Annotated in this window: 66 protein-coding genes (2 of these 66 only partly in view); 57 read left to right on the forward strand and 9 right to left on the reverse strand. The window is 69.3% G+C overall.

The window, feature by feature from the left end:
* The 7 genes from FBY22_RS00545 to FBY22_RS00575 all read left to right on the forward strand — a co-directional run.
* On the forward strand, positions 1 to 1,993 hold the 3' portion of the coding sequence (locus tag FBY22_RS00545) for a DNA-directed RNA polymerase subunit beta' (protein WP_142141933.1). Its footprint begins 1,907 nt before the window's first position; 1,993 of the gene's 3,900 nt are visible here — the last part of the coding sequence; the start codon falls outside the window, past its left edge; it ends in the stop codon at positions 1,991 to 1,993.
* A gap of 400 nt (positions 1,994 to 2,393) precedes the next feature.
* The gene (locus FBY22_RS00550) at positions 2,394 to 2,942 is read left to right on the forward strand and encodes a DUF1707 and DUF4190 domain-containing protein (protein WP_399210247.1); all 549 of its coding nucleotides are present in this window, start codon (positions 2,394 to 2,396) and stop codon (positions 2,940 to 2,942) included.
* A gap of 340 nt (positions 2,943 to 3,282) precedes the next feature.
* On the forward strand, positions 3,283 to 3,654 hold the full coding sequence (rpsL, locus tag FBY22_RS00555; RefSeq protein ID WP_003948652.1) for a 30S ribosomal protein S12: 372 nt from the start codon (positions 3,283 to 3,285) through the stop codon (positions 3,652 to 3,654).
* A gap of 2 nt (positions 3,655 to 3,656) precedes the next feature.
* Positions 3,657 to 4,127 (forward strand): 30S ribosomal protein S7, encoded by a 471-nt coding sequence (gene rpsG / locus FBY22_RS00560; RefSeq protein WP_003992340.1) that lies wholly within the window; start codon positions 3,657 to 3,659, stop codon positions 4,125 to 4,127.
* A gap of 39 nt (positions 4,128 to 4,166) precedes the next feature.
* Positions 4,167 to 6,293: an elongation factor G gene (gene fusA / locus FBY22_RS00565; RefSeq protein WP_142141934.1), complete on the forward strand. Its 2,127-nt coding sequence runs from the start codon at positions 4,167 to 4,169 to the stop codon at positions 6,291 to 6,293.
* A gap of 156 nt (positions 6,294 to 6,449) precedes the next feature.
* On the forward strand, positions 6,450 to 7,643 hold the full coding sequence (tuf, locus tag FBY22_RS00570; RefSeq protein ID WP_142141935.1) for an elongation factor Tu: 1,194 nt from the start codon (positions 6,450 to 6,452) through the stop codon (positions 7,641 to 7,643).
* Positions 7,644 to 7,852: 209 nt separating this feature from the next.
* On the forward strand, positions 7,853 to 8,989 hold the full coding sequence (locus FBY22_RS00575) for an acyltransferase (RefSeq protein ID WP_142141936.1): 1,137 nt from the start codon (positions 7,853 to 7,855) through the stop codon (positions 8,987 to 8,989).
* Between the two features lie 42 nt (positions 8,990 to 9,031).
* On the opposite strand, the gene FBY22_RS00580 is transcribed toward FBY22_RS00575, so the two are convergent.
* Complete coding sequence (locus FBY22_RS00580; protein WP_142141937.1) at positions 9,032 to 9,214, reverse strand: hypothetical protein; 183 nt, start codon at positions 9,212 to 9,214, stop codon at positions 9,032 to 9,034.
* Positions 9,215 to 9,650: 436 nt separating this feature from the next.
* Here FBY22_RS00580 and rpsJ point away from each other — a divergent pair, with 436 nt between their 5' ends.
* The 31 genes from rpsJ (at position 9,651) to truA (ending at position 27,179) form a co-directional block, all read left to right on the forward strand.
* Complete coding sequence (gene rpsJ / locus FBY22_RS00585; protein WP_003948644.1) at positions 9,651 to 9,959, forward strand: 30S ribosomal protein S10; 309 nt, start codon at positions 9,651 to 9,653, stop codon at positions 9,957 to 9,959.
* 17 nt (positions 9,960 to 9,976) lie between these two features.
* Positions 9,977 to 10,621, forward strand: a complete 645-nt coding sequence (gene rplC, locus FBY22_RS00590; protein ID WP_005481233.1) for a 50S ribosomal protein L3 — start codon at positions 9,977 to 9,979, stop codon at positions 10,619 to 10,621.
* 7 nt (positions 10,622 to 10,628) lie between these two features.
* Positions 10,629 to 11,285, forward strand: a complete 657-nt coding sequence (rplD, locus tag FBY22_RS00595; protein ID WP_142141938.1) for a 50S ribosomal protein L4 — start codon at positions 10,629 to 10,631, stop codon at positions 11,283 to 11,285.
* Positions 11,285 to 11,704, forward strand: coding sequence for a 50S ribosomal protein L23 (rplW, locus tag FBY22_RS00600; protein WP_058923764.1), 420 nt, complete (start codon positions 11,285 to 11,287; stop codon positions 11,702 to 11,704). Before rplD ends, rplW begins: the two co-directional genes overlap by 1 nt.
* 38 nt (positions 11,705 to 11,742) lie before the next feature.
* Complete coding sequence (gene rplB, locus FBY22_RS00605; protein WP_058923763.1) at positions 11,743 to 12,579, forward strand: 50S ribosomal protein L2; 837 nt, start codon at positions 11,743 to 11,745, stop codon at positions 12,577 to 12,579.
* A 12-nt stretch (positions 12,580 to 12,591) separates the two neighbouring features.
* Positions 12,592 to 12,873 carry a 30S ribosomal protein S19 gene (gene rpsS, locus FBY22_RS00610; protein WP_007384069.1) on the forward strand — a complete coding sequence of 94 codons (282 nt, stop codon included), beginning with the start codon at positions 12,592 to 12,594 and terminating at the stop codon, positions 12,871 to 12,873.
* 44 nt (positions 12,874 to 12,917) lie between these two features.
* Positions 12,918 to 13,265 (forward strand): 50S ribosomal protein L22, encoded by a 348-nt coding sequence (gene rplV, locus FBY22_RS00615; RefSeq protein WP_003974262.1) that lies wholly within the window; start codon positions 12,918 to 12,920, stop codon positions 13,263 to 13,265.
* Positions 13,265 to 14,089 (forward strand): 30S ribosomal protein S3, encoded by an 825-nt coding sequence (rpsC, locus tag FBY22_RS00620; protein WP_062023386.1) that lies wholly within the window; start codon positions 13,265 to 13,267, stop codon positions 14,087 to 14,089. Before rplV ends, rpsC begins: the two co-directional genes overlap by 1 nt.
* 5 nt (positions 14,090 to 14,094) lie before the next feature.
* Positions 14,095 to 14,514, forward strand: coding sequence for a 50S ribosomal protein L16 (gene rplP, locus FBY22_RS00625; protein WP_007494765.1), 420 nt, complete (start codon positions 14,095 to 14,097; stop codon positions 14,512 to 14,514).
* Positions 14,514 to 14,738 (forward strand): 50S ribosomal protein L29, encoded by a 225-nt coding sequence (gene rpmC / locus FBY22_RS00630; protein WP_007494763.1) that lies wholly within the window; start codon positions 14,514 to 14,516, stop codon positions 14,736 to 14,738. The genes rplP and rpmC overlap by 1 nt, the downstream gene beginning before the upstream one ends.
* Positions 14,735 to 15,019 carry a 30S ribosomal protein S17 gene (gene rpsQ, locus FBY22_RS00635; protein ID WP_058923761.1) on the forward strand — a complete coding sequence of 95 codons (285 nt, stop codon included), beginning with the start codon at positions 14,735 to 14,737 and terminating at the stop codon, positions 15,017 to 15,019. The genes rpmC and rpsQ overlap by 4 nt, the downstream gene beginning before the upstream one ends.
* A gap of 123 nt (positions 15,020 to 15,142) precedes the next feature.
* Positions 15,143 to 15,511: a 50S ribosomal protein L14 gene (gene rplN / locus FBY22_RS00640; protein WP_003998823.1), complete on the forward strand. Its 369-nt coding sequence runs from the start codon at positions 15,143 to 15,145 to the stop codon at positions 15,509 to 15,511.
* 2 nt (positions 15,512 to 15,513) lie between these two features.
* Complete coding sequence (gene rplX, locus FBY22_RS00645; RefSeq protein WP_058923760.1) at positions 15,514 to 15,837, forward strand: 50S ribosomal protein L24; 324 nt, start codon at positions 15,514 to 15,516, stop codon at positions 15,835 to 15,837.
* Positions 15,837 to 16,394 carry a 50S ribosomal protein L5 gene (gene rplE, locus FBY22_RS00650; RefSeq protein WP_007494758.1) on the forward strand — a complete coding sequence of 186 codons (558 nt, stop codon included), beginning with the start codon at positions 15,837 to 15,839 and terminating at the stop codon, positions 16,392 to 16,394. The genes rplX and rplE overlap by 1 nt, the downstream gene beginning before the upstream one ends.
* Positions 16,395 to 16,399: 5 nt before the next feature.
* Complete coding sequence (locus FBY22_RS00655; protein ID WP_003948630.1) at positions 16,400 to 16,585, forward strand: type Z 30S ribosomal protein S14; 186 nt, start codon at positions 16,400 to 16,402, stop codon at positions 16,583 to 16,585.
* 213 nt (positions 16,586 to 16,798) lie between these two features.
* The gene (gene rpsH / locus FBY22_RS00665; protein ID WP_014674378.1) at positions 16,799 to 17,197 is read left to right on the forward strand and encodes a 30S ribosomal protein S8; all 399 of its coding nucleotides are present in this window, start codon (positions 16,799 to 16,801) and stop codon (positions 17,195 to 17,197) included.
* Between the two features lie 24 nt (positions 17,198 to 17,221).
* A complete protein-coding gene (rplF, locus tag FBY22_RS00670) occupies positions 17,222 to 17,761 on the forward strand; it encodes a 50S ribosomal protein L6 (protein WP_058923759.1) in 540 nt (179 codons plus the stop codon).
* Positions 17,762 to 17,764: 3 nt separating this feature from the next.
* Positions 17,765 to 18,148, forward strand: coding sequence for a 50S ribosomal protein L18 (gene rplR, locus FBY22_RS00675; protein ID WP_030745253.1), 384 nt, complete (start codon positions 17,765 to 17,767; stop codon positions 18,146 to 18,148).
* Positions 18,149 to 18,184: 36 nt separating this feature from the next.
* Positions 18,185 to 18,790, forward strand: coding sequence for a 30S ribosomal protein S5 (rpsE, locus tag FBY22_RS00680; RefSeq protein ID WP_142141939.1), 606 nt, complete (start codon positions 18,185 to 18,187; stop codon positions 18,788 to 18,790).
* 2 nt (positions 18,791 to 18,792) lie between these two features.
* Positions 18,793 to 18,975 carry a 50S ribosomal protein L30 gene (rpmD, locus tag FBY22_RS00685; protein WP_003974250.1) on the forward strand — a complete coding sequence of 61 codons (183 nt, stop codon included), beginning with the start codon at positions 18,793 to 18,795 and terminating at the stop codon, positions 18,973 to 18,975.
* A 2-nt stretch (positions 18,976 to 18,977) separates the two neighbouring features.
* Entirely contained in the window at positions 18,978 to 19,433 is a 456-nt protein-coding gene (rplO, locus tag FBY22_RS00690) for a 50S ribosomal protein L15 (RefSeq protein ID WP_003974249.1), read from the forward strand.
* Positions 19,434 to 19,796: 363 nt separating this feature from the next.
* Entirely contained in the window at positions 19,797 to 21,110 is a 1,314-nt protein-coding gene (secY, locus tag FBY22_RS00695; protein ID WP_142141940.1) for a preprotein translocase subunit SecY, read from the forward strand.
* Positions 21,110 to 21,772, forward strand: a complete 663-nt coding sequence (locus FBY22_RS00700) for an adenylate kinase (RefSeq protein WP_142141941.1) — start codon at positions 21,110 to 21,112, stop codon at positions 21,770 to 21,772. Before secY ends, FBY22_RS00700 begins: the two co-directional genes overlap by 1 nt.
* 98 nt (positions 21,773 to 21,870) lie before the next feature.
* A complete protein-coding gene (gene map, locus FBY22_RS00705; RefSeq protein WP_142141942.1) occupies positions 21,871 to 22,707 on the forward strand; it encodes a type I methionyl aminopeptidase in 837 nt (278 codons plus the stop codon).
* A 272-nt stretch (positions 22,708 to 22,979) separates the two neighbouring features.
* Positions 22,980 to 23,201, forward strand: a complete 222-nt coding sequence (gene infA, locus FBY22_RS00710) for a translation initiation factor IF-1 (RefSeq protein ID WP_003948620.1) — start codon at positions 22,980 to 22,982, stop codon at positions 23,199 to 23,201.
* Between the two features lie 59 nt (positions 23,202 to 23,260).
* Positions 23,261 to 23,374 (forward strand): 50S ribosomal protein L36, encoded by a 114-nt coding sequence (gene rpmJ, locus FBY22_RS00715; protein WP_003998809.1) that lies wholly within the window; start codon positions 23,261 to 23,263, stop codon positions 23,372 to 23,374.
* Positions 23,375 to 23,570: 196 nt separating this feature from the next.
* Positions 23,571 to 23,951 (forward strand): 30S ribosomal protein S13, encoded by a 381-nt coding sequence (gene rpsM / locus FBY22_RS00720; protein WP_020135802.1) that lies wholly within the window; start codon positions 23,571 to 23,573, stop codon positions 23,949 to 23,951.
* A gap of 70 nt (positions 23,952 to 24,021) precedes the next feature.
* On the forward strand, positions 24,022 to 24,426 hold the full coding sequence (gene rpsK / locus FBY22_RS00725; RefSeq protein ID WP_003956432.1) for a 30S ribosomal protein S11: 405 nt from the start codon (positions 24,022 to 24,024) through the stop codon (positions 24,424 to 24,426).
* A 145-nt stretch (positions 24,427 to 24,571) separates the two neighbouring features.
* On the forward strand, positions 24,572 to 25,594 hold the full coding sequence (locus FBY22_RS00730; protein WP_003966937.1) for a DNA-directed RNA polymerase subunit alpha: 1,023 nt from the start codon (positions 24,572 to 24,574) through the stop codon (positions 25,592 to 25,594).
* A 107-nt stretch (positions 25,595 to 25,701) separates the two neighbouring features.
* A complete protein-coding gene (rplQ, locus tag FBY22_RS00735; protein ID WP_142141943.1) occupies positions 25,702 to 26,196 on the forward strand; it encodes a 50S ribosomal protein L17 in 495 nt (164 codons plus the stop codon).
* A gap of 125 nt (positions 26,197 to 26,321) precedes the next feature.
* Complete coding sequence (truA, locus tag FBY22_RS00740; protein ID WP_142141944.1) at positions 26,322 to 27,179, forward strand: tRNA pseudouridine(38-40) synthase TruA; 858 nt, start codon at positions 26,322 to 26,324, stop codon at positions 27,177 to 27,179.
* A 25-nt stretch (positions 27,180 to 27,204) separates the two neighbouring features.
* Here truA and FBY22_RS00745 read toward each other — a convergent pair whose 3' ends face one another.
* Positions 27,205 to 28,086, reverse strand: coding sequence for a hypothetical protein (locus FBY22_RS00745; protein WP_142141945.1), 882 nt, complete (start codon positions 28,084 to 28,086; stop codon positions 27,205 to 27,207).
* A 325-nt stretch (positions 28,087 to 28,411) separates the two neighbouring features.
* Here FBY22_RS00745 and rplM point away from each other — a divergent pair, with 325 nt between their 5' ends.
* From rplM to glmM, 3 genes are all read left to right on the forward strand, one after another.
* Entirely contained in the window at positions 28,412 to 28,855 is a 444-nt protein-coding gene (gene rplM / locus FBY22_RS00750; RefSeq protein ID WP_058923752.1) for a 50S ribosomal protein L13, read from the forward strand.
* A 41-nt stretch (positions 28,856 to 28,896) separates the two neighbouring features.
* Positions 28,897 to 29,409 carry a 30S ribosomal protein S9 gene (gene rpsI, locus FBY22_RS00755; protein WP_142141946.1) on the forward strand — a complete coding sequence of 171 codons (513 nt, stop codon included), beginning with the start codon at positions 28,897 to 28,899 and terminating at the stop codon, positions 29,407 to 29,409.
* A gap of 167 nt (positions 29,410 to 29,576) precedes the next feature.
* The gene (gene glmM, locus FBY22_RS00760; protein ID WP_142141947.1) at positions 29,577 to 30,935 is read left to right on the forward strand and encodes a phosphoglucosamine mutase; all 1,359 of its coding nucleotides are present in this window, start codon (positions 29,577 to 29,579) and stop codon (positions 30,933 to 30,935) included.
* Between the two features lie 105 nt (positions 30,936 to 31,040).
* On the opposite strand, the gene FBY22_RS00765 is transcribed toward glmM, so the two are convergent.
* The gene (locus tag FBY22_RS00765; RefSeq protein WP_142141948.1) at positions 31,041 to 31,991 is read right to left on the reverse strand and encodes a DUF389 domain-containing protein; all 951 of its coding nucleotides are present in this window, start codon (positions 31,989 to 31,991) and stop codon (positions 31,041 to 31,043) included.
* A gap of 16 nt (positions 31,992 to 32,007) precedes the next feature.
* Positions 32,008 to 32,976 (reverse strand): type I pantothenate kinase, encoded by a 969-nt coding sequence (gene coaA, locus FBY22_RS00770; protein ID WP_174267058.1) that lies wholly within the window; start codon positions 32,974 to 32,976, stop codon positions 32,008 to 32,010.
* 164 nt (positions 32,977 to 33,140) lie between these two features.
* On the opposite strand from coaA, the gene glmS reads away from it, so the two are divergent.
* Positions 33,141 to 34,988 (forward strand): glutamine--fructose-6-phosphate transaminase (isomerizing), encoded by a 1,848-nt coding sequence (glmS, locus tag FBY22_RS00775; RefSeq protein ID WP_142141950.1) that lies wholly within the window; start codon positions 33,141 to 33,143, stop codon positions 34,986 to 34,988.
* Positions 34,989 to 34,995: 7 nt separating this feature from the next.
* On the opposite strand, the gene FBY22_RS44620 is transcribed toward glmS, so the two are convergent.
* Positions 34,996 to 35,568: a hypothetical protein gene (locus FBY22_RS44620; RefSeq protein ID WP_260844676.1), complete on the reverse strand. Its 573-nt coding sequence runs from the start codon at positions 35,566 to 35,568 to the stop codon at positions 34,996 to 34,998.
* Positions 35,569 to 36,275: 707 nt separating this feature from the next.
* Between FBY22_RS44620 and FBY22_RS00790 the strand changes: the two genes are divergently transcribed.
* From FBY22_RS00790 to FBY22_RS44070, 7 genes are all read left to right on the forward strand, one after another.
* Entirely contained in the window at positions 36,276 to 36,647 is a 372-nt protein-coding gene (locus FBY22_RS00790) for a holo-ACP synthase (protein WP_142141951.1), read from the forward strand.
* 57 nt (positions 36,648 to 36,704) lie between these two features.
* Positions 36,705 to 38,177, forward strand: a complete 1,473-nt coding sequence (locus FBY22_RS00795) for an NAD(P)H-hydrate dehydratase (RefSeq protein ID WP_174267059.1) — start codon at positions 36,705 to 36,707, stop codon at positions 38,175 to 38,177.
* Between the two features lie 105 nt (positions 38,178 to 38,282).
* Positions 38,283 to 39,197 (forward strand): L,D-transpeptidase family protein, encoded by a 915-nt coding sequence (locus tag FBY22_RS00800; RefSeq protein ID WP_142141952.1) that lies wholly within the window; start codon positions 38,283 to 38,285, stop codon positions 39,195 to 39,197.
* Between the two features lie 46 nt (positions 39,198 to 39,243).
* Entirely contained in the window at positions 39,244 to 40,422 is a 1,179-nt protein-coding gene (alr, locus tag FBY22_RS00805; protein ID WP_142141953.1) for an alanine racemase, read from the forward strand.
* Between the two features lie 91 nt (positions 40,423 to 40,513).
* Complete coding sequence (locus FBY22_RS00810) at positions 40,514 to 41,767, forward strand: alpha/beta fold hydrolase (RefSeq protein ID WP_142141954.1); 1,254 nt, start codon at positions 40,514 to 40,516, stop codon at positions 41,765 to 41,767.
* Positions 41,733 to 42,245 (forward strand): tRNA (adenosine(37)-N6)-threonylcarbamoyltransferase complex ATPase subunit type 1 TsaE, encoded by a 513-nt coding sequence (tsaE, locus tag FBY22_RS00815; protein WP_142141955.1) that lies wholly within the window; start codon positions 41,733 to 41,735, stop codon positions 42,243 to 42,245. The genes FBY22_RS00810 and tsaE overlap by 35 nt, the downstream gene beginning before the upstream one ends.
* Before the next feature lie 138 nt (positions 42,246 to 42,383).
* A complete protein-coding gene (locus tag FBY22_RS44070; RefSeq protein ID WP_174267060.1) occupies positions 42,384 to 42,536 on the forward strand; it encodes a hypothetical protein in 153 nt (50 codons plus the stop codon).
* A 25-nt stretch (positions 42,537 to 42,561) separates the two neighbouring features.
* Here FBY22_RS44070 and FBY22_RS00820 read toward each other — a convergent pair whose 3' ends face one another.
* A complete protein-coding gene (locus tag FBY22_RS00820) occupies positions 42,562 to 43,116 on the reverse strand; it encodes a hypothetical protein (protein ID WP_142141956.1) in 555 nt (184 codons plus the stop codon).
* Between the two features lie 114 nt (positions 43,117 to 43,230).
* Here FBY22_RS00820 and tsaB point away from each other — a divergent pair, with 114 nt between their 5' ends.
* The 4 genes from tsaB to FBY22_RS00840 are packed head-to-tail and all read left to right on the forward strand — an operon-like array spanning position 43,231 to position 45,722.
* Positions 43,231 to 43,887, forward strand: coding sequence for a tRNA (adenosine(37)-N6)-threonylcarbamoyltransferase complex dimerization subunit type 1 TsaB (tsaB, locus tag FBY22_RS00825; protein ID WP_142141957.1), 657 nt, complete (start codon positions 43,231 to 43,233; stop codon positions 43,885 to 43,887).
* A 29-nt stretch (positions 43,888 to 43,916) separates the two neighbouring features.
* Positions 43,917 to 44,390 (forward strand): ribosomal protein S18-alanine N-acetyltransferase, encoded by a 474-nt coding sequence (gene rimI, locus FBY22_RS00830; RefSeq protein WP_399211415.1) that lies wholly within the window; start codon positions 43,917 to 43,919, stop codon positions 44,388 to 44,390.
* Positions 44,383 to 45,468 (forward strand): tRNA (adenosine(37)-N6)-threonylcarbamoyltransferase complex transferase subunit TsaD, encoded by a 1,086-nt coding sequence (gene tsaD / locus FBY22_RS00835; protein ID WP_142141959.1) that lies wholly within the window; start codon positions 44,383 to 44,385, stop codon positions 45,466 to 45,468. Before rimI ends, tsaD begins: the two co-directional genes overlap by 8 nt.
* Positions 45,465 to 45,722 carry a hypothetical protein gene (locus FBY22_RS00840; RefSeq protein WP_142141960.1) on the forward strand — a complete coding sequence of 86 codons (258 nt, stop codon included), beginning with the start codon at positions 45,465 to 45,467 and terminating at the stop codon, positions 45,720 to 45,722. The genes tsaD and FBY22_RS00840 overlap by 4 nt, the downstream gene beginning before the upstream one ends.
* On the opposite strand, the gene FBY22_RS00845 is transcribed toward FBY22_RS00840, so the two are convergent.
* Positions 45,626 to 46,162, reverse strand: a complete 537-nt coding sequence (locus FBY22_RS00845; protein WP_142141961.1) for a hypothetical protein — start codon at positions 46,160 to 46,162, stop codon at positions 45,626 to 45,628. The genes FBY22_RS00840 and FBY22_RS00845 overlap by 97 nt on opposite strands.
* A gap of 125 nt (positions 46,163 to 46,287) precedes the next feature.
* Positions 46,288 to 48,588: a glycoside hydrolase family 3 N-terminal domain-containing protein gene (locus FBY22_RS00850; RefSeq protein ID WP_142141962.1), complete on the reverse strand. Its 2,301-nt coding sequence runs from the start codon at positions 48,586 to 48,588 to the stop codon at positions 46,288 to 46,290.
* 131 nt (positions 48,589 to 48,719) lie between these two features.
* Between FBY22_RS00850 and FBY22_RS00855 the strand changes: the two genes are divergently transcribed.
* The 3 genes from FBY22_RS00855 (at position 48,720) to FBY22_RS00865 (ending at position 52,365) form a co-directional block, all read left to right on the forward strand.
* Positions 48,720 to 49,775 carry a LacI family DNA-binding transcriptional regulator gene (locus FBY22_RS00855; protein WP_142141963.1) on the forward strand — a complete coding sequence of 352 codons (1,056 nt, stop codon included), beginning with the start codon at positions 48,720 to 48,722 and terminating at the stop codon, positions 49,773 to 49,775.
* Between the two features lie 104 nt (positions 49,776 to 49,879).
* Positions 49,880 to 51,226: an endo-1,4-beta-xylanase gene (locus tag FBY22_RS00860; RefSeq protein ID WP_142141964.1), complete on the forward strand. Its 1,347-nt coding sequence runs from the start codon at positions 49,880 to 49,882 to the stop codon at positions 51,224 to 51,226.
* 83 nt (positions 51,227 to 51,309) lie between these two features.
* Complete coding sequence (locus tag FBY22_RS00865) at positions 51,310 to 52,365, forward strand: LCP family protein (RefSeq protein WP_142141965.1); 1,056 nt, start codon at positions 51,310 to 51,312, stop codon at positions 52,363 to 52,365.
* Here the strand turns inward: FBY22_RS00865 and FBY22_RS00870 are convergent.
* Positions 52,289 to 52,945, reverse strand: a complete 657-nt coding sequence (locus FBY22_RS00870) for a hypothetical protein (protein WP_142141966.1) — start codon at positions 52,943 to 52,945, stop codon at positions 52,289 to 52,291. The two genes, FBY22_RS00865 and FBY22_RS00870, sit on opposite strands and share 77 nt — an antisense overlap.
* A gap of 192 nt (positions 52,946 to 53,137) precedes the next feature.
* Between FBY22_RS00870 and FBY22_RS00875 the strand changes: the two genes are divergently transcribed.
* Positions 53,138 to 53,983: the 5' portion of an FG-GAP and VCBS repeat-containing protein gene (locus tag FBY22_RS00875; protein WP_260844677.1), read on the forward strand. The gene runs 516 nt beyond the window's last position; the window shows 846 of its 1,362 coding nt (coding positions 1-846); it begins with the start codon at positions 53,138 to 53,140; its stop codon lies beyond the right edge, outside the window.

A 53,983-nucleotide genomic window follows, 5' to 3' on the forward strand; every position in this document is an offset into this window, starting at 1 on the left:
GCGCGGCTGGACCCCGCCGGCGCAGGAGGAGGGCGAGCCGGAGTGGCAGCAGGGTGACAGCTTCCGTCTGAAGACCACGCTCGGCCGTGCGCTCTTCAACGAACTGCTGCCCGAGGACTACCCGTTCGTCGACTACGAGGTCGGCAAGAAGCAGCTCTCCGAGATCGTCAACGACCTCGCCGAGCGCTACCCCAAGGTCATCGTGGCGGCGACGCTCGACAACCTGAAGGCGGCCGGCTTCTACTGGGCCACCCGTTCCGGCGTCACCGTCGCCATCTCCGACGTCGTCGTCCCCGACGCGAAGAAGGAGATCGTCAAGGGCTACGAGGCGCAGGACGAGAAGGTCCAGAAGCAGTACGAGCGCGGTCTGATCACCAAGGACGAGCGCACGCAGGAGCTCATCGCGATCTGGACCAAGGCGACCAACGAGGTCGCCGAGGCGATGAACGACAACTTCCCGAAGACCAACCCGATCTTCATGATGGTGAACTCGGGTGCACGAGGCAACATGATGCAGATGCGTCAGATCGCCGGTATGCGTGGTCTGGTGTCGAACGCGAAGAACGAGACGATCCCGCGTCCGATCAAGGCGTCGTTCCGTGAGGGCCTGTCCGTGCTGGAGTACTTCATCTCCACGCACGGTGCCCGTAAGGGTCTGGCGGACACCGCTCTGCGTACCGCCGACTCGGGTTACCTCACCCGTCGTCTGGTCGACGTCTCCCAGGACGTCATCATCCGCGAGGAGGACTGCGGCACCGAGCGCGGTCTGAAGCTGCGGATCGCCTCGCGCGGCGCCGACGGCGTCCTGCGCAAGGCGGACGACGTCGAGACCAGCGTCTACGCCCGCATGCTCGCCGAGGACGTCGTCATCGACGGCAAGGTGATCGCGCCGGCCAACGTGGACCTGGGCGACGTGCTCATCGACCAGCTGGTGCACCACGGTGTCGAGGAGGTCAAGACCCGTTCGATCCTGACCTGCGAGTCCCAGGTCGGCACCTGCGCCATGTGCTACGGCCGTTCGCTGGCCACCGGCAAGCTGGTCGACATCGGTGAGGCGGTCGGCATCATCGCCGCCCAGTCCATCGGTGAGCCCGGCACCCAGCTGACGATGCGTACCTTCCACACCGGTGGTGTGGCCGGTGACGACATCACCCAGGGTCTGCCGCGTGTCGTCGAGCTCTTCGAGGCCCGTACCCCGAAGGGTGTGGCTCCCATCTCCGAGGCGAGCGGCCGCGTTCGCATCGAGGAGACGGAGAAGACCAAGAAGATCGTCATCACGCCGGACGACGGCAGCGACGAGACGGCGTACCCGATCTCGAAGCGCGCCCGACTCCTGGTCAGCGAGGGCGAGCACGTCGAGGTGGGCCAGAAGCTCACCGTGGGTGCCACAAACCCGCACGACGTGCTGCGCATCCTGGGCCAGCGTGCCGTCCAGGTCCACCTGGTCGGCGAGGTCCAGAAGGTCTACAACTCGCAGGGTGTGTCGATCCACGATAAGCACATCGAGATCATCATCCGGCAGATGCTGCGCCGTGTGACGATCATCGAGTCCGGCGACGCCGAGCTGCTGCCCGGCGAGCTGGTCGAGCGCTCGAAGTTCGAGACCGAGAACCGTCGTGTGGTCCAGGAGGGCGGTCACCCGGCCTCCGGTCGTCCGCAGCTCATGGGTATCACCAAGGCCTCGCTGGCCACGGAGTCCTGGCTGTCGGCGGCGTCCTTCCAGGAGACGACGCGAGTCCTCACGGACGCGGCGATCAACGCCAAGTCCGACTCGCTCATCGGCCTCAAGGAGAACGTCATCATCGGTAAGCTCATCCCGGCCGGTACGGGTCTGTCCCGCTACCGCAACATCCGGGTCGAGCCGACCGAGGAGGCCAAGGCCGCGATGTACTCGGCCGTCGGCTACGACGACATCGACTACTCGCCGTTCGGCACCGGCTCCGGCCAGGCCGTCCCGCTGGAGGACTACGACTACGGTCCGTACAACCAGTAAGGCGCACGTCAACCGAAGGGCGGTCACCCCGTGGGGCGGCCGCCCTTCGGCGTGCGCAGGGCGATCCGCCCTGCGCCCCGTGCCCGGCCGCCGCGCGGCAACCGTGCGCCGCCGGCCGGGCGCCGGCTCCGGCCCTGCCGGACACCGGACTCCACGCCTCGGCGCGACGCAGCACAGCTCCCGCGGACGCACGTCCCGACCGCCGCCCTCGTACACCTGGGAGCCGCCGGGGCGCGCTCCGGTCCCGGCGTCAGGGGGCGATCCGTGCCGTATCGAGAGGGTTTCGGATGTCGGGCTTCGGTGGCGGCCGGAAGTAGATGTCCTCGTCCGGGAACCGGTGCCGGAAACGATGCGTTAGAGGATGATGGAGGCGTTGATTCGCTTTTGGGGGGAGGCGCCCGTGTCGCAGTCGCAGCCGACGCCATGGCAGCCGTGGCAGTCGGGACAAGGTGTCCCGCAGCCCTGGCAGGCCCAGGCCACCTCTTCCATGCTCGCCTCCCACGCGGAGCGCGAGCGGGCCGTCGATGTGCTCAGAGCCGGGTACGGGGAAGGGCGGCTGCAGCACTCCGAGTTCGAGAGGCGGGTCGCGCGGGCCTACGAGGCGCGGACGGTGGGGGAGCTGGCGCTGCTGGTCGCCGACCTGCCGCAGGGGCCCGTACCGGTCAACAGGCCGCCCGTGGGGCCCGTGCCACCCACCTTCCTGCCGGCCCCGCCCACGAACGCCAAGGCGGTCGGTTCCCTCATCTGCGGGGTGCTCACGGTGGTGACCGGCGGCCTCACCGGGCTGCCCGCGGTCATCCTCGGGCACAGTGCGCGCAGTGAGATGCAGCGCACCGGCGAGCGGGGCGACGGACTGGCGATGACCGGGCTCGTGCTGGGCTGGATGTCGGTCGCCGGATGGGCACTGATCATCACGATCCTCATGGCGGCGGCGATCGCCGGCGCGTGAGCCGCCTGAGCTGCGGTGACGTAGCCGCCGTGGATGACCGGAGCGTGAAATCGAAGATCAACCACGGTGCAGGGTCTTGACATGGTCCGCATGGCGATGCGGGCGGGGCCCATTTGTTTTGACCGTAGCGTTTGAGGTAGGTACGCTCAGACCTTGTGCCTGGGGTGTGCCCTGGCTCTTGTGCGTGCCATCAACCGCATAGCGAGTCAAGACTGGCCACCGTAATCTGTGCTCTTTTCGCCTCGCGGCGGGAGTCCGCCGGATTCGACACACCCGACCGCGTGGGTCGGCGAAGTTCCAGGTTAGCTTCACCATTCGGCACACAGAAACCGGAGAAGTAGTGCCTACGATCCAGCAGCTGGTCCGTAAGGGCCGGCAGGACAAGGTCGAGAAGAACAAGACGCCCGCACTCGAGGGTTCCCCTCAGCGTCGCGGCGTCTGCACGCGTGTGTTCACGACCACCCCGAAGAAGCCGAACTCGGCCCTGCGTAAGGTCGCGCGTGTGCGTCTGACCAGCGGGATCGAGGTCACCGCTTACATTCCGGGTGAGGGACACAACCTGCAGGAGCACTCCATCGTGCTCGTGCGCGGCGGCCGTGTGAAGGACCTGCCGGGTGTTCGCTACAAGATCATCCGCGGCTCGCTCGACACCCAGGGTGTCAAGAACCGCAAGCAGGCTCGCAGCCGTTACGGCGCCAAGAAGGAGAAGTAAGAATGCCTCGTAAGGGCCCCGCCCCGAAGCGCCCGGTCATCATCGACCCGGTCTACGGTTCTCCTCTGGTGACCTCCCTCATCAACAAGGTGCTGCTGAACGGCAAGCGCTCCACCGCCGAGCGCATCGTCTACGGTGCCATGGAGGGTCTGCGTGAGAAGACGGGCAACGACCCGATCATCACGCTGAAGCGCGCACTGGAGAACATCAAGCCGACCCTCGAGGTCAAGTCCCGCCGTGTCGGCGGTGCGACGTACCAGGTTCCGATCGAGGTCAAGCCCGGTCGTGCCAACACGCTCGCGCTGCGCTGGCTGGTCGGTTACTCCCGCGCCCGTCGCGAGAAGACCATGACCGAGCGTCTGCTCAACGAGCTTCTCGACGCGTCCAACGGCCTTGGTGCCGCTGTGAAGAAGCGCGAGGACACCCACAAGATGGCCGAGTCCAACAAGGCCTTCGCGCACTACCGCTGGTAGTCGCTACCCACATCGAGACCGAGAGAAGACTGAAGCCTTATGGCTACCACTTCACTTGACCTGGCCAAGGTGCGCAACATCGGCATCATGGCCCACATCGACGCGGGCAAGACGACCACCACAGAGCGGATCCTGTTCTACACCGGTGTGTCTTACAAGATCGGTGAGGTCCACGACGGCGCTGCCACCATGGACTGGATGGAGCAGGAGCAGGAGCGTGGCATCACGATCACCTCTGCTGCCACCACCTGTCACTGGCCGCTGGAAGACGTCGACCACACCATCAACATCATCGACACGCCGGGCCACGTCGACTTCACCGTCGAGGTGGAGCGTTCGCTGCGCGTGCTCGACGGTGCCGTGACGGTGTTCGACGGCGTCGCCGGTGTTGAGCCCCAGTCCGAGACCGTGTGGCGTCAGGCGGACCGCTACGGCGTTCCGCGTATCTGCTTCGTCAACAAGCTCGACCGCACGGGCGCCGAGTTCCACCGCTGTGTGGACATGATCTCGGACCGCCTGGGCGCGCAGCCGATCGTCATGCAGCTCCCGATCGGTGCCGAGGCCGACTTCAAGGGCGTCGTGGACCTGGTCCGCATGAAGGCGCTCGTCTGGTCCGCCGAGGCCACCAAGGGCGAGATGTACGACGTCGTCGACATCCCGGACACGCACGCCGAGGCTGCCGAGGAGTACCGCGGCAAGCTTCTGGAGGCCGTGGCCGAGAACGACGAGGAGATCATGGAGCTGTACCTCGAGGGCACCGAGCCCACCGAGGAGCAGCTGTACGCCGCGATCCGTCGTATCACCATCGCGTCCGGCAAGTCCAAGGACGTCACGGTCACCCCGGTGTTCTGTGGCACCGCGTTCAAGAACAAGGGCGTCCAGCCCCTGCTCGACGCGGTCGTGCGCTACCTCCCCTCCCCCCTGGACGTCGAGGCCATCGAGGGCCACGACGTGAAGGATCCGGAGGTCGTGGTCAAGCGCAAGCCGTCCGAGGACGAGCCGCTGTCGGCCCTCGCGTTCAAGATCATGAGCGACCCGCACCTCGGCAAGCTCACCTTCGTCCGGGTCTACTCGGGCCGCCTGGAGTCCGGCACCTCGGTGCTGAACTCCGTCAAGGGCAAGAAGGAGCGCATCGGCAAGATCTACCGCATGCACGCGAACAAGCGTGAGGAGATCGACTCGGTGGGCGCCGGCGACATCATCGCCGTCATGGGTCTGAAGCAGACCACGACCGGTGAGACGCTTTGCGACGACAAGCAGCCGGTGATCCTGGAGTCCATGGACTTCCCGGCGCCGGTCATCCAGGTCGCCATCGAGCCCAAGTCGAAGGGCGACCAGGAGAAGCTGGGCGTCGCGATCCAGCGCCTGGCCGAGGAGGACCCGTCCTTCCAGGTCCACTCGGACGAGGAGACCGGCCAGACCATCATCGGTGGTATGGGCGAGCTGCACCTCGAGGTGCTGGTCGACCGTATGCGCCGTGAGTTCAAGGTCGAGGCCAACGTCGGCAAGCCGCAGGTCGCGTACCGCGAGACGATCCGCAAGGCCGTCGAGCGCGTCGACTACACGCACAAGAAGCAGACCGGTGGTACGGGTCAGTTCGCCAAGGTCCAGATCGGCATCGAGCCGATCGAGGGCGGCGACGCCTCGTACGAGTTCATCAACAAGGTGACCGGTGGCCGTATCCCCAAGGAGTACATCCCTTCGGTGGACGCGGGTGCGCAGGAGGCCATGCAGTTCGGCATCCTGGCCGGTTACGAGATGACCGGTGTCCGTGTGATCCTGCACGACGGTGGCTACCACGAGGTCGACTCCTCCGAGCTCGCCTTCAAGATCGCCGGCTCGCAGGCCTTCAAGGAGGCCGCGCGCAAGGCCAGCCCCGTGCTCCTCGAGCCGATGATGGCCGTCGAGGTCACCACGCCCGAGGACTACATGGGTGAGGTCATCGGCGACATCAACTCCCGCCGTGGCCAGATCCAGGCCATGGAGGAGCGGGCCGGTGCCCGCGTCGTGAAGGGCCTCGTGCCCCTTTCGGAGATGTTCGGCTACGTCGGCGACCTGCGCAGCAAGACGTCCGGCCGTGCCAGCTACTCCATGCAGTTCGACTCCTACGCCGAGGTTCCGCGGAACGTCGCCGAGGAGATCATCGCGAAGGCCAAGGGCGAGTAACGCACCGCGTTCACACGCCGTAGGCTTGACTCCGGAGCCTCACGGGGCATTCCGTCGCAAGAGCGGAGGAATGCCCCGGGGATCCGGGCCATCCAGCAAAGATCACCTGGCGCCGATGAAGCAAGGCGTTCAGAACCACTCCACAGGAGGACCCCAGTGGCGAAGGCGAAGTTCGAGCGGACTAAGCCGCACGTCAACATCGGCACCATCGGTCACATCGACCACGGTAAGACGACCCTCACGGCCGCCATTACCAAGGTGCTGCACGACGCGTTCCCGGACCTGAACGAGGCCTCGGCGTTCGACCAGATCGACAAGGCTCCCGAAGAGCGCCAGCGCGGTATCACCATCTCCATCGCGCACGTCGAGTACCAGACGGAGACCCGTCACTACGCCCACGTCGACTGCCCCGGTCACGCGGACTACATCAAGAACATGATCACCGGTGCTGCCCAGATGGACGGCGCCATCCTCGTGGTCGCCGCCACCGACGGCCCGATGCCGCAGACCAAGGAGCACGTGCTCCTGGCCCGCCAGGTCGGCGTTCCGTACATCGTCGTCGCCCTGAACAAGGCCGACATGGTGGACGACGAGGAGATCCTGGAGCTCGTCGAGCTCGAGGTCCGCGAGCTGCTCTCCGAGTACGAGTTCCCGGGCGACGACCTGCCGGTCGTCAAGGTCTCCGCTCTGAAGGCCCTTGAGGGCGACAAGGAGTGGGGCCAGACCGTCCTCGACCTGATGAAGGCCGTCGACGAGTCGATCCCGGAGCCCGAGCGCGACGTCGACAAGCCGTTCCTGATGCCGATCGAGGACGTCTTCACGATCACCGGTCGCGGTACGGTCGTCACCGGCCGTATCGAGCGTGGTGTCCTGAAGGTCAACGAGACCGTCGACATCATCGGCATCAAGACCGAGAAGACCACCACCACGGTCACCGGCATCGAGATGTTCCGCAAGCTGCTCGACGAGGGCCAGGCCGGTGAGAACGTCGGTCTGCTGCTCCGTGGCATCAAGCGCGAGGACGTCGAGCGCGGCCAGGTCATCATCAAGCCGGGCTCGGTCACCCCGCACACCGAGTTCGAGGCGCAGGCCTACATCCTGTCCAAGGACGAGGGTGGCCGCCACACGCCGTTCTTCAACAACTACCGTCCGCAGTTCTACTTCCGTACGACGGACGTGACCGGCGTGGTGACCCTCCCCGAGGGCACCGAGATGGTCATGCCGGGTGACAACACCGAGATGAAGGTGGAGCTCATCCAGCCCATCGCCATGGAAGAGGGCCTGAAGTTCGCCATCCGTGAGGGTGGCCGGACGGTCGGCGCCGGCCAGGTCACCAAGATCAACAAGTGATCTTGGCCCGCAAGGGCTGACCTGACCCGCCAAGGGCACTGAAAGGGCCCGTACGACTTCGGTCGTGCGGGCCCTTTCGCTCGTGCTGTGAAGGCTGGGCGAACTCTGTGGGACGCGACGCCGAAGATGCCCCTTCCGTCACGGTGTGCGGTGGATGTGACGCCCTAGCGTGAGGGTGTTCCGAGCAGCCAGGCAGGGGATGATCGTCGATGTCCGTGGTGGTCGACCGACCGACGCAGCGGTTGCGAACGGTGCGGGTCCACCGTCACAGACCCCCGCTCCGCCCCGAACGCCCGCGGCTGTACGCCGTGGACGGCATCCGCCTCCTCGCCGCCCTGATGGTCGCGGTCCACCACTACGCCGGCAGTTGGCGGGTCGACCAGCCGGGCAACGCGGTGTGGGGCCGGCCGGTGTCGGAGGTGATGCCGACGGTGTTCCGCCTCGCGGCCTACGGCTGGATCGGCGTCGAGTTCTTCTTCGTGATCAGCGGCTTCGTGATCTGCATGTCCTGCTGGGGCCGCGGCCCGCGCCAGTTCTTCGTCTCACGCGTGATCCGCCTGTACCCGGCGTACTGGTTCGCCATCGTCTTCACGACGGCCGTGGTGGTGGCGCTGCCCGGCGTCTGGGACCGCCTGAAGGCGCGCGACATTCTGCTCAACTTCACGATGCTGCAGTCCGGTTCGGGCGTCGACAGCGTCGACGGGGTGTACTGGACGCTCTGGTCCGAGCTGCGTTTCTACCTGCTCTTCCTCGCGGTCGTCGCCACGGGACTGACCTACCGCAAGGTCGTCGTCTTCTGCTGCGCGTGGGGCGCGGCCGCGATGCTGGCGCCGGCGGCCCACTTCGCCCCGCTGACACTCGCGGCGAACCCCGAGGGCGCCTGGTTCTTCATTGCGGGGCTCGCCCTCTACCTGATGCACCGCTTCGGCCAGGACCTGCTGCTGTGGGGGATCCTCGCGATGGCGTGGCTGATGGGGCAGCGCCAACTGGGCCTGCGCATCGACGACTTCGAGCAGGTCTCGGGCTGGCGGGGGAGTGTCGTCCTCTTCACCGGGTTCCTGCTCGTGATGGTCGCGATCGCGCTGGGCGCGACGGACCGCCTCCGCTGGAAGTGGCTGGCGACGGCGGGCGGCCTCACCTATCCGCTCTACCTCCTGCACTACGTCGCCGGTACGACACTCATCAACCGCCTGCAGGGCACGATGGACGCGCGACTGCTGGTGACCGCGGTGATCGCCGGCTTCCTGGTACTGAGCCGGCTGGTGCACCGGTATGTGGAGCGGCCGGGGGCGCGGCTGCTGAAGAGGGGGTTGGAGGGGGCGTTCGCGCGGGTGCGGGGGGTCTAGGGCGCGCCGGGCCTCGACCGGGCGCGCCCTCATCCGGCGGGGTCAGCCGGACGTGACCGGCACTGCCGTCCGGTCGGCGGACGTGGGCTGTTCGGGCGGGGACGGCCGGTGCCGGTCGTGCTCTCGGATCGCCTGCCGCAGCCGGGCCAGTACCGGCCCGTGCCCGGTGCCCAGTTCCCGGGCCGCGCCCGCCGGGGCTTCCGCGACGGCCGACTCGATGGCCACGAAGAGTGGAGGGGATCGGTCCGCTCTGTGCGTGATCGTTGCGAAGGGCACCCGTGTTTGACCTACGTCACTCCCGGGGTATTCTCTCCGGCTCGATTGGCCAGGCCCCTGCCCCATATGGCAGACTGTCCGAGTTGCTCGGTCGAGTGTTGATGCTGCGCGCCTCCCGCCGGGAGGACCGGAAGCGAGTCCCACAGTACTCGTCGTCCTAACTGCCCTCGGGCAGCACTGGGGCGGACGTACGGGAATCTTCCGGGAAGCGTTGGTGCGGCACCGGCCAGGCACCCGGTGAACCTCTTTCCCAAGATCAGGGATGTTCGAACAAGGGACATCTGTGTCAGTGGAAGCGCGACACGCCCGACCGCGTGGGTCGGAGAAAGTGTCAGAGGGACACCAGGTTCCAGAGCTGTAGAAGAGACAGGACTACTGAGTAGCCATGGCGGGACAGAAGATCCGCATCCGGCTCAAGGCCTACGACCACGAGGTCATCGACTCCTCGGCGAAGAAGATCGTCGAGACGGTGACCCGCACTGGTGCGTCGGTCGCGGGCCCGGTGCCGCTGCCCACTGAGAAGAACGTGTACTGCGTCATCAAGTCGCCGCACAAGTACAAGGACTCGCGCGAGCACTTCGAGATGCGCACGCACAAGCGCCTGATCGACATCCTCGACCCCACCCCCAAGACCGTTGACTCTCTGATGCGACTCGACCTCCCGGCCGGTGTCGACATCGAGATCAAGCTCTGAGGGCTGGTGATCTGAGAATGGCTAAGCAGATCAAGGGCATCCTGGGCGAGAAGCTCGGCATGACGCAGGTGTGGGACGAGAACAACCGCGTTGTTCCGGTCACCGTCGTCAAGGCCGGCCCCAACGTCGTCACCCAGGTCCGTACGAACGACGTCGACGGCTACGAGTCCGTCCAGATCGCGTTCGGCGAGATCGACCCGCGCAAGGTGAACAAGCCCCTCAAGGGCCACTTCGCCAAGGCCGACGTCACTCCCCGCCGCCACCTCGTCGAGATCCGCACCGCGGACGCCTCCGAGTACACGCTGGGCCAGGAGATCTCCGCTGAGGTCTTCGAGGCGGGCGTCAAGGTGGACGTGACCGGCAAGAGCAAGGGCAAGGGCTTCGCCGGTGTCATGAAGCGTCACAACTTCAAGGGCCTCGGCGCCGGACACGGCACCCAGCGCAAGCACCGCTCTCCCGGTTCCATCGGTGGCTGCGCCACCCCGGGCCGTGTGTTCAAGGGCCTCCGCATGGCGGGTCGCATGGGCAACGAGCGCGTCACCACCCAGAACCTGACCGTCCACGCCGTTGACGCGGAGAAGGGTCTGCTGCTCATCAAGGGCGCGGTTCCCGGTCCGAACGGCGGCCTCGTCCTGGTCCGCACCGCGGCCAAGGGGGCCTGAGGTACCGATGAGCACTGTTGACATCCTTTCGCCTGCCGGCGAGAAGACCGGTAGCGTCGAGCTCCCCGCGGAGATCTTCGGCGTGGAGAAGGTCAGCATCCCGCTGATCCACCAGGTCGTCGTCGCGCAGAACGCCGCTGCCCGTCAGGGCACGCACAAGACCAAGACCCGTGGCGAGGTTCGCGGTGGCGGCAAGAAGCCGTACCGCCAGAAGGGCACCGGCCGCGCCCGTCAGGGCTCGACCCGCGCGCCCCAGTTCGCCGGTGGTGGCGTCGTGCACGGTCCCGTGCCGCGCGACTACTCGCAGCGGACCCCGAAGAAGATGAAGGCTGCCGCCCTGCGTCACGCCCTCACCGACCGGGCCCGCCACAACCGCATCCACGTCGTCTCCGGCGTGATCGAGGGCGAGACCCCCAGCACCAAGGCCGCTCGCACGCTGTTCGGCAAGATCTCGGAGCGCAAGAACCTGCTCCTGGTCGTCGAGCGCGCCGACGAGGCCGCGTGGCTGTCCGCCCGCAACCTGCCCCAGGTCCACATCCTGGAGCCGGGCCAGCTGAACACGTACGACGTGATCGTCTCGGACGACGTGGTCTTCACCCAGGCCGCTCTCGAGTCCTTCGTCGCCGGCCCGAAGGCCAACGACACCGAAGGGAGCGAGGCCTGATGGCTACGCGTCACCCGAGCATTGCCTCCAAGGCTGCGAAGGCCGCCAAGGCCGCGCGCGTCGCCAAGGCGCGTCGCCACGCCACCGAGGGCAAGAACACGGTCGAGACCCCGCTCAGCAAGTCGTACACGGACCCCCGTGACGTGCTGCTGAAGCCGGTCGTCTCCGAGAAGAGCTACGCGCTCCTGGACGAGAACAAGTACACGTTCATCGTCGACCCGCGCGCCAACAAGACCCAGATCAAGGAGGCCGTCCAGGCGGTCTTCTCGGTCAAGGTCACCGGGGTCAACACGATCAACCGCATCGGCAAGCGCAAGCGGACCCGCACCGGCTTCGGCCAGCGTGCGGCGACCAAGCGCGCGATCGTGACCCTCGCCGAGGGCGACCGTATCGACATCTTCGGCGGTCCGACCGCGTAAGCGGGTCGGATCGTCCGATATCGGACGAGGACTGAGAAATGGGAATCCGCAAGTACAAGCCGACTACGCCGGGCCGTCGTGGTTCCAGCGTCGCCGACTTCGTCGAGGTCACGCGGTCCACGCCGGAGAAGTCGCTGGTCCGCCCGCTGCACAGCAAGGGCGGCCGTAACAACGCCGGTCGTGTGACCGTTCGCCACCAGGGTGGCGGACACAAGCGCGCCTACCGAGTGATCGACTTCCGTCGTCACGACAAGGACGGCGTGCCGGCGAAGGTCGCGCACATCGAGTACGACCCCAACCGCACCGCGCGCATCGCGCTGCTCCACTACGCGGACGGCGAGAAGCGCTACATCCTGGCGCCGAAGGGCCTGACCCAGGGCGACCGGATCGAGAACGGCCCCGGTGCCGACATCAAGCCCGGCAACAACCTGGCGCTGCGCAACATCCCGGTCGGTACGACGATCCACTCCGTGGAGCTTCGTCCGGGCGGCGGCGCCAAGTTCGCCCGTTCCGCCGGTGCCTCCGTGCAGCTGCTCGCGAAGGAGGGCACGATGGCCCACCTCCGCATGCCCTCCGGTGAGATCCGCCTGGTCGACCAGCGCTGCCGCGCCACGGTCGGCGAGGTCGGCAACGCCGAGCAGAGCAACATCAACTGGGGCAAGGCCGGCCGCAAGCGCTGGCTGGGCGTCCGCCCGACCGTTCGCGGTGTGGCGATGAACCCGGTTGACCACCCCCACGGTGGTGGTGAGGGCAAGACCTCCGGTGGTCGCCACCCGGTCAGCCCCTGGGGTCAGAAGGAGGGTCGTACTCGTTCGCCGAAGAAGGCTTCGAACAAGTACATCGTCCGCCGCCGCAAGACGAACAAGAAGCGCTAGGAGCGGGTTTAGATGCCGCGCAGTCTCAAGAAGGGGCCCTTCGTCGACGACCACCTGATCAAGAAGGTGGACGCCCAGAACGAAGCCGGTTCCAAGAACGTCATCAAGACCTGGTCCCGTCGCTCGATGATCGTCCCGGCCATGCTCGGCCACACGATCGCGGTGCACAACGGCAAGACCCACATCCCGGTGTTCGTCACCGAGTCGATGGTCGGCCACAAGCTCGGCGAGTTCTCGCCGACGCGCACCTTCCGGGGTCACGTCAAGGACGACCGGAAGTCGAAGCGCCGCTAGTAGCGGATCGCATTCAGACACGTAAGTAACTGAGAGGGACAACCATGGAAGCCAGGGCCCAGGCGCGGTACATCCGCGTTACGCCCATGAAGGCCCGCCGAGTGGTGGACCTTATCCGTGGCATGGACGCCACGGAGGCTCAGGCGGTCCTGCGATTCGCTCCGCAGGCCGCCTCAGTGCCCGTCGGCAAGGTGCTGGACAGCGCCATCGCCAACGCCGCGCACAACTACGACCACACCGACGCCGACAGCCTCTTCATCTCCGAGGCGTACGTCGACGAGGGCCCGACCCTGAAGCGGTTCCGGCCGCGCGCCCAGGGCCGTGCCTACCGGATCCGCAAGCGGACCAGCCACATCACCGTGGTCGTCAGCAGCAAGGAAGGAACCCGGTAATGGGCCAGAAGGTTAACCCGCATGGGTTCCGGCTCGGTGTCACCACGGACTTCAAGTCCCGGTGGTACGCCGACAAGCTGTACAAGGACTACGTCAAGGAAGACGTCGCCATCCGTCGGATGATGACGTCCGGCATGGAGCGCGCCGGTATCTCGAAGGTGGAGATCGAGCGCACCCGTGACCGTGTGCGTGTGGACATCCACACCGCTCGTCCGGGCATCGTCATCGGCCGCCGTGGCGCCGAGGCCGACCGCATCCGCGGTGACCTCGAGAAGCTCACGGGCAAGCAGGTCCAGCTGAACATCCTCGAGGTCAAGAACCCCGAGACCGACGCTCAGCTGGTCGCTCAGGCCGTCGCCGAGCAGCTCTCCTCCCGCGTCTCCTTCCGTCGCGCCATGCGTAAGAGCATGCAGTCGGCGATGAAGGCCGGCGCCAAGGGCATCAAGATCCAGTGCGGTGGCCGCCTCGGCGGCGCCGAGATGTCCCGCTCGGAGTTCTACCGCGAGGGCCGTGTGCCCCTGCACACGCTCCGTGCGAACGTGGACTACGGCTTCTTCGAGGCCAAGACGACCTTCGGCCGCATCGGTGTGAAGGTCTGGATCTACAAGGGCGACGTCAAGAACATCGCCGAGGTCCGCGCCGAGAACGCTGCCGCCCGTGCGGGTAACCGCCCGGCTCGCGGTGGCGGTGCCGACCGCCCGGCCCGTGGTGGCCGCGGTGGCGAGCGGCGCGGTCGCAAGCCGCAGCAGGCTGCCGGCGCCGAGGCCCCCAAGGCCGAGGCTCCCGCCGCCGCTCCGGCTGAGAGCACCGGAACGGAGGCCTGACCGACATGCTGATCCCCCGTAGGGTCAAGCACCGCAAGCAGCACCACCCCGGACGCAGCGGCGCTGCCAAGGGTGGCACGACGGTTGCGTTCGGCGAGTACGGCATCCAGGCGCTCACCCCGGCGTATGTGACGAACCGTCAGATCGAGGCCGCTCGTATCGCCATGACGCGTCACATCAAGCGTGGTGGCAAGGTCTGGATCAACATCTACCCGGACCGTCCCCTCACCAAGAAGCCCGCGGAGACCCGCATGGGTTCCGGTAAGGGTTCGCCGGAGTGGTGGATCGCCAACGTCAAGCCCGGACGCGTGATGTTCGAGCTGTCGTACCCCAACGAGAAGATCGCCCGTGAGGCGCTGACCCGTGCGGCCCACAAGCTGCCGATGAAGTGCCGGATCGTCAAGCGCGAGGCAGGTGAAGCGTGATGTCGGCCGGTACCAAGGCGTCCGAGCTGCGCGAGCTGGGCAACGAGGAGCTTCTGGCGAAGCTCCGCGAGGCCAAGGAAGAGCTGTTCAACCTCCGCTTCCAGGCGGCGACGGGCCAGCTCGAGAACCACGGCCGTCTGAAGGCGGTCCGCAAGGACATCGCGCGGATCTACACCCTGATGCGCGAGCGTGAGCTGGGCATCGAAACGGTGGAGAACGCATGAGCGAGAGCAACGTGACTGAGAACGCAGAGGCCCGCGGCTTCCGCAAGACCCGTGAGGGTCTCGTCGTCAGCGACAAGATGGACAAGACCGTCGTCGTCGCCGTCGAGGACCGCGTGAAGCACGCGCTGTACGGCAAGGTCATCCGCCGTACGAACAAGCTCAAGGCGCACGACGAGCAGAACGCCGCGGGTGTCGGCGACCGTGTCCTCCTCGCGGAGACCCGGCCGCTGTCCGCCACGAAGCGCTGGCGCGTCGTCGAGATCCTCGAGAAGGCCAAGTAGGTAATTCCCGCAAGGGAATTCCAACAAGTACGCCTGCGGGTATTCCGCAGGACAGTTCCGCCAGGCTCCGGGGGCCGTTGAAGAACGGCCCCCGGGGAACCGGCAGACGATCAGGAGATAGACGTGATCCAGCAGGAGTCGCGACTGCGTGTCGCCGACAACACTGGTGCGAAGGAGATCCTTTGCATCCGTGTGCTCGGTGGCTCCGGTCGCCGCTACGCGGGCATCGGTGACGTCATCGTCGCCACCGTCAAGGACGCGATCCCCGGTGGCAACGTGAAGAAGGGTGACGTCGTCAAGGCGGTCATCGTTCGCACCGTCAAGGAGCGCCGCCGTCCGGACGGCTCGTACATCCGCTTCGACGAGAACGCCGCCGTCATTCTGAAGAACGACGGCGACCCTCGCGGCACCCGCATCTTCGGCCCGGTCGGGCGTGAGCTGCGCGAGAAGAAGTTCATGAAGATCATCTCGCTGGCTCCGGAGGTGCTGTAAGCATGAAGATCAAGAAGGGCGACCTGGTCCAGGTCATCACCGGCAAGGACAAGGGCAAGCAGGGCAAGGTCATTGCCGCTTTCCCGCGCGAGGAGCGCGTCCTGGTCGAGGGTGTCAACCGGGTCAAGAAGCACACCAAGGCCGGCCCGACCGCCAGCGGTTCGCAGGCCGGCGGCATCGTCACGACCGAGGCGCCGATCCACGTCTCCAACGTCCAGCTGGTCGTTGAGAAGGACGGCAACAAGGTCGTCACGCGTGTCGGTTACCGCTTCGACGACGAGGGCAACAAGATCCGCGTTGCCAAGCGGACGGGTGAGGACATCTGATGGCTACCACCACCACTCCGCGTCTCAAGACGAAGTACCGCGAGGAGATCGCGGGCAAGCTGCGTGACGAGTTCAAGTACGAGAACGTCATGCAGATCCCCGGCCTCGTGAAGATCGTGGTCAACATGGGTGTCGGCGACGCCGCCCGTGACTCGAAGCTGATCGAGGGCGCGATCCGCGACCTGACCACCATCACCGGTCAGAAGCCGGCCGTCACCAAGGCCCGCAAGTCCATCGCGCAGTTCAAGCTGCGTGAGGGCCAGCCGATCGGTGCCCACGTCACGCTCCGTGGCGACCGCATGTGGGAGTTCCTGGACCGCACCCTGTCGCTGGCGCTCCCGCGCATCCGCGACTTCCGCGGCCTGTCCCCCAAGCAGTTCGACGGCCGTGGCAACTACACCTTCGGTCTCACGGAGCAGGTCATGTTCCACGAGATCGACCAGGACAAGATCGACCGCGTCCGGGGTATGGACATCACCGTGGTGACCACGGCGACCAACGACGCTGAGGGCCGTGCGCTCCTTCGTCACCTCGGCTTCCCCTTCAAGGAGGCGTGAGCGAGATGGCGAAGAAGGCTCTGATCGCGAAGGCTGCTCGCAAGCCCAAGTTCGGCGTGCGTGGCTACACGCGCTGCCAGCGCTGCGGCCGTCCCCACTCCGTGTACCGCAAGTTCGGCCTGTGCCGCGTGTGCCTTCGTGAGATGGCTCACCGTGGCGAGCTGCCGGGCGTGACCAAGAGCTCCTGGTAATCCCCTGATTGGGGATTCCTGAAGCTCTCGGTAAGCAGACTGGGCGGTCAGACGCCCACCTCCGCATGCCTTAGGCTTGTGGGGTTGGGCGTCTGTCGCCGCCCGTACGACTTACTACGCCGTAGGTCCACCGCGCCGCACCCGTCCCGTCTCGGATCGGGGAGAGGGATGGCGCACCAGGAAACCCCGGCGAGAGAGGCCGAAGGCCAATTCATGACCATGACTGATCCGATCGCAGACATGCTTACGCGTCTGCGGAATGCGAACTCGGCGTACCACGACTCGGTGTCGATGCCGCACTCCAAGATCAAGTCCCACATCGCGGAGATCCTCCAGCAGGAGGGCTTCATCACGGGCTGGAAGGTCGAGGACGCCGAGGTCGGCAAGAACCTCGTCCTCGAGCTGAAGTTCGGCCCGAACCGTGAGCGCTCCATCGCGGGCATCAAGCGGATCTCCAAGCCCGGTCTCCGGGTGTACGCGAAGTCCACCAACCTGCCGAAGGTGCTCGGCGGCCTCGGCGTGGCGATCATCTCCACGTCGCACGGGCTCCTCACCGACAAGCAGGCCGGCAAGAAGGGCGTGGGTGGGGAAGTCCTCGCCTACGTCTGGTAGCGGAAGGGAACGGAGGAAACAGCTATGTCGCGTATTGGCAAGCTCCCCATCACGGTTCCCGCCGGCGTGGACGTCACCATCGACGGCCAGACGGTCTCGGTCAAGGGCCCCAAGGGCACGCTGACCCACACCGTCGTGGCGCCGATCGAGATCGCCAAGGGTGAGGACGGCGTTCTGAACGTCACCCGCCCCAACGACGAGCGTCAGAGCAAGGCCCTGCACGGCCTGTCCCGCACGCTGGTGGCGAACATGATCACCGGCGTGACCCAGGGTTACGTGAAGAAGCTCGAGATCAGCGGTGTCGGTTACCGCGTGACCGCCAAGGGTTCGAACCTCGAGTTCGCTCTCGGCTACAGCCACCCGATCACCGTCGAGGCGCCCGAGGGAATCACCTTCAAGGTGGAGACCCCGACCCGCTTCCAGGTCGAGGGCATCGACAAGCAGAAGGTCGGCGAGGTTGCGGCCAACATCCGCAAGCTGCGCAAGCCCGACCCGTACAAGGCCAAGGGCGTCAAGTACGAGGGCGAAGTCATCCGCCGCAAGGTCGGAAAGGCGGGTAAGTAAGCCATGGCATACGGGCAGAAGATCCTCAAGGGCGACGCCTACAAGCGCGCCGCGATCAAGCGCCGTCACATCCGGATCCGCAAGAACCTTTCCGGTACGGCGGAGCGTCCCCGTCTGGTCGTGACCCGCTCCAACCGCCACATCGTGGCGCAGGTGATCGACGACCTGAAGGGCCACACCCTGGCTTCGGCGTCCACGCTGGACAGCTCGATCCGCGGTGGCGAGGGCGACAAGTCCGCGCAGGCCAAGCAGGTCGGCGCCCTGGTCGCCGAGCGGGCCAAGGCCGCCGGTGTCGAGGCCGTCGTGTTCGACCGTGGTGGCAACCAGTACGCCGGGCGCATCGCCGCCCTGGCGGACGCCGCCCGCGAGGCCGGGCTCAAGTTCTGAGCCGCTTGTAGCTAGCGGAAAGAGAGAGGTAATCCAATGGCTGGACCCCAGCGCCGCGGAAGCGGTGCCGGTGGCGGCGAGCGGCGGGACCGGAAGGGCCGTGACGGCGGCGCTGCTGCCGCCGAGAAGACCGCGTACGTTGAGCGCGTCGTCGCGATCAACCGCGTCGCCAAGGTTGTGAAGGGTGGTCGTCGCTTCAGCTTCACCGCGCTGGTCGTGGTGGGCGATGGTGACGGCACCGTGGGTGTCGGTTACGGCAAGGCCAAGGAGGTGCCGGCCGCCATCGCCAAGGGCGTTGAGGAGGCCAAGAAGCACTTCTTCAAGGTCCCCCGTATCCAGGGCACCATCCCGCACCCCATCCAGGGTGAGAAGGCTGCCGGCGTCGTGCTGCTCAAGCCCGCGTCCCCCGGTACCGGCGTTATCGCCGGTGGTCCGGTGCGTGCCGTGCTCGAGTGCGCCGGTATCCACGACATCCTGTCGAAGTCGCTCGGCTCCGACAACGCGATCAACATCGTGCACGCGACCGTGGAGGCCCTGAAGGGCCTGCAGCGCCCCGAGGAGGTCGCGGCCCGCCGTGGCCTGCCGCTCGAGGACGTCGCCCCCGCGGCTCTGCTGCGCGCTCGTGCCGGGGCGGGTGTGTGATCATGGCTCAGCTCAAGATCACACAGGTCAAGTCCTACATCGGCAGCAAGCAGAACCACCGTGACACCCTGCGCTCCCTTGGTCTCAAGGGCATCAACACGCAGGTCGTCAAGGAGGACCGCCCCGAGTTCCGCGGCATGGTGCACACCGTCCGCCACCTCGTGACGGTCGAGGAGGTCGACTGATCATGGCGGAAAACAACCCGCTCAAGATCCACAACCTCCGTCCCGCCCCGGGCGCCAAGACCGCCAAGACCCGTGTCGGTCGTGGTGAGGCGTCGAAGGGTAAGACGGCCGGTCGTGGTACCAAGGGCACGAAGGCCCGTTACCAGGTTCCGGAGCGCTTCGAGGGTGGGCAGATGCCCCTCCACATGCGTCTTCCGAAGCTGAAGGGCTTCAAGAACCCGTTCAAGACCGAGTTCCAGGTCGTGAACCTCGACAAGCTGGCCGCGCTCTACCCCGAGGGTGGCGAGGTCACGGTCGAGGGTCTGGTGGCCAAGGGTGCCGTTCGCAAGAACAGCCTCGTCAAGGTCCTCGGCCAGGGTGAGATCTCCGTGGCGCTGCAGGTGACGGTCGACGCCGTCTCCGGCTCCGCCAAGGAGAAGATCACCGCCGCCGGCGGTACGGTCACCGAGCTCGTCTGAGTTCCGGCGACACCGTCGCACACGTAACAGAGGCCGGGCAGTTCTCCACGGGGAGCTGCCCGGCCTCTGCCGTAGAAAGTGGCCGGAAATGTACGGTCGTATTACCGGAAGTCAATACGGCTTGACCGCCACCGGGTGATGCTGCGGATCTCCACCGGCCCGTAACTGACCCACCCTTGACCTGCCGTCCCCCTCATGAACTTCACCTGGCTGCACAGGCGCTGTTAGAGTCCGTAAGTCCACCTGTGCCCGCGCGAGGTATGCCGTTCGGTGTCGGGGTGGTAGAAAACATCGTTCGGCCCTCTGGGCCATGTCAGACGACTAGTCCCTGCCGCGCGCGGCGCGGGGGTCGCAGGAGGAACCGTGCTCACCGCGTTCGCCCGGGCGTTCAAGACGCCCGACCTGCGCAAGAAGCTGCTCTTCACGCTGGGCATCATCGTGGTGTACCGCGTAGGTACCCACATCCCGATCCCGGGCGTGTCCTACACGGCCGTCCAGGAGTGCGTGAAGGAGGCCTCGGGCAACCAGGGTCTCTTCGGCATGATCAACATGTTCAGCGGTGGCGCGCTGCTCCAGGTCACCGTCTTCGCCCTCGGCATCATGCCCTACATCACGGCCAGCATCATCCTGCAGCTGCTGACCGTGGTGATCCCGCGCCTGGAAGCCCTCAAGAAGGAGGGCCAGGCCGGCACGGCGAAGATCACGCAGTACACCCGCTATCTGACCGTGGCGCTCGCCATCCTGCAGGGCACCGGTCTGGTCGCCACCGCGCGCAGCGGCGCGCTGTTCAACGGCTGCCAGGTCGCCGGCCAGATCGTGCCGGACCGCTCGATCTTCTCCACCATCACGATGGTCATCTGCATGACCGCGGGTACCGCCGTCGTCATGTGGCTCGGTGAGCTGATCACCGACCGCGGCATCGGCAACGGCATGTCGATCCTGATGTTCATCTCGATCGCCGCGACCTTCCCGTCCGCGCTGTGGGCGATCAAGAAGCAGGGCACCCTGGCCGACGGCTGGATCGAGTTCGGCACGGTCATCCTCGTCGGCCTGGTCATGGTCGGTCTGGTGGTCTTCGTCGAGCAGGCGCAGCGGCGCATTCCGGTGCAGTACGCGAAGCGCATGATCGGCCGTCGTTCCTACGGCGGTACGTCCACGTACATCCCGTTGAAGGTGAACCAGGCGGGTGTGATTCCCGTCATCTTCGCGTCGTCGCTGCTCTACATTCCCGCGCTGGTCGCTCAGTTCTCCGGTTCCCAGTCCGGCTGGAAAACGTGGGTCGAGCAGAATCTGACCAAGGGCGACCATCCGATTTACATCGTTTCGTACTTCTTGCTCATCGTGTTCTTCGCATTCTTCTATGTGGCGATCTCCTTCAACCCCGAGGAAGTCGCCGACAACATGAAGAAGTATGGTGGCTTCATCCCGGGCATCCGGGCTGGCCGACCGACCGCTGAGTACCTCAGTTACGTGCTCAACCGGATCACCTGGCCGGGTTCGCTGTATCTGGGTCTGATCGCTCTCGTGCCGACGATGGCGTTGGTGGGCTTTGGGGCAAGCCAGAACTTCCCGTTCGGCGGGACCAGCATCCTGATCATCGTGGGTGTGGGTCTCGAGACGGTGAAGCAGATCGAGAGCCAGCTCCAGCAGCGCAATTACGAAGGGTTCCTCCGCTGATGCGAATCGTCCTCGTCGGGCCGCCCGGTGCCGGAAAGGGCACGCAGGCCACCCGCCTTGCCGGGAAGCTCTCGATCCCGCACATCTCCACGGGCGATCTGTTCCGCGCCAACATCAGCCGGCAGACGGAGCTCGGGAAACTCGCGAAGTCCTACATGGACGCGGGCAACCTCGTTCCCGACGAGGTCACCATCGCGATGGCGAAGGACCGCATGGAACAGCCGGACGCCGAGGGCGGCTTCCTGCTGGACGGTTTCCCGCGCAACGTCTCGCAGGCCGAGGCGCTCGACGAGCTGCTCAAGACCGAGACCATCAAGCTGGACGCGGTACTCGACCTCGAGGTCCCCGAGGAAGAGGTCGTGAAGCGGATCGCCGGCCGGCGCATCTGCCGCAACGACTCGGCGCACGTCTTCCACGTCTCCTACAGCCCCGCCAAGGAGGAAGGCGTCTGCGACGTCTGCGGCGGCGAGCTGTACCAGCGTGACGACGACTCCGAGGAGACCGTCCGCAAGCGGCTCGAGGTCTACCACACGCAGACCGAGCCGATCATCGACTACTACAAGGCGCAGGGCCTGGTCGTCACGATCTCCTCCCTGGGCCCGGTGGACGAGATCACGCAACGCGCCCTGGAGGCGCTCAAGCGCGAGGACGACGGCAAGTAGACGCCGGTCCGGTACGGCCGTGGCACCCGTATGGGCGTCACGGCCGTACTGTTGTGTACGTAATCGGACGACGTGAGTGACGGAGAGCGCAGGCCCCCATGGTGCAGATCAAGACCCCCGAGCAGATCGCCAAGATGCGTGAGGCGGGACTGGTCGTCGCCGCCATCCACGCGGCCACCCGTGAGGCGGCGGTGCCCGGAGCCACCACCAAGGACCTGGACGAGGTCGCCCGCAAGGTCCTCGCCGAGCACAACGCCAAGCCCAACTTCCTCGGCTACGGCGGCTTCCCGGCCACGATCTGCACGTCCGTCAACGAGGTCGTCGTCCACGGCATCCCCTCCGACGACGTCGTCCTCAAGGACGGCGACATCATCTCCATCGACTGCGGCGCGATCGTCGACGGCTGGCACGGGGACGCCGCCTACACGGCCTTCGTGGGGTCCGGCCACGCCCCCGAGCTGATCGAGCTCTCCCGGGTGACCGAGGAGTCGATGTGGGCCGGCATCGCGGCCATGAAGCTGGGCAACCGGCTCGTCGACGTCTCTCGGGCCATCGAGACCTACATCCGCCGCCAGCCGAAGCCGGGCGGCGGCAAGTACGGGATCATCGAGGACTACGGCGGCCACGGCATCGGCACCGAGATGCACATGGACCCGCACCTGCTGAACTACGTCGACCGCCGGCGGGGGAAGGGGCCGAAGCTGGTCCCCGGCTTCTGCCTGGCCATCGAGCCGATGGTGTCCCTGGGCACGCCCAGGACCGAGGTCCTGTCCGACGACTGGACGGTCATCACCACGGACGGGACCTGGTCCTCGCACTGGGAGCACTCGGTCGCGCTGACCGAGGAGGGTCCGCTGGTCCTCACCGCCCCGGACGGGGGCAGGGCGAAGCTGGCGGAGCACGGAGTCACGGCCGCGCCGGATCCGCTGGCCTGACGGCCGCGACCGCCTACCGGGGTGCCGCGACGCGGTCGTGCGGAGGCTGCCGGTGCGTGAGGGCTGGTCGCGCAGTTCCCCGCGCCCCTTACGGGGCGCCACGGCTCGGCGCGCTTAAGGATCTCCCCCTCGGGGCATCCTTCCTCGATTCGTGTTTCCGGGTGCGCTGACGTAGACTGACTCGTCGGCTCTCGTGCACCCGCATGTCCGCATGCGCCCTCAAGGGGAAAAGCAGGAGAGTCGATCAAGGTAGTCGATTCGAAGGGCGAAGCGTGGCCAAGAAGCAAGGTGCCATCGAGATCGAGGGCACTGTCGTCGAGTCTCTGCCGAACGCCATGTTCAAGGTCGAGCTCCAGAACGGCCACCAGGTCCTGGCACACATCAGCGGCAAGATGCGCATGCACTACATCCGCATCCTCCCTGACGACCGGGTCGTGGTGGAGCTGTCTCCGTACGACCTGACACGTGGCCGGATCGTCTACCGCTACAAGTAGATCTTGCCCGCACTCCGCCTCGGCGGGGTGGTGGCACTGACCCGGAGAACCTCAATCCCATGAAGGTCAAGCCGAGCGTCAAGAAGATCTGCGACAAGTGCAGGGTGATCCGCCGTCACGGTCGGGTCATGGTCATCTGCGAGAACCCGCGCCACAAGCAGCGCCAGGGCTGACGCACGATCGACCGTTCCCTCTGCATCGACATCGCAGGGATTCGCGCGACGCGAGCTGAATATGTTCATACGCAGAGCCCAAGTCGACACGGCTTGACACCCCCGGTTCGGAGGCCGGGGACCCGGTTCGTACCTGATACGGCGGCCGGGAACCGGCTCTGCGGAAGACCTCCGAAGATCACCAGGAGCCATTGAAGTGGCACGCGTTTCCGGTGTTGACATCCCGCGCGAAAAGCGCGTGGAGGTCGCCCTCACCTACGTGTTCGGCATCGGCCGGACCCTTTCGCAGCAGACGCTGGCGGAGACGGGCATCGACCCGAACACCCGTGTTCGTGACCTGAGCGAAGAGCAGCTGGTCGCGATCCGCGAGTACGTGGACAACAACATCAAGACCGAGGGTGACCTCCGTCGCGAGATCCAGGCCGACATCCGCCGCAAGGTCGAGATCGGCTGCTACCAGGGTCTCCGTCACCGTCGTGGTCTGCCCGTCCGCGGTCAGCGCACCAGCACCAACGCCCGCACCCGCAAGGGCCCGCGTCGCGCCATCGCCGGCAAGAAGAAGCCGGGCAAGAAGTAGTCCTCAGCGGACAACGCTTCATCAGCGGTCTTCGCTGTAGGACCGACCACCTCCCCGTAGGAGTTTGTAGATGCCCCCCAAGGGTCGTCAGGGCGCTGCCAAGAAGGTGCGCCGCAAGGAAAAGAAGAACGTCGCTCACGGCCACGCGCACATCAAGAGCACGTTCAACAACACGATCGTCTCCATCACGGACCCGTCCGGCAACGTGATCTCCTGGGCCTCCGCCGGCCACGTCGGCTTCAAGGGCTCCCGGAAGTCCACGCCGTTCGCCGCGCAGATGGCCGCCGAGTCGGCTGCCCGCCGCGCCCAGGAGCACGGCATGCGCAAGGTCGACGTGTTCGTGAAGGGCCCGGGTTCCGGTCGTGAGACCGCCATCCGTTCCCTGCAGGCCACGGGCCTCGAGGTCGGCTCCATCCAGGACGTGACCCCGACCCCGCACAACGGCTGCCGTCCGCCGAAGCGTCGCCGCGTCTGACGCACGGTCGCTTTGAGGATTCGGGCGGTACGGCTCCGTAAAAGGGCCGTATCGCCCGTACCCTTGCAGTACCCGCGCTTCTCACAGGGCGCGGTTTCCGTCGGGCGTCAAATAGCGGGCGTCCACGAATGAAGGATCTCCACACATGCTGATCGCTCAGCGTCCCTCGTTGACCGAAGAGGTCGTCGACGAGTTCCGCTCCCGGTTCGTGATCGAGCCGCTGGAGCCGGGCTTCGGCTACACCCTCGGCAACTCCCTCCGCCGCACCCTCCTGTCGTCGATCCCCGGCGCTGCTGTCACCAGCATCCGCATCGACGGCGTCCTGCACGAGTTCACCACCGTGCCGGGCGTCAAGGAGGACGTCACCGACCTGATCCTCAACATCAAGCAGCTGGTCGTGTCGTCCGAGCACGACGAGCCCGTTGTGATGTACCTGCGCAAGCAGGGTCCGGGTCTGGTCACCGCCGCCGACATCGCGCCCCCGGCCGGTGTCGAGGTGCACAACCCCGACCTCGTCCTCGCCACGCTCAACGGCAAGGGCAAGCTGGAGATGGAGCTGACGGTCGAGCGTGGCCGGGGTTACGTCTCCGCCGTGCAGAACAAGCAGGTGGGCCAGGAGATCGGCCGTATCCCGGTCGACTCCATCTACAGCCCCGTGCTGAAGGTCACGTACAAGGTCGAGGCGACCCGTGTCGAGCAGCGCACCGACTTCGACAAGCTGATCGTCGACGTCGAGACCAAGCAGGCGATGCGTCCCCGTGACGCCATGGCCTCCGCCGGTAAGACCCTGGTCGAGCTGTTCGGTCTGGCCCGTGAGCTGAACATCGACGCCGAGGGCATCGACATGGGCCCGTCCCCGACGGACGCCGCCCTTGCCGCCGACCTGGCGCTGCCGATCGAGGAGCTGGAGCTCACGGTCCGCTCCTACAACTGCCTCAAGCGTGAGGGCATCCACTCCGTGGGTGAGCTCGTCGCGCGCTCCGAGGCCGACCTGCTCGACATTCGCAACTTCGGTGCGAAGTCGATCGACGAGGTCAAGGCGAAGCTGGCCGGCATGGGCCTGGCCCTCAAGGACAGCCCGCCCGGATTCGACCCCACGGCCGCTGCCGACGCCTTCGGCGCCGACGACGACGCGGACGCGGGTTTCGTGGAGACCGAGCAGTACTGAGTCAGTACTGACCAGTGCTTGATCGGTCGATGCCGGTGAGCATCCGCTCATCGGGTTCCTGACCCCGGTACCTGACACGGCCGGGGCAGACACACAGGAGAAGAACAATGCCGAAGCCCACCAAGGGTGCCCGTCTGGGCGGCAGCGCCGCGCACGAGAAGCTGCTCCTCGCGAACCTGGCGAAGAGCCTCTTCGAGCACGGCCGTATCACCACCACCGAGGCGAAGGCCCGCCGTCTGCGGCCGTACGCCGAGCGTCTGGTCACCAAGGCGAAGAAGGGCGACCTTCACAACCGCCGTCAGGTGCTCCAGGTGATCACGGACAAGAGCGTCGTCCACACGCTCTTCACCGAGATCGGCCCGCGCTACGAGAACCGCCCGGGCGGCTACACCCGCATCACCAAGATCGGTAACCGCCGTGGCGACAACGCGCCCATGGCCGTCATCGAGCTGGTCGAGGCGCTGACGGTGGCGCAGCAGGCGACCGGCGAGGCCGAGGCCGCGACGAAGCGTGCGGTCAAGGAGTCCGAGGAGGCCAAGGTCGAGGAGACCAAGGCCGACGAGGTCGTCGAGGACGCGAAGCCGGAGGCCGAGGAGGCGTAGGCCGTCCTTGGGCTGCCGGTCCGTAGTGGCTGGTCGCGCAGTTCCCCGCGCCCCTGAAGGGGCGTGACAGTGGGCCCGTTCCTTCTTGGGACGGGCCCACTTGCCGTTCCTGAGAGGATCTCTGTGTGAGTGACGAAGTAGAGCCCGGGTATGTGCGGGTGCGGCTCGATCTTTCCTACGACGGCACCGACTTCTCCGGCTGGGCCAAGCAGGCCGGTGGGCGGCGGACCGTGCAGGGGGAGATCGAGGACGCCCTGCGGACCGTCACGCGGTCGGGGGAGACGTCGTACGAGCTGACCGTCGCCGGGCGGACGGATGCCGGGGTGCACGCCCGGGGCCAGGTGGCACACGTCGACCTGCCGGAGGCGGTCTGGCGTGAACACCACGAGAAGCTGCTCAAGCGGCTCGCCGGGCGGCTGCCCAGGGACGTGCGGGTCTGGGCGCTCAGACAGGCGCCCAGCGGCTTCAACGCCCGGTTCTCGGCCGTCTGGCGGCGCTACGCGTACCGGGTGACGGACAACCCCGGCGGGGTCGATCCGCTGCTGCGCAACCACGTCCTGTGGCACGACTGGCCGCTCGACGTCGACGCCATGAACGAGGCGGCCGAGCGGCTGCTCGGGGAGCACGACTTCGCCGCGTACTGCAAGAAGCGGGAGGGCGCGACCACCATCCGCACGCTGCAGGAGCTCAGCCTGGTGCGCGGGGACGACGGGATCGTCACCGCCACCATCCGTGCCGACGCCTTCTGCCACAACATGGTGCGCTCCCTGATCGGGGCGCTGCTGTTCGTCGGCGACGGGCACCGGGGCCCGGAGTGGCCGGGCAAGGTGCTGGCCGCCGGGGTCAGGGACTCCGCCGTTCACGTCGTACGACCGCACGGGCTGACGCTGGAGGAGGTCGGCTACCCGGCCGACGGGCTGCTGGCCGCCCGGAACAAGGAGGCCCGCAACCGGCGGACGCTCCCTGGGGCGGCCTGCTGCTGACCGCGGCGCCCGGGCGCCCGGCGTCCTACTCGGTCGCCGCGGCCGACGCCTGGGCCTCGCCGCGCCTGCGGATCTGGCGGAACGTGAACGTCTGCAGGTCGTCGCCGGTCGAGAACACCTTCGTGTCCTTGTTCGTGACGTCCTTGCCGTTCAGGAAGCCGCCGGTGGTGAAGTAGGCGTACCGGCCGTAGGAGTTGACCGTCGTGCGGCAGGTCGCGGAGTTGCAGAAAGCCTTCACACCGCCGCCCGAGAGCGGCTTGACGAAGCCCTTCTTGTCCGCCGTGGCCTTGACCTTGGTCGCCTGGGCCTCCGTGTCGAACACGGCCACGCCGACCGTCACCGCGATGCCGTCCTTCTGGTACGTCACGCGCATCAGACGGGTGCACTTGTTGGCCGTGAGGAGATTCACGTAGGTGCCCTGCACGGCGGAGGCGCAGTTGTTGGTGTCGGCCGTGGGGCCCTTCTGATAGACCGTCGAGCCCATGGTCAGCCGCGCGCCCGGGAAGAGCAGGGTCGCGCTGAGCGGCGCCGTGTCCTTGGCCTTGCTGGAGATGAACTCCTTCGGGTCCAGTGGCGGCGGCGCGCTGGTCGGCGCGAAGGACGGGGCCGTGGCGGTGCTGCCCGGGATGGACGCGCTGGCCGGCAGGTTCGACGGGTTGCCGGACGCCTTGTTGTCGCCGTTCGCGGACACCACGGCCATCGCGACGGCGGTGCCTATCGCGATGGTGGCGAGCGCCCCGCCGCCGATGAACAGCAGCCGGCGCCGCCTGTTGCGCGTCTCGGACGCCTCCGCGAGCGCCGCCCAGTCCGGGGTCTGGCCGTCACCGCCGCCGTTCCACGGCTGCTGGGAGTTCGGTTTCCAGGGATCCCATTGAGACTGGGGACCCCCCTGCTGCCCAAAGCTCATGGGGCGCATCTTAGACGGGGTACGGAGGGGGCCGGTGTGGCTCCGGCGAGGCTCCTGGGGACCTTTGTGACAGGGCCGTACATCTCGGCCGCGGATCGCCGCGGAGGGCTCGTTTTGACCCGCCAGGGGGCACCCCGGTATCCTGCATCTTCGTTGTGTATTGGCTCGCTCGTTCTCACGCGAGAGGCCCATACCTAGGTTCCCTGGAGCAGTTACCAGTGGGCGGCATACGGGCAGCGTCCCCGGCCATTGTCGTCCCCAGCTGCACGATCGCTTCAGTGATGCCATGTGTCAGCACCCATCCACTGAAGAAAAAGGCTGCGAAGTGCGTACATACAGCCCCAAGCCCGGCGATGTGACTCGCCAGTGGCACGTCATCGACGCTCAGGACGTGGTCCTGGGCCGTCTGGCCACGACCGCCGCGTCCCTTCTCCGCGGCAAGCACAAGCCGATCTACGCGCCCCACGTCGACACCGGTGACTTCGTCATCATCATCAACGCCGACAAGGTGCACCTGTCCGGCAACAAGCGGACCCAGAAGATGGCGTACCGCCACTCCGGCTACCCGGGTGGTCTGCGCTCCGTCCGTTACGACGAGCTGCTGGACAAGAACCCCGAGAAGGCCATCGAGAAGGCCGTCAAGGGCATGCTCCCCAAGAACACGCTGGGCCGTCAGATGCTCTCGAAGCTGAAGGTCTACAAGGGTGACCAGCACCCGCACGGCGCGCAGCAGCCGCAGCCGTTCGAGATCACCCAGGTCGCGCAGTAAGTCCGGCCACCCCTAAGCCTGAAGAGAATCTGAGGAGAATCGTGGCCGAGACCACTGCCGAGCAGCCGCTCGAAGAGCTTGACATCGACAGCTACACCACGGAGTCGGACGTCCCCGTCGAGGGCGAGTACACCTCCGAGTCCATGGCTTCCCGCTTCGGCGACCCGCAGCCGGCCGCCGGCCTGGGCCGTCGCAAGAACGCCATCGCCCGCGTCCGGATCGTCCCGGGCACCGGCAAGTGGAAGATCAACGGTCGCACCCTTGAGGACTACTTCCCGAACAAGGTGCACCAGCAGGAAGTCAACGAGCCCTTCAAGGTGCTCGAGCTCGAGGGTCGCTACGACGTCATCGCCCGCATCGCCGGTGGCGGTGTCTCCGGTCAGGCCGGTGCGCTCCGTCTCGGTGTCGCCCGCGCGCTGAACGAGGCCGACGTCGACAACAACCGCGGCCCGCTCAAGAAGGCCGGCTTCCTCCGCCGCGACGACCGTGCGGTCGAGCGCAAGAAGGCCGGTCTGAAGAAGGCCCGCAAGGCCCCGCAGTACAGCAAGCGCTAATCACCAGCTGCCTGCACGTACTCCGAACGCCCCGGCGGCACGCCACAGTGCCGACCGGGGCGTTCGTTTATCACCGGCGTGGGCGTATAACGGCACAAGACGCTCAGAAGCTTGTGTGATCTGATGCCGGTACGTCTGCAACAGCTGACGCTTTCTCAGGAGGACAAGTGGGACGACTCTTCGGCACGGACGGCGTGCGGGGCGTCGCCAACGCGGATCTGACCGCCGAGATGGCACTCGGTCTGTCGGTGGCGGCGGCGCACGTGCTGGCCGAGGCGGGTACGTTCGAGGGCCACCGGCCCACGGCGGTCGTCGGACGCGATCCGCGTGCGTCCGGGGAGTTCCTTGAGGCCGCGGTGGTCGCGGGTCTCGCGAGCGCCGGCGTCGACGTGCTGCGGGTCGGTGTGCTGCCCACGCCCGCCGTCGCCTACCTCACCGGCGCGCTCGGCGCCGACCTGGGCGTCATGCTCTCCGCCAGCCACAACGCCATGCCCGACAACGGCGTCAAGTTCTTCGCCCGCGGGGGCCACAAGCTGGCCGACGAGCTGGAGGACAGGATCGAGGCGGTGTACGACGCCCACCGGCACGGGGAGCCGTGGGAGCGGCCGACCGGCGCGGGCGTGGGTCGGGTACGGACCTACGACGAGGGGTTCGACCAGTACGTCGCCCACCTCATCGCCGTACTGCCCAACCGGCTGGACGGGCTGAGGATCGTCCTGGACGAGGCGCACGGCGCCGCGGCACGGGTGTCGCCGGAGGCGTTCTCGCGGGCCGGAGCCGAGGTCGTCACGATCGGGACCGAGCCGGACGGGCTGAACATCAACGACGGGTGCGGGTCCACCCACCTGGACAAGCTGAAGGCGGCCGTCGTCGAGCACGGGGCCGCGCTGGGCATCGCCCACGACGGCGACGCCGACCGGTGCCTGGCCGTGGACCACACGGGCGCCGAGGTCGACGGCGACCAGATCCTGGCCGTGCTCGCGCTCGACATGCGGGAACGCTCGGTGCTGCGCTCCGACACCGTGGTCGCCACCGTCATGTCCAACCTGGGCTTCAAGCTCGCGCTGGAGCGGGAGGGGCTCAAGCTCGTCCAGACGGCGGTGGGGGACCGGTACGTCCTGGAGGAGATGAAGCAGCACGGGTACGCGCTCGGCGGCGAGCAGTCCGGGCACGTGATCATCCTCGATCACGCGACGACCGGGGACGGGACGCTGACCGGGCTGATGCTGGCCGCTCGGGTCGCTCGGACCGGGCGGTCGCTGCAGGAGCTCGCGTCCGTCATGGAGCGGCTGCCCCAGGTGCTGATCAATGTGCCGGACGTGGACAGGTCCAGGGTCGCCACGTCGGCCGAGCTGGCGTCCGCCGTCGCCGAGGCCGAGCGGGAACTCGGTTCCACCGGGCGGGTGCTGCTGCGGCCGTCGGGGACGGAGCCGCTGGTGCGGGTGATGGTGGAGGCGGCGGACATCGAGCAGGCTCGGTCCGTGGCGGGGCGGCTCGCTGACGCGGTGAAGTCGGCTCTAGGGTAGGTCGCCGGGTTCGGGGTGGGGGTTCTGTGCGGTGCGGGCTGCGGGTGCGTTGTGGCTTGTCGCGCCCGCGCGGCGGAGCCGCATATCGAGCAGAGCCCCGCGCCCCTAGGCGTTGCCCTGCCGGGCGTTGGAGCGTCCGCGTTGCCTGGACCAGAGCCATTTCTGGGTGAGTAGGGTCAGGGTGCCCGCCAGGACGATGCCCAGGAGGTTCAGCAGGAGCTGTTCCGAGGAACGCATCGCCTGGTTGGTGTCGCTGTAGATCAGGGCCACCGCCGCGTTGGCGGCGGCCGGGACCGTCGTCACGGAGATGGCGACGCCGACCAGGGCGCCCGATTTCGCGGAGGTCAGGGAGAGGGTGCCCGCCGCGCCCGCCAGGACCGCGACCACGAACGAGAACCAGTCCGGGGCGTAGATGAAGCCCGTGTTGGGCCGCTTCGCCTCCAGCTGGGCCTTGGTGAACAAGCCGACCGCGTCCATGAACAGGCTGAAGCCGGCCGTCAGCAGCATCGCCGCGGCGAAGCCCACCAGCAGCGCGACCAGTGACCGCAGCGCCAGGCGCGGGGCGCGCTGCACGATCGCCGTGCAGATGCCGGCGAGGGGCCCGAACTCCGGGCCGACCGCCATCGCGCCCACGATGAGGATCGCGTTGTCCAGGACGACACCGCAGGCCGCGATCATCGTGGCGAGCGTGATGAACGCGAGGTAGGTGGCGGAGAGCGTCGACTCCTCGTGGGTGGCGTCGGTGAGGTGCTCCCACAGGACGGCGTCCGCGCCCTCGCCCGGGGCCTCCGCCTCCGCCTTGTCGGCCCGCCTGGACAGCGACAGGTCGATGTTCTCGACGGCGATCGAACCGGTGTGGTCCAGGCCCAACTCCTGCAGACCTGTGAGGAGTTCGTCGCCGGCCTCGCGGGCCACGTCGCACATCACGACGTCTCCCGCGGGGTTGCGGGCGGCTCCGGGGACGACGACGAGGTGTGTCGTGCCGACCGTCTTCTCGATCAGGCGGACCACGTCGTCCGTCCTGTCGGACGGTGTGATCAGGCGCAGGTGCAGCATGGGCGCAGACTAACGGTCAGAGCTTGCGCAGCCGCAGCCGCTGCACCTTGTGGTCCGGGCCCTTGCGCAGCACCAGGGTGGCGCGGCCACGGGTGGGGGCGATGTTCTCCACCAGATTGGGCTTGTTGATGGTGCGCCACTGGGTGCGGGCGTAGTCGAGGGCCTCCTCCTCGGAGACCTGGGTGTACTTGCGGAAGTACGAGTTGGGGTCCTGGAACGCCGTCTGGCGCAGCTTCTTGAAGCGGTTGAGGTACCAGCTCTCGACGTCCTCGGCGCCCGCGTCGACGTACACGCTGAAGTCGAAGTAGTCGGCGAGGCCGACGCGGGTGCGGCCATCCTTGCCGGGGAGGGCGGGCTGGAGGACGTTCAGGCCCTCGACGATCAGGATGTCGGGCCGGCGGACGACGAGCTTCTCGTCCGGGACGATGTCGTAGATGAGGTGGGAGTAGACGGGCGCGGTGACCTCGTCCTTGCCCGCCTTGACGTCGGCGACGAACCGGGTCAGGGCCCGGCGGTCGTACGACTCCGGGAATCCCTTCCTCGACATCAGCCCGCGGGCCCGGAGCTCCTTGGTCGGCAGCAGGAAGCCGTCGGTGGTGACGCGCTCGACGCGCGGGTGCTCGGGCCAGCGGGAGAGCAGGGCCTGCAGCAGTCGGGCGACGGTCGACTTGCCGCAGGCCACCGAGCCGGCGATCCCTATCACGAAGGGGGTGCCGGACTGGGAGCCCTGTTCGCCGAGGAAGGTGTTCAGGGCGCTTCTGAGGCCGTCGGTGGCCCCCACGTACAGGTTGAGGAGGCGGGACAGCGGGAGGTAGATGTCCCGCACCTCGTCGAGGTCGATGACATCGCCGAGGCCGCGCACCTTCTCGACCTCCTCGGCGGTCAGCGGCAGCGGCGTCTTGTCCCGCAGCGCGCTCCACTCGGAACGGGTGAGGTCGACGAAAGGAGTCGCCTCCGGCCCTCGCCGGTGGGCGCTCCGGGGCATCGAGTTGACCGGAGAGATCACAGTCCATTGTTAACGGAGTTTGAACCGGATGGCGGGTGGGGTGCGTCACGCTCTTTCCGCAGGGTTCGTATGGCGGTGGGAATTTCCGAATCCGGGCACGCTGAGCCTCTTTCGGGCGCCGGTTCGCCCGTAGGCTGCCGCCCATGTGCGGAATCGTGGGATACGTGGGGTCGCAGTCGGCGCTGGATGTCGTGATGGCCGGACTGAAGCGGCTGGAGTACCGGGGGTACGACTCGGCGGGTGTCGCCGTGCTGGCGGACGGGGGGCTGGCGGCCGCGAAGAAGGCCGGGAAGCTGGTGAACCTCGAGAAGGAGCTGGTGGACCGGCCGCTGCCGACGGGTTCCACAGGGATCGGGCACACCCGCTGGGCCACGCACGGCGGGCCGACCGACGCGAATGCCCACCCCCATCTCGACAACGCGGGCCGGGTCTCGGTCGTCCACAACGGGATCATCGAGAACTTCGCGGTGCTGCGGGCCGAGCTGGAGGAGCGGGGGCACGAGCTGGCCTCCGAGACCGACACCGAGGTGGTCGCGCACCTGATCGCGGAGGAGTTCTCCGCCTGCGCGGACCTGGCGGAGGCGATGCGGCTGGTGTGCCGGCGGCTGGAGGGGGCGTTCACGCTGGTCGCGGTGCACGCCGACGAGCCGGACGTGGTGGTGGGGGCCCGGCGGAACTCGCCGCTGGTCGTCGGCGTCGGCGAGGGCGAGGCGTTCCTGGCCTCCGACGTCGCCGCGTTCATCGCGCACACGCGCTCCGCGATCGAGCTGGGCCAGGACCAGGTCGTTGAGCTGCGCCGCGACGGGGTGACGGTGACCGGCTTCGACGGGCGTCCGGCCGAAGTGCGCTCGTACCACGTCGACTGGGACGCGTCGGCCGCCGAGAAGGGCGGCTACGACTACTTCATGCTCAAGGAGATCGCCGAGCAGCCCAAGGCGGTCGCCGACACGCTGCTGGGGCGCATCGACGCCGCGGGCTCGCTGACGCTGGACGAGGTGCGGATCTCCGACGCCGAGCTGCGGGAGGTCGACAAGGTCGTCATCGTCGCGTGCGGTACGGCCTTCCACGCCGGGCTGATCGCCAAGTACGCCATCGAGCACTGGACGCGGATCCCCTGCGAGGTGGAGCTGGCGAGCGAGTTCCGGTACCGGGACCCGATCCTGGGGGCGCGCTCGCTGGTGATCGCGATCTCGCAGTCCGGGGAGACCATGGACACGCTGATGGCGTTGCGGCACGCGCGGCAGCAGGGGTCCAAGGTGCTGGCGATCTGCAACACGAACGGGTCGACGATTCCGCGCGAGTCGGACGCGGTGCTGTACACGCACGCCGGTCCGGAGGTGGCGGTCGCCTCGACGAAGGCCTTCCTGACGCAGCTGGTGGCGTGCTACCTGGTGGCGCTGTACCTGGGGCAGGTGCGCGGCACCAAGTGGGGCGACGAGATCACCGCCGTCATCCGGGACCTGTCCCAGATCTCCGGCGAGGTCGAGCGGGTGCTCGAGACCATGGAGCCGGTACGGGCGCTGGCGCGCACCCTGGCCCACAAGAACACGGTGCTGTTCCTGGGGCGGCACGTGGGCTACCCGGTGGCGCTGGAGGGCGCGCTGAAGCTGAAGGAGCTCGCCTACATGCACGCGGAGGGGTTCGCGGCGGGGGAGCTGAAGCACGGCCCGATCGCTCTCATCGAGGAGGACCTGCCGGTGGTGGTGGTCGTGCCGTCACCGCGCGGGCGTTCCGTCCTCCACGACAAGATCGTCTCCAACATCCAGGAGATCCGGGCCCGGGGTGCGCGGACGATCGTCATCGCGGAGGAGGGCGACGAGGCGGTGGTGCCGTACGCCGACCACCTCATCCGCATCCCGGTGACGCCGACTCTGCTGCAGCCGCTGGTGGCGACGGTGCCGCTGCAGGTGTTCGCCTGCGAACTGGCGACGGCCCGCGGCAACGAGGTGGACCAGCCGCGGAACCTGGCGAAGTCGGTGACGGTGGAGTAGGCGGTGTTCAGGAGCGCCGGTCGGGAGCGCCCTTGCCGCTCAGGTACGTCCGGTACGTGATGCGCATGAGCAGGATGCCCGGAACGACCGCCGGGAGAAGTCGGTTCCACCGCGGGGCGGCGGACTCGGCCAGGTGGACGGCGGTGAGCAGGACGCCCGCCCCGAACACCACGTCCACGCCCAGCATGAGCAGGAGTCCGAGGGACCACGTCCAGGCCCTCTCCTCCTTCGCCTCCTTCGGGGTCTCGGCGGTCGGCGCGGCGGGCCTGCGTTCTCGCGGCCGGGGGATCTCCTCCTCCTTGCGCGCCCGCAGCGGGACCACCGCCTCGGCGGGCACGGCCGCGTCCAGTACGGCGATCCGCTCGGGGCTGACGTCGCCGTACAGGGTCGGCTCCACGGCCACGCGGAAGCCGTCGAGGCCGGTCAGGTACCGGGCCCCGTCGGGGCGGGTGGTCATCGCGGCGCACGCGTCGTACCGGACGGTGACCAGGCCGCCGGGCAGCGACAGCGTCACACCGGTGTCCCCGATGACCAGCGTGACGTCGTCGTCCTCCAGCGACGGGTGCAGGGTGCCGGACACCCCGGTCGGCGAGTACTGCGGGGCCGGGGTCAGGCCCGCCCGGATGGTGTTCCGAGAGCCGGTCGTAACGCCGCCGCGCCTCGGACTGCCCCAGCTCCAGGCCGCGGGCGGTCAGCAGCCGGGCGGTCCAGGCGGGGCCGTACTCCGGGTGCTCCGCGCACACCTCGATCAGCAGCAGCTCGGCCCTGCGCAGCCAGTCGTGGAACTGGGCGAACTGGTCCCGCGAGACCTGCTCGGCCCGGACGCCGCCGCGGATGTGCCAGCCGATGCGGGTGTACCGCTCCGCGAGGAGGGTGCGGGGGAGCGGGTCGGCGGGCTGCGCCTTCACGGCCCGCTCCAGATACGCCTCCGTCCGCTCCACGTTCGCGAGGAGGCCCGCGGCGAACGAGACGTCGGCGGCGCGATCCCCGATCCCCGCGAAGAAGGCCTGGGTGCCCGCCCAGTCGTCGTCCCACGCGGCGGCACGCAGCGGCGCGAGCCCGGGCAGGGCGTCGAACGGATCACTCACGGTGCTTTCGCCCATGCGGGCGCACCCTTGACCGGTCGATGAGAACGCGTGAACTGGCCCCCCAGGCGCGCGAGGCTTCGCAGGCTAGCAGGGGGTGTGACGGGACGGGACCGAGATTTCGCGGAGCGCTACGGCCTGACGGGCGGCGCGAGTTGACCTGGTTCCGGCGGGGGCCGTCCGGCGCCCTAAGGTGCTCGGCATGAGCATCATCGGGGTCGGTATCGACGTGGCCGAGATCGAGCGCTTCGAGGCGTCGCTGAAGCGTACGCCCGGGATGGCTGAACGGCTGTTCGTGCGGGACGAGTTGCTGTTGCCGAGCGGGGAGCGCCGCGGGGTCGCCTCGCTCGCCGCCCGGTTCGCCGCCAAGGAGGCCCTCGCCAAGGCGCTCGGCGCACCGGCCGGGCTGCTGTGGACCGATGCCGAGGTGTACGTCGAGGACAGCGGGCGGCCCCGGCTGCGGGTGAGGGGGAGCGTGGCGGCGAAGGCGGCGGAGCTGGGAGTGCGGTCCTGGCACGTGTCGTTGAGCCATGACGCGGGGGTGGCGTCGGCAGTGGTGATCGCGGAGGGCTAGGACCCTTCCGCGTGGGGCGAGTGCGGGCTGCGGGGGGTTCGGGGCAGACTCGGGCGCATGCGTACTGCGTACAGCGTGGAGACGGTCAGGGCAGCCGAGCGGGGACTCATGGCGCGGCTGCCGGAGGGTGCGTTGATGCAGCGGGCCGCGGCGGGGCTCGCCGCCGCCTGTGCCGAACTGCTGGGGCGGGTCTACGGCAGCCGGGTCGTGCTGCTCGTCGGGAGTGGGGACAACGGGGGCGACGCCCTGTTCGCCGGTGGGCGGCTCGCCCGGCGCGGGGCGGGGGTCGCGGCCGTACTGCTGTCGCCCGAGCGCGTGCACGCCGGGGGCCTCGCGGCGTTGCGGCGGGCGGGCGGCCGGGTCGTGGGCGCCGGGAGCGGTACCGAACCCGCCGCGGCCGCGGGCGTCGACCGTGTGGAGGAGGCGATCCTGCGCGCGGACCTGGTCCTCGACGGCATCGTCGGCATCGGAGGCAAGGGCGGACTGCGACCGGAGGCGGAGCGGCTGGCCGGGGTCGTCGCCGAGTCCGGGGCGCCCGTCGTCGCCGTCGACCTGCCCAGTGGCGTCGACGCCGACACCGGAGAGGTACGGGGTGCCGCCGTCCGTGCCGATCTCACCGTGACCTTCGGCACGCACAAGCCCGGCCTGCTCGTCGATCCCGCCCGCGAGTACGCCGGTTCCGTGCGGCTGGTCGACATCGGGCTGGGCGAGGTGCTGCCCGAGCGGCCCGATCTGGAGGCGCTGCAGCACGCCGACGTTGCCGCGCTGCTGCCGTCGCCCGGCGCCGAGAGCGACAAGTACCGCCGGGGCGTGGTGGGCATCGCCGCCGGGTCCGCACGGTATCCGGGCGCCGCCGTCCTCGCCGTCTCCGGGGCACTGCGCGGCGGCGCGGGCGCCGTCCGGTACGTCGGGCCCGCCGGGGACGCCGTCGTCGCGCGGTTCCCCGAGACGCTCGTGTCGGACCAGGGGCCGCACAAGGCCGGGCGCGTGCAGGCGTGGGTGGTCGGCCCCGGTGCCGGCGACGACGCCGGGACCGTGGCCGAGGTGCTGGAGGCCGACGTCCCGGTGCTGATCGACGCGGACGGGCTGCGGCTCGCCGACCTGGACGTCGTACGGGAACGGCGTGCGCCCACGCTCATGACCCCGCACGCCGGGGAGGCCGCCGCCCTGCTGGGTGTCGCGCGCGAGGAGGTCGAGGGGGCGCGGCTGAAGTGCGTGCGGGAGCTGGCGTCGAGGTACCGGGCGACCGTGCTGCTCAAGGGGTCGACGACGCTCGTCGCCGACCCGGCGAGCGGGCTCGTACGGGTCAACGCGACGGGCACCTCCTGGCTGGCCACCGCCGGCAGCGGGGACGTGCTGTCGGGACTCGCCGGGTCGCTGCTGGCGTCGGGGCTGTCGGCGCTGGATGCGGGCAGCGCCGCCGCCTATCTGCACGGTCTGGCCGGGCGGTTCGCGTCGGACGGCGCGCCGGCCGGGGCGCACGACGTGGCGGAGGCGATCCCGGGGGCCTGGCGGGACGTACGCGGCTGAACCGGGAAGGAAGCGGGAAGCCCGGGGGCGGGACCGCTCCGCAATAAGGGTGACCCGGCCGCGCGGCATCCCCGATCGGCCGTACCGTCACGTTTCTCTGATGGGATGATCAGTAGACGAATCGCCCATAGAGGCATCGCGGTACTGCTCACCGCGGCCACCGCCCTGTCCGTCGGCGCAGGCCTCCCCGCCGTTGCCGCCCAGGCCGCTCCCGCCCCGCCGGTCCCCGTGCCCGGCCCCGCCGACGCCGAGCTGGTTCCCGGCGTTCCGCCGGGCCCCTCCCGGCCCTGGCAGATCGACACGCCGGACCAGGTGCTCGCCCCGAAGGCGTACACACCGAGCGCGGCGGAGGACGCCGTCGAACCGAGGAACGCGGCCCAGAGGACGTACGACCTCGTCCAGTACGTCCCGCTCGGGGACGCGGTCAAGAAGGTGACGTGCAGCAAACGGACCGGGCCGTACCAGCGGGCCGTGGAGCGGTGGCTGAAGCTGCGCGCGGACGGGCGGCAGTCCGGCGCCGACTGCCGGGCCATCCGCGCCTTCCAGACCGCGCACGGCATCAAGCCCGCGATCGGGTTCGCGGGCCCTGTGACCTGGGCCACCATGCAGCTCATCGGTGCGCGCAAGAACCCCAACGCCGCCGGGAAGTGTCCGGTGCGCACGTACAGGGTCGCCTGCGTCGATCTCAACCGGGAGCTGACCTGGGTGCAGAAGGGTGGGAAGGTCGTCTTCGGGCCGGTGCCGATGCGCAGCGGGCGGGCCGGGCACCGTACCCGGGCCGGCTGGCACACGATCTACTGGCGGCACAAGAACCACTGGTCCACGCTCTACAACTCGCCCATGCCCTACGCCCAGTTCTTCGACGGCGGAGAGGCCTTCCACGCCGTCTACGGCACCATCTACACCACCGTCGGCTCCTGGGGCTGCGTCAATCTCCGTCTCGGTGACGCCCGCAAGCTGTGGAGCGTGCTGAAGAAGGGCGACCGGGTGTACGTGTGGGGACGCAGGCCCGGCGCGTAGACGGGGCCCCGGCGCTTCTGGCGCCCTCTGAGACACTGGGGGCGCCATGACTGAGACTGCATCTGCCCCGACCGCGCCCCTGCGCGCCCGTGCCGAGATCGATCTGGCGGCCCTGCGCGCCAATGTGCGGACCCTGCGCGCCCTCGCGCCCGGGGCGCAGCTCATGGCCGTCGTCAAGTCCGAGGCCTACGGCCACGGGGCGGTCCGGTGCGCCCGGGCGGCCGTCGAGGCCGGAGCCGGGTGGCTGGGGACCGCCACGCCCGAGGAGGCCCTCGCGCTGCGCCGGGCGGGCCTGCCGGGGCGCATCATGTGCTGGCTGTGGACGCCGAGCGGGCCCTGGCGGGAGGCCGTCGAGGCCGACATCGACGTGTCGGTGAGCGGAATGTGGGCCCTGGCCGAGGTCACGGCCGCGGCGCGGGCGGCCGGAGTGCCCGCCCGCGTGCAGCTCAAGGCCGACACCGGGCTGGGGCGCAACGGCTGCCAGCCGGGGGAGGACTGGGCCGAGCTGGTCGCCGAGGCCCTGCGCGCCGAGGCCGACGGGGTGCTGCGGATCACCGGACTGTGGTCCCACTTCGCCTGCGCAGACGAACCGGGGCACCCCTCCATCGCCGCCCAGCTCGCCCTCTTCCGGGAGATGGTCGGGTACGCGGAGCGGCAGGGTGTCCGGCCGGAGGTCCGGCACATCGCCAACTCCCCCGCCACGCTCACCGTTCCCGACTCCCACTTCGACCTCGTCCGCACCGGCATCGCGCTCTACGGCATCTCGCCCAGCCCCGAGCTCGGCACCCCCGCCGACTTCGGACTGCGGCCGGTGATGACGCTCTCGGCGAACCTCGCCCTGGTGAAGCACGTTCCGGGGGGTCACGGCGTCAGTTACGGGCATCACTACGTCACGTCCGGCCGGACCACCCTCGGTCTCGTGCCCCTCGGGTACGCGGACGGCATCCCCCGGCATGCCTCGGGCAACGGCCCGGTGCTGGTCGGGGGCAAGTGGCGGACGGTCGCGGGGCGGATCGCGATGGACCAGTTCGTCGTGGACCTGGGCGGAGACGAGCCGCCGGTCGGCGCGGAGGCGGTGCTCTTCGGGCCGGGCGACCGCGGCGAGCCCACCGCCGAGGACTGGGCGCAGGCCGCGGGAACCATCGCGTACGAAATCGTCACACGCATCGGAACGCGTGTTCCCCGCGTCTATGTGAATGAGGAACAGGACGGGGTAATCCGCTGAGGGACCTGCCGAAGGCACGGCACCGTCAGGTCCAGCGGCATCAGCGTCACCCGAACCGGCGAACAGCATTCCGGCGAAAGAGGAGCGGTACGTGAGCGAGAGCAGCGCGGAGGCCGGCATGGAGGCCGTCGCGGCCGTCGCCTCCGCCGCGGGGGCGGCCGGGAACTGGCGCCGGGCCACGGGCATCGCGGGCGCCGCGATAGGCGTGGTCGCGGCGGGGGCCGCGGCCGGCGTCGCCATCGAACGGCTCACCGTGGGCCGCGGCATGCGGAGGAAGGCGCGGCTCGCCCTCGACTCCGCCGGTCCGTACGGCGCGCTGCGCGGCACGCCCGGCAAGGCGTACGCCGACGACGGCACCGAGCTGTACTACGAGGTCGACGACGTGGACCCCGACGCCGTGCCCGCGCTCGGCCCGCGCCGCAGACGGCTGTTCGGGCGCAAGGCGCCCGCTCCCGTCACCGTCGTCTTCAGCCACGGCTACTGCCTCAGCCAGGACTCCTGGCACTTCCAGCGCGCGGCGCTGCGAGGTGTCGTACGGACCGTGCACTGGGACCAGCGCAGCCACGGCCGGTCCGGGCGGGGCGTGCGGCAGGTGCAGGACGGGGTGCCCGTCGACATCGAGCAGCTCGGGCGGGACCTCAAGGCCGTCATCGACGCCGCCGCGCCTACCGGGCCGATCGTGCTGGTCGGGCACTCCATGGGCGGGATGACCGTGATGGCACTGGCCGACCAGTACCCGGAGCTGATCCGGGACCGGGTCGTCGCCACCGCCTTCGTCGGCACGTCGTCCGGGCGGCTCGGCGAGGTCAACTTCGGGCTGCCCGTCGCGGGCGTGAACGCCGTACGGCGGGTGCTGCCCGGCGTGCTGAAGGCGCTCGGGCAGCAGGCCGCGCTGGTGGAGCGGGGCCGGCGGGCCACCGCCGACCTGTTCGCCGGGATCATCAAGCGGTACTCCTTCGCCTCCCGGGACGTCGACCCGGCCATCGTGCGGTTCGCCGAGCGGATGATCGAGGCCACGCCGATCGACGTCGTCGCCGAGTACTACCCGGCGTTCAACGACCACGACAAGACCGAGGCGCTCGTCCACTTCACGGACATGCCGGTACTGGTACTGGCCGGCATCGGCGACCTGGTCACGCCCAGCGAGCACAGCGAGGCCATCGCCGACCTGCTGCCGGAAGCCGAGCTGGTGCTGGTCCCGGACGCCGGACACCTGGTGATGCTGGAACACCCGGAAGTGGTCACCGACCGGCTCGCCGACCTGCTCACCCGTGCGGGTGCCGTGCCCGCAGGGGCTACCGTGGGTGGCTATGGAAGCACCAGCAGCACCGCACAACCCGGTTGAGACCCGGCTGACGGTCACCTCCCCCGAGCAGATGCAGGAGCTGGGCCGACGGCTGGCCAAGCTGCTGCGCGCCGGTGATCTCCTGATGCTCAACGGGGAACTCGGCGCCGGCAAGACGACCCTCACCCGCGGGCTCGGCGAGGGGCTGGGGGTGCGGGGCGCCGTCACCTCGCCCACCTTCGTCATCGCCCGCGTGCACCCCTCTCTTGGCGACGGCCCGCCGCTGGTGCACGTCGACGCCTACCGGCTGGGCGGCGGTCTCGACGAGATGGAGGACCTGGACCTCGACGTCTCGCTGCCCGAGTCCGTGATCGTCGTGGAGTGGGGCGAGGGCAAGGTCGAGGAGCTGACCGAGGACCGGCTGCACGTCGTCATCCACCGAGCCGTCGGGGACACCACGGACGAGGTGCGGCACGTGACGGTGACCGGGCTCGGCGAGCGCTGGGCCGCGGTGGACCTGAGCGTGCTCTCCGCGTAGCGGCCGGTCTTTTCCGGGAGCGTTCCGACAACGCGTCGGCAAAATGTTGCTTTCCGCATCGCGCTCGTGGTCACATGGTATCCAGCTCGTGGTTAGGTCTACCTAACTACGCCCGCCCCCGCACGTCAGGAGGCGTCCATGCCGGCCACGGAACAAGACGAGAAGCCGCAGCGCGCGATGCCCGCGGTTCCCATGCGCGAGCTGCTCGCGTCCTGCGCCGCGGCGACCGCGATCTCCACCCCGCCGCGGCTGCCCGACCCCGGGACCACGGGGCACCGCAGAGCCGCCTGAGACCCGGCGGACCACCCCGGGTGGCCTACGGGACCACCACGACCTTCACGCCGATCGTCGCGAACTCCCACATCGCCCTGCCGTCCGCGCGGGACTCGCGGATGCCGCCGGTGCGCACGCCCGGGTCCGGCGCCGACTTCGGCTTCCGCACCGCCGCGCTGAAGCCCACGGCCACGCCGTCCACGCTCGCGAAGCGGACGACGTGCTCGATGGGGGTGCCGTCGGTGCCCGTGACCGAGTTCGAGCGGGACGTGACCCGGTAGGCGCCCGGCACCGGATCGACGTTGCCCGCGGTGACCTCGAACGTCCGGACGATCCTGTCGCGCTTGCCGAGCAGCCACACCCGGTCGCGGGTCACCGAGTACACGACCCGGGGACCCGTGCCGGACCGGGACGGCAGGGCCGCCGGGTCCCTTCTGACGCGGGGCGCCTTCGAGACGGCCGGTGCCGCGGAGGCGCTAGCGTGCGGCTTGCCGAAGCCCGCCGGGACCGTCGCCGAGGCCTGGTAGGCGAGTGCGCCGACGGCCGCGAGCGCCGCCGCGGTGAGCCCGAACACGAATCCGGCGCTGCCGTTCGCCACCGTCGCCCACCTGACCCATCGCCTCGTACGCCGTGCTTCCCGGCGACCGTAGCAGCACGAGCGTGCCTCACCCGGGCGGCAATGCCGTGGCCCAAACCGCCGTACGCTGTTTGCGTGCTCTTGCTCGCTCTGGATACCGCCACCCCAGCCGTCACCGTCGCCCTGCACGACGGCCGCGACGTCATCGTCTCGTCGAGCCAGGTGGACGCGCGCCGGCACGGAGAGCTGCTGCTGCCGGCCGTCGACCGCGTCCTCGCCGAGGCCGGGCTCACGCTGGACGCCGTCACCGGCGTCGTCGTGGGCATCGGGCCCGGCCCCTACACCGGGCTGCGCGTCGGGCTGATGACCGCCGACACCTTCGGGCTCGTCCTCGGCGTCCCCGTGCACGGCGTGTGCACGCTCGACGGGCTGGCCTACGCGGCCGACATCGACGAGGGCCCCTTCGTCGTGGCGACCGACGCCCGGCGCAAGGAGGTGTACTGGGCGCGGTACGCCGACTCCCGCACCCGGCTGACCGACCCGGCCGTGGATCGGCCCGCCGACATCGCCGACCAGGTGGCGGGGCTGCCGGCCGTCGGCGCGGGCGCGCTGCTGTACCCGGACACCTTCCCGGTCGCGCACGAGCCGGAGCACGTGTCGGCGGCGGCGCTGGCGCGGCTGGCCGCCGAGAAGCTGGCCGTGGGCGAGGAGCTGCCCGCCCCGCGGCCGCTGTACCTGCGCCGGCCCGACGCCCAGGTCCCCAAGAACTACAAGGTGGTCACCCCGAAGTGACCGACGCCGTGACTCCTCGTCTGCGCGAGATGCGCTGGTGGGACATCGATCCCGTGCTGGAGCTGGAGAAGGACCTCTTCCCCGAGGACGCCTGGTCCCGGGGCATGTTCTGGTCGGAGCTGGCCCACGCGCGCGGGCCCGAGGCGACGCGCCGGTACGTCGTCGCCGAGGACGGCGAGCGGATCGTGGGCTACGCGGGCCTCGCTGCGTCCGGGGACCTCGCCGACATCCAGACCATCGCCGTCCGCCGCGACCACTGGGGCACCGGTCTCGGCGGGCTGCTGCTGACCGAACTGCTGCGGGCCGCCACCGCGTTCGAGTGCGCCGAAGTGATGCTGGAGTGCCGGATCGACAACATCCGCGCCCAGAAGCTCTACGAGCGCTTCGGCTTCGAGGCCATCGGGTTCCGCCGCGGCTACTACCAGCCGGGGAACGTGGACGCCCTGGTGATGCGACTGACCGACCCATCCACTTCCGTACAAGGAACCGAGATCCATGGCTGACGAACCTCTCGTCCTCGGCATCGAGACCTCCTGCGACGAGACCGGCGTCGGCATCGTCCGCGGCACCACCCTGCTGGCCGACGCCGTCGCCTCCAGCGTCGACGAGCACGCCCGCTTCGGCGGGGTCGTCCCGGAGGTCGCGAGCCGGGCGCACCTGGAGGCGATGGTCCCGACGATCGACCGCGCGCTGAAGGATGCGGGGGTGAGCGCCCGCGACCTCGACGGTGTCGCGGTGACGGCCGGCCCGGGCCTCGCGGGCGCCCTGCTGGTCGGCGTCACGGCGGCCAAGGCGTACGCCTACGCGCTCGGCAAGCCCCTCTACGGCGTCAACCACCTCGCCTCCCACATCTGCGTCGACCAGCTGGAGCACGGCGCCCTGCCCGAGCCGACGATGGCTCTGCTGGTCTCCGGCGGGCACTCGTCGCTGCTGCTGTCGACGGACATCACCTCCGACGTACGGCCCCTCGGCGCGACCATCGACGACGCGGCCGGCGAGGCCTTCGACAAGATCGCGCGCGTGCTGAACCTCGGCTTCCCCGGCGGCCCGGTCATCGACCGCTACGCGCGCGAGGGCGACCCCTCGGCGATCGCCTTCCCGCGCGGCCTGACCGGCCCGCGCGACCCGGCGTACGACTTTTCCTTCTCCGGCCTGAAGACGGCCGTGGCCCGCTGGATCGAGGCCAAGCGGGCGGCGGGGGAGGACGTGCCGGTGCGTGACGTGGCGGCGTCCTTCCAGGAGGCGGTCGTGGACGTGCTGACCCGCAAGGCCGTACGGGCCTGCAAGGACGAGGGCGTCGACCACCTGATGATCGGCGGTGGCGTGGCCGCCAACTCGCGGCTGCGGGCGCTGGCGCAGGAGCGGTGCGAGACGGCCGGCATCCGGCTGCGGGTGCCGCGGCCGAAGCTGTGCACGGACAACGGCGCGATGGTGGCCGCGCTCGGCGCGGAGATGGTCGCCCGGGGCCGTGCGGCGTCGAGCTGGGACCTGTCGGCGGACTCGTCGCTGCCGGTGACCGACCCGCACGTGCCGGGGCACGACCACGTCCACGAGGTGAGCAAGGAGAACCTCTTCTCGTGACGGTCGCGCTGATGTGGGAGGCCCGGGCGACGGCGGGGCACGGGGACCGGCTCCTGGCCTGGGCCGAGGGACAGGAGCTGCCGGGGCGCCCCCTGCGCCGCGAAACCTTCCGCGCCCCCCAGGACCGCGTCCTCGTCATCACCTGGTGGAACGCCCCCTACGACGCGAAACTGCCGGAACTCCCGGAACCCCCGGCCGAGTTGGTGACCCGCGCGGTGCACCGCTGGCGGTTCGAGTCGGTCACCACCGGCTGAGCGGTCCCGTCGGTCGTCGTCACCAGCCACAGGCGTCGGCCGTTGCCGTGCTCCCAGCCGGCGCCCGCCACCGCCTTTCCGAGCCAGTCCAGGCCCATCGCCAGGGGCACCACGACGATGCCGGTGTCCCTGATGACGAACACGCACAGGGCCGGCAGCAGCAACAGGCCGAGCATGCGGGGGGCGAAGGCGGCGCGGCGGGGAAGCCCCTCGCCGTCCGGCACCCGCGCCGCGGCCTCGAACTCCCGCGTCCGCCCGACCCACCTCAGCCGGGACGCCCGCAGCACGGTCGACAGCACGAGGCAGCCGAGCGCGAAGGTGACCAGGATCCCGAGGGCTCCGGTCCGCACCGGCGGCTCCTGCGCCGTGGCGAGCGCCGACACCCAGCCGACGGCGACGCCGGCGAGGATGAGCCCCGAAGCCCACAACTCGTGATGCACGTACCGGACCATCGTCCCCCCAACCCCACGGCGCCCTCCCCACCGTAGCCCCGGCCCGCCCGGTCAGACCTCCCTCGCTTGTGAGCGCCCGGTGAAGGCCTTCCGGCCGGTCGGTCCCAGCGCTCCTACACCCGCGACGTCCGTGTCTCGCAGTGCAGTTGGCGGTCGGGGCCGGGGTTGCGGGGTGGGCCGGTGAGGGTGAGGTGCGTTGTGTGCCGGGTGTCGGTGCTCGATGCCGCGAGGCGGAGTTCCAGGGCACCCGGTTCGACCACGCGGTGGCCGGAGCGGTCGGTGAAGGACGACAGGTCGGCGTGGAAGCGGAAGGTGACGCGGGTCGACTCGCCGGGGTCCAGGTCCAGGCGCTGGTAGCCGATCAGGCGGACGTCCGGGCGGACCACCGAGGCCACCGGGTCGTGCAGGTACAGCTGGACGATCTCCGTGCCCGCGCGCTCGCCCGTGTTGCGGACCGTCACCGAGACGTCGTAGGAGCCGTCCGTGCCGATCTCCGCGCCGGTGGAGTCGGACTCCCACGCGAAGGTCGTGTACGAGCGGCCGTGGCCGAAGGGGTACAGCGGTGTCGGGTCCAGGTTGCTGACCTCGCCCGCGAGGCCCAGCGGCGGCTGGAGGTACGTCCACGGCTGGCCGCCCGGCTCCCGCGGGACGCTCACCGGCAGCCGGCCCGAGGGGTTGACGCGGCCCGACAGCACGCCCGCCACCGCGGGGCCGCCCTCCTCGCCGGGGAAGAAGGCCTGGACCACCGCGCCCAGCCGGCCGTCCCAGCGGCCCAGCGCGTACGGGCGGCCGGTCAGCAGGACCAGCACCACCGGGACGCCGGTGGCCACCAGGGAGTCCAGCAGATCGGCCTGGACGCCGGGCAGCCGCAGGTCCGTCACGTCGCAGCCCTCGCCCGAGGTGCCCCGCCCGAACAGGCCCGCCCGGTCGCCCAGTACGGCCACGCACACGTCCGCCTCGGCCGTCCGCGCCACGGCCTCCTCGAAGCCGCCGGTGTCGGGGTCGTCGACGCCGCAGCCCTCGGCGAAGGTGACCTTGGCGTCCGGCAGTTCGGACCGCAGGGCCTCGAGGACGGTCGGGATGCCGATGCCCATCGGCACCTCGGGGTGGTGCGTGAGGACGTGCGAGGGGAAGGAGTAGCAGCCCAGCATGGCGAGGGCGTCGGCGGCACGCGGGCCGACGACCGCGATCCGGGTGTCGGGGGCCAGCGGGAGGATGCCGTCGGGGTTGTCCAGCAGGACCACCGACTCCTCGGCCAGCCGGCGGGCGAGCGCCCGGTTGGACGCCGAGTCCAGGTCGATGCGCTCGGCCGGCTCGGGGTTCCAGTCCTCGTCGAGCAGGCCCAGTTCACACTTCTGCAGCAGCACCCGGCGGGCCGCCCGGTCGATCAGGGACTCGGGGACCTCACCCGCCCGCACGGCCTCGACGAGCGGTGTGCCGTAGCACTTCAGGGTCGGCAGTTCGACGTCCAGGCCGGCCGCGAGCGCCGCGTGTGCCGCCTCCGCCTCGCTGCCGGCGACCCGGTGCTGGGTCTGCAGGAAGCCGACACCGAAGTAGTCGGCGACGACCGTGCCGGTGAAGCCCCACTGCTCGCGCAGCAGCTCGGTCAGCAGGCCCGGGTCGGCCGAGGCAGGGACGCCGTCCGTGTCGTTGTACGCGGCCATCACCGAGCGCGCCCCGCCGTCCCGCAGCGCCATCTCGAAGGGCGGCAGCGTGACGTCGGCGAACTCCCGCACCCCCGCCCGCACCGGTGCCAGGTTGCGGGCGCCCGCCGAGGACGCGTACCCGGCGAAGTGCTTGAGCGTGGAGACGATCCCGGCGGACTCCAGCCCCCGCACATAGGCGGTGCCGACCGTCCCCACCAGGTACGGGTCCTCGCCGATGGTCTCCTCCACCCGGCCCCAGCGCGGATCGCGTACGACGTCCAGGACGGGGGCGAGACCCTGGTGGACGCCCACCGAGCGCAGGTCGCGGCCGATGGCGGCGCCCATCTCCTCGACCAGAGCGGGGTCGAAGCTCGCGCCCCAGGCGAGCGGCACCGGGTAGGCGGTGGCCCGCCAGGTGGTGAAGCCGGCCAGGCACTCCTCGTGCGCGAGCGCGGGAATGCCGAAGCGGCCCGCGGCGGCGATACGGCGCTGGGCGCGGGCCAGTGCCTGCGCGCCCAGCGCCGGGTCAACGGGGGCGGTGCCGAAGGGGCGGGTGAGCTGGCCCAGGCCGTGGGTGATCAGCTCGTCCCAGTCGTACTCGGACGTCATCTCGCGCTGCAGCGGGGCGACCCCGTCGCCGTCGGTGTCGGCGCCCACCCACACGCCGTACAGCTGTGCGGTCTTCTCCTGAAGCGTCATCCGGGAGAGGAGGTCTTCGACGCGGACGGCGGCCGGCAGGGCGGGGTCACGCCAAGGGGCGGTGGTCATGAAACTCCTGCTCTTGGTCGAGGCGGGGATGTCCCTCTCGCGAATGTTTCGATGTGTACTTCGAATGTTCCGGGAACCTAGGCCGGTGAGAAGGGTTCGTCAAGAGGTCGCGCAGGGATACGATCGCCGCCATGACACCCCCGGAGCCCCTGGAAACCCGGACGACAAGCCCGTCGACCGGCCGATCGGCACAGACCGCGACGCTCGCCGAGATCGCCCGCGAGGCCGGCGTGTCCGCGCCGACAGTTTCGAAGGTCCTCAACGGCCGGGCGGACGTGGCCCCGGCCACCCGCAGCCGTGTGGAGGAGCTGCTGCGCGCGCACGGCTACCGGCGCCGACGGGCCGAGGCCAGTCGTTCCCCCCTCCTCGACCTGGTCTTCCACGAGCTGGAGAGCGCCTGGGCGATGGAGGTCATCCGCGGCGTGGAGAACGTGGCCCGGGACACCGGGCTCAGCGTGGTGCTCAGCGAGAGCGCGGGGCGGCTGACGCCCGGCCGGACGTGGGCGGACCAGGTCGCCGCCCGCCGCCCGCACGGCGTCATCCTGGTGCTCTCCGGCCTCGACGAGTCCCAGCGGGCGCTGCTGACCAGCCGCTCCATCCCGTTCGTCGTGATGGACCCGGCAGGCGACCCGGGCGTCGACGTGCCGTCCATCGGCGCGACCAACTGGCAGGGCGGGCTCGCCGCCACCCGGCACCTGATCGAACTCGGCCACACCCGCATCGGCGCCATCACTGGCCCCTCCCGCATGATGTGCAGCCGCGCGCGCGTCGACGGCTACCGCGCCGCCCTGGAGACCGCCGGGCTGCCCGTCGACCCGGCGCTGATCGTGACCGGTGACTTCCACCACGACGCCGGCTATCGGCAGGGACTGGAGCTGCTGCGCCGCCCGGACCGCCCCACCGCGGTCTTCGCCCTCAACGACCTCCAGGCGCTCGGCCTGTACGAGGCCGCGCGCGAGCTCGGGCTGCGCATCCCCGAGGACCTGAGCGTGGTCGGGTTCGACGACCTGCCGGTCGCGCGCTGGGTCGGGCCGCCGCTGACGACCGTACGGCAGCCGCTGATGGAGATGGCCGAGGCGGCCGCCAGGCTCGTGCTCGACCTCGGGCGCGAGGATCAGCCGGTGGCGACGCGGGTGGAGCTGGCGACGAGTCTGGTGGTGCGCAGCAGTACGGGGGCGCCCGCGTGACGAGGGTGGCCGGAAGTTGACCTATTGACGGGTGGGGTCGGCACCACGACACTCCTCCGAAGCCAATCGGTTGCACGACCGAAACTTTCGGAGGCACCCGCAAAATGAGATCTCTGAGAACTGGCTTATCCCTGGCGGCAGTTGCCGGCAGCCTCGCTCTGCTGTTCACCGCGCCCGCGGCCCACGCCGCCGACACGCCCCTGCGCGACCTGGCCGCCGCCAAGGGCAAGGTCATCGGCACGGCCGTCACCGGCTCCAAGCTCACCGGTACCTACGGCGACCTCGCGGGGGCCCAGTTCAACTCACTCACCCCCGGCAACGCCATGAAGTGGGGCTCCGTCGAGCCCAGCCAGGGCAGCTTCAACTGGACCGAGGCCGACCAGATCGTGGCCTTCGCGCAGGCCCATGACCAGCAGGTGCGCGGCCACACCCTGGTCTGGCACAACCAGAACCCGAGCTGGCTGACGAACGGCAGCTGGACGTCCGCCCAGCTCGGCAGCCTCCTGCAGAACCACATCAGCACGGAGGTGGGCCGGTACAAGGGCAGGATCACGGCCTGGGACGTGGTCAACGAGCCCTTCAACGAGGACGGCACCTACCGCTCCGACATCTGGTACGACGGCCTCGGCGCCGACTACATCGCCAACGCCCTGACCTGGGCGCACACCGCCGACCCGGCCGCGAAGCTGTACATCAACGACTACAACGTCGAAGGCGTCAACGCCAAGAGCACCGCCCTGTACAACCTGGTGAAGGACCTCAAGGGCCGGGGCGTGCCGATCGACGGAGTCGGCCTCCAGGCGCACCTGATCGTCGGCCAGGTCCCCGCCACGCTGCAGCAGAACATCCAGCGCTTCACCGACCTCGGCGTCGACGTGGCGATCACCGAGCTGGACGTGCGGATGGCCCTTCCGGCCGACAGCGCGAAACTCGCCCAGCAGGCGGCCGACTTCAAGTCGGTCGTGGCCGCCTGCGTCGCCGTGACGCGCTGCGCCGGCGTCACCGTCTGGGGCTTCGCCGACTCCGACTCCTGGGTGCCGGGCACGTTCCCGGGGTACGGGGCGGCGACGCCGTACGACGACAACTACGCGCCGAAACCGGCGTACTACGCCATCGTCGAGGCCCTCGGCGGTACGACGACCACCCCGCCGCCCTCGGGCGCCTGCTCGGCGACGTACAGCGTGCAGAGCCAGTGGAACACCGGGTTCACGGGCCAGGTGACGGTCTCCTGCTCGGGCGCCTCCCTCTCCTCATGGAAGGCGAACTGGACGTTCGGCGCGGGTCAGCGGATCACGCAGGCCTGGAACGCGACCTGCACCCAGAGCGGCTCGTCGGTCAGTTGCGCCAACGCCTCGTACAACGGCTCCGTGCCGGACGGCGGTTCGGTGACCTTCGGGTTCAACGGGTCGTGGAGCGGGAGCAATCCCGTACCGGCCGTGACGCTGGGCTGAGAAATCTGAGATTCTCCGAAGAAAACCGTCTGACGGGGTCGCTGCTAACAATCTCCTAATAATTCGGACTTACGTTCCTGCCCGTGACGGGACACGTGGAGAGTGGCGGCGCGGGCAGACCCAAGGGCCGGCGATCGACCGTACTGAAGATCGCCGGCCTCGCGGCGGCGGGCCTGCTGGTGCTCGGCGCGGGGGCGGCCGGACTGGCGTACTGGCACCTCGACAACAACATCCAAAGCGTCGACATCAACCAGGCGCTCGGCGACGACCGCCCGGCGAAGGCGGTGACGACCGCGTCGGCCTCCGCCTCCGCCTCGGCCTCCCCGCTGCCCTCCGGCTCCCTCAACATCCTCGTGCTGGGGTCGGACTCGCGCAGCGGCAAGGAGAACAAGACGCTCGGCGGGGGCAGCAGCTCCGGCGCCCGGTCCGACACGGCGATGGTCGTGCACATCGACGCGGGCCGGAAGAAGGCGACCGTCGTCAGCATCCCGCGCGACACGCTGGTGACGCGTCCGTCGTGCCCGCTGACGACGGGCGGTTCGACGGCGGTGGCGTACGACGCGATGTTCAACAGCGCGTACTCGGTGGGCGGTCCGGTCTGCGCGGTGAAGACGGTCGAGTCGATCACCGGCATCCGCATGGACCACTACGTCGAGATCGACTTCTCGGGGTTCGCGAAGCTGGTGAACGCACTCGGCGGCGTCACCGTCACCACCGACGAGGACATCGACGACGACGACAGCCATCTGCGCCTCGCGGCCGGCACCCACCACCTGAACGGCAGCCAGGCCCTGGCGCTCGCCCGCACCCGGCACGGCATAGGCGACGGCAGCGACCTGGGCCGCATAGGCCTGCAGCAGAAGCTGGTGAAGGCACTGCTGGACCAGATCGCCTCGACGAGCCTGTTCACCAGCCCCGCCAAGCTCTACGACGTCGCCGACGCCGTCACCGGCAGCCTGACCACCGACACCGGCCTGGACTCGCTGAGCGAACTGGTGGACCTGGGCAGGAGCCTGAGAGGCCTGTCCTCGGCCCACGTCAGAACGGTGATGATGCCGGTGGTCACGGCCCCGTCGGACCCCAACCGGGTGGTGGCGAGGGAACCGGGGGCCGGGCAGTTGTGGAAGTCGCTGCGGTGAGGGGCGGCGCCTGAAGAAGATCCCGCAGCCTCTCCTCGCCGATGTTCCTCACCGCGTCGCCGACGACCTCGGTGACGTCGTTCGCCAGCGTGAGGGGTGCGGGACCCAGCAGGTACTGACCCACCTTGATGGCCGCCTCGATCCCCTTGCCGCCGTGTCGTGCGGCGCGCCGGGCGTCCGGCAGGGAGATGTAGGAGGCGGCTTCCAGCCCGAGGGCGACGGCCTTCTCCTCGCCGGCCGCCGCGACGCCCTCGCGGAGCGTCCCGGGCGGGAAATGGTGCGCCCGCAGGTCCCGAACCAGGGCCTCGGCCTCGTCGAGGAGGTTGCCGTGCGCCAGGCGGTACGTCTCCCGGTCCGCCGTCGTGGGGGCCCGCAGTTCGGTCGTGTACTCGTCGTACGAGAACCGGTAGGCCCTGCGGTTCGCCAGGAACGCCTCCCCCTGTGCCGCCGCGGCGAGGTGGACGAGATCCTCGATGACGCCCGCGACCTTCGGCGGCACGGCCTCGGCGTCGTGCCGCTGATCGCGGGCCTCTCGCAGGGACCGCCTCAACTGCTCGTGCCATTTGCCCAGTTCACTCATCGCTGCGCTCCCCTCGGGCGATGACAGACCTTGCGAACGTACTCAAGGGCAGCCCGGCCGGGCAGGGCGCACGGGGTGCGTACGGCTACAACCCCCGCGCCCCCTGACGAGTCTTCAGTCATGTCATCGCAACTAGGGGGTCTCCCGGTGTTTTCCCTTTCTCCGTCAGGCCGTTGGGCGGTACCGATCGTCGTGGGGCTGGTCGCGCTCGGCGTGGCGCCCCCGCAGGAGCCGAGCCGTGCCGAGGCGGCGACACCGGCGCCCGTGCGGAACGACTTCAACGGCGACGGTTACGCCGACCTCGCGATCGGGGCCCCGAAAGCCACCGTCTCGGGTCACGCCCGGGCCGGTTACGCGGCGGTCGTGTACGGCGGCCCGCACGGCCTGTCCGCCGCCCGGCGGACCGTCGTCAGCCGCTCCACGAGCGGAGTCCCGGGCGCCGCCGCCACCGACGAGGGCTTCGGCACGCAGCTCTCCCGCGGCGACCTCGACGGCGACGGCTACGCCGACCTGGTCGTCGGCAACCGTGCCGGGAAGACCGACGCGGTGATCCTCTGGGGCGGCCCGCACGGCCTGACCGGCGCCGGCGCGCGCTCCGTCCCCGCCACCAACACCCAGACCGGCGACTTCGACGGCGACGGCCGGCTCGACCTGGCCCTGTTCCGGACCCGCCCGGCGATGGGCGACGACCCTAACGGCAGTACCGCCAGCGTCTGGAAGGGTCCCTTCACCCGCTCCGGACGGCACGGCACCGAGACGCCCCTCGACGCCGACCACCTCAAGTACTACGACGTCCGGGACGGCGCGACGGGGGACGTGAACGGCGACGGCCGCGACGACCTGGCGCTGAGCGTCTACGAGGGCGACGGCAGCTACGGCACGAGGTTCTACACCGGCTCCGCCTCCGGCCTGGTCCCGCCGTCCACCCCCGACGCCGCCCCCGACACCGACGGCGGCCTCGCCTTCGGCGACCTCGACGGCGACGGCTACGACGACCTCGCCGTCGGCTCCGTGTACGACTCCGCGGTCACGGTGGCG

Origin of the sequence: Streptomyces sp. SLBN-31 (genome assembly GCF_006715395.1) — a bacterium.
In the GTDB taxonomy this organism is placed as follows: domain Bacteria; phylum Actinomycetota; class Actinomycetes; order Streptomycetales; family Streptomycetaceae; genus Streptomyces.

Coding starts and splice junctions, on each gene's coding strand:
- rpsG (WP_003992340.1), top strand. CDS start 3,657: ATGCCTCGTAAGGGCCCCGCCCCGAAGCGCCCGGTCATCATCGACCCG.
- fusA (WP_142141934.1), top strand. CDS start 4,167: ATGGCTACCACTTCACTTGACCTGGCCAAGGTGCGCAACATCGGCATC.
- FBY22_RS00575 (WP_142141936.1), top strand. CDS start 7,853: ATGTCCGTGGTGGTCGACCGACCGACGCAGCGGTTGCGAACGGTGCGG.
- rpsJ (WP_003948644.1), top strand. CDS start 9,651: ATGGCGGGACAGAAGATCCGCATCCGGCTCAAGGCCTACGACCACGAG.
- rplC (WP_005481233.1), top strand. CDS start 9,977: ATGGCTAAGCAGATCAAGGGCATCCTGGGCGAGAAGCTCGGCATGACG.
- rplD (WP_142141938.1), top strand. CDS start 10,629: ATGAGCACTGTTGACATCCTTTCGCCTGCCGGCGAGAAGACCGGTAGC.
- rplW (WP_058923764.1), top strand. CDS start 11,285: ATGGCTACGCGTCACCCGAGCATTGCCTCCAAGGCTGCGAAGGCCGCC.
- rplB (WP_058923763.1), top strand. CDS start 11,743: ATGGGAATCCGCAAGTACAAGCCGACTACGCCGGGCCGTCGTGGTTCC.
- rpsS (WP_007384069.1), top strand. CDS start 12,592: ATGCCGCGCAGTCTCAAGAAGGGGCCCTTCGTCGACGACCACCTGATC.
- rplV (WP_003974262.1), top strand. CDS start 12,918: ATGGAAGCCAGGGCCCAGGCGCGGTACATCCGCGTTACGCCCATGAAG.
- rpsC (WP_062023386.1), top strand. CDS start 13,265: ATGGGCCAGAAGGTTAACCCGCATGGGTTCCGGCTCGGTGTCACCACG.
- rplP (WP_007494765.1), top strand. CDS start 14,095: ATGCTGATCCCCCGTAGGGTCAAGCACCGCAAGCAGCACCACCCCGGA.
- rpmC (WP_007494763.1), top strand. CDS start 14,514: ATGTCGGCCGGTACCAAGGCGTCCGAGCTGCGCGAGCTGGGCAACGAG.
- rpsQ (WP_058923761.1), top strand. CDS start 14,735: ATGAGCGAGAGCAACGTGACTGAGAACGCAGAGGCCCGCGGCTTCCGC.
- rplX (WP_058923760.1), top strand. CDS start 15,514: ATGAAGATCAAGAAGGGCGACCTGGTCCAGGTCATCACCGGCAAGGAC.
- rplE (WP_007494758.1), top strand. CDS start 15,837: ATGGCTACCACCACCACTCCGCGTCTCAAGACGAAGTACCGCGAGGAG.
- FBY22_RS00655 (WP_003948630.1), top strand. CDS start 16,400: ATGGCGAAGAAGGCTCTGATCGCGAAGGCTGCTCGCAAGCCCAAGTTC.
- rpsH (WP_014674378.1), top strand. CDS start 16,799: ATGACCATGACTGATCCGATCGCAGACATGCTTACGCGTCTGCGGAAT.
- rplF (WP_058923759.1), top strand. CDS start 17,222: ATGTCGCGTATTGGCAAGCTCCCCATCACGGTTCCCGCCGGCGTGGAC.
- rplR (WP_030745253.1), top strand. CDS start 17,765: ATGGCATACGGGCAGAAGATCCTCAAGGGCGACGCCTACAAGCGCGCC.
- rpsE (WP_142141939.1), top strand. CDS start 18,185: ATGGCTGGACCCCAGCGCCGCGGAAGCGGTGCCGGTGGCGGCGAGCGG.
- rpmD (WP_003974250.1), top strand. CDS start 18,793: ATGGCTCAGCTCAAGATCACACAGGTCAAGTCCTACATCGGCAGCAAG.
- rplO (WP_003974249.1), top strand. CDS start 18,978: ATGGCGGAAAACAACCCGCTCAAGATCCACAACCTCCGTCCCGCCCCG.
- FBY22_RS00700 (WP_142141941.1), top strand. CDS start 21,110: ATGCGAATCGTCCTCGTCGGGCCGCCCGGTGCCGGAAAGGGCACGCAG.
- map (WP_142141942.1), top strand. CDS start 21,871: ATGGTGCAGATCAAGACCCCCGAGCAGATCGCCAAGATGCGTGAGGCG.
- rpmJ (WP_003998809.1), top strand. CDS start 23,261: ATGAAGGTCAAGCCGAGCGTCAAGAAGATCTGCGACAAGTGCAGGGTG.
- rpsK (WP_003956432.1), top strand. CDS start 24,022: ATGCCCCCCAAGGGTCGTCAGGGCGCTGCCAAGAAGGTGCGCCGCAAG.
- FBY22_RS00730 (WP_003966937.1), top strand. CDS start 24,572: ATGCTGATCGCTCAGCGTCCCTCGTTGACCGAAGAGGTCGTCGACGAG.
- rplQ (WP_142141943.1), top strand. CDS start 25,702: ATGCCGAAGCCCACCAAGGGTGCCCGTCTGGGCGGCAGCGCCGCGCAC.
- FBY22_RS00745 (WP_142141945.1), bottom strand. CDS start 28,086: ATGAGCTTTGGGCAGCAGGGGGGTCCCCAGTCTCAATGGGATCCCTGG.
- FBY22_RS00765 (WP_142141948.1), bottom strand. CDS start 31,991: ATGCTGCACCTGCGCCTGATCACACCGTCCGACAGGACGGACGACGTG.
- coaA (WP_174267058.1), bottom strand. CDS start 32,976: ATGCCCCGGAGCGCCCACCGGCGAGGGCCGGAGGCGACTCCTTTCGTC.
- glmS (WP_142141950.1), top strand. CDS start 33,141: ATGTGCGGAATCGTGGGATACGTGGGGTCGCAGTCGGCGCTGGATGTC.
- FBY22_RS00790 (WP_142141951.1), top strand. CDS start 36,276: ATGAGCATCATCGGGGTCGGTATCGACGTGGCCGAGATCGAGCGCTTC.
- FBY22_RS00795 (WP_174267059.1), top strand. CDS start 36,705: ATGCGTACTGCGTACAGCGTGGAGACGGTCAGGGCAGCCGAGCGGGGA.
- FBY22_RS00800 (WP_142141952.1), top strand. CDS start 38,283: ATGATCAGTAGACGAATCGCCCATAGAGGCATCGCGGTACTGCTCACC.
- alr (WP_142141953.1), top strand. CDS start 39,244: ATGACTGAGACTGCATCTGCCCCGACCGCGCCCCTGCGCGCCCGTGCC.
- tsaE (WP_142141955.1), top strand. CDS start 41,733: ATGGAAGCACCAGCAGCACCGCACAACCCGGTTGAGACCCGGCTGACG.
- FBY22_RS44070 (WP_174267060.1), top strand. CDS start 42,384: ATGCCGGCCACGGAACAAGACGAGAAGCCGCAGCGCGCGATGCCCGCG.
- rimI (WP_399211415.1), top strand. CDS start 43,917: ATGCGCTGGTGGGACATCGATCCCGTGCTGGAGCTGGAGAAGGACCTC.
- tsaD (WP_142141959.1), top strand. CDS start 44,383: ATGGCTGACGAACCTCTCGTCCTCGGCATCGAGACCTCCTGCGACGAG.
- FBY22_RS00850 (WP_142141962.1), bottom strand. CDS start 48,588: ATGACCACCGCCCCTTGGCGTGACCCCGCCCTGCCGGCCGCCGTCCGC.
- FBY22_RS00855 (WP_142141963.1), top strand. CDS start 48,720: ATGACACCCCCGGAGCCCCTGGAAACCCGGACGACAAGCCCGTCGACC.
- FBY22_RS00860 (WP_142141964.1), top strand. CDS start 49,880: ATGAGATCTCTGAGAACTGGCTTATCCCTGGCGGCAGTTGCCGGCAGC.
- FBY22_RS00870 (WP_142141966.1), bottom strand. CDS start 52,945: ATGAGTGAACTGGGCAAATGGCACGAGCAGTTGAGGCGGTCCCTGCGA.